The sequence below is a fragment of the Stenotrophomonas nitritireducens genome, from assembly GCF_050984405.1.
Taxonomy (GTDB): domain Bacteria; phylum Pseudomonadota; class Gammaproteobacteria; order Xanthomonadales; family Xanthomonadaceae; genus Stenotrophomonas; species Stenotrophomonas nitritireducens_B.
This window is the reverse complement of the sequence record NZ_CP158790.1, coordinates 2,850,483-2,907,223: the sequence shown is the minus strand read 5'-3', so window position 1 is coordinate 2,907,223 and position 56,741 is coordinate 2,850,483. Positions and strand designations below refer to the sequence as shown.

Annotated in this window: 43 protein-coding genes, 2 tRNA genes and 9 pseudogenes (1 of these 54 only partly in view); 38 read left to right on the top strand and 16 right to left on the bottom strand. The window is 69.9% G+C overall.

Annotated features, from left to right (window positions below; translation table 11 throughout):
• The 3 genes from ABTV91_RS12935 to ABTV91_RS12925 all read right to left on the bottom strand — a co-directional run.
• Positions 1-245: the 5' end (the start) of a PhoH family protein gene (locus ABTV91_RS12935; RefSeq protein WP_433851802.1), read on the bottom strand. The gene continues 1,156 nt to the left of window position 1, outside the view; only the first 245 of its 1,401 coding nucleotides appear in the window; its start codon is at positions 243-245; its stop codon lies off the left edge, out of view.
• Positions 246-326: 81 nt separating this feature from the next.
• The gene (locus ABTV91_RS12930) at positions 327-806 is read right to left on the bottom strand and encodes a peroxiredoxin (RefSeq protein ID WP_433851801.1); all 480 of its coding nucleotides are present in this window, start codon (positions 804-806) and stop codon (positions 327-329) included.
• Positions 807-884: 78 nt separating this feature from the next.
• Positions 885-1,544 (bottom strand): glycine cleavage system protein R, encoded by a 660-nt coding sequence (locus ABTV91_RS12925; RefSeq protein WP_425477797.1) that lies wholly within the window; start codon positions 1,542-1,544, stop codon positions 885-887.
• A 63-nt stretch (positions 1,545-1,607) separates the two neighbouring features.
• Between ABTV91_RS12925 and dapA the strand changes: the two genes are divergently transcribed.
• A complete protein-coding gene (gene dapA, locus ABTV91_RS12920) occupies positions 1,608-2,501 on the top strand; it encodes a 4-hydroxy-tetrahydrodipicolinate synthase (protein ID WP_433851800.1) in 894 nt (297 codons plus the stop codon).
• A gap of 31 nt (positions 2,502-2,532) precedes the next feature.
• Positions 2,533-3,034 (top strand): annotated as a pseudogene (locus ABTV91_RS12915) (hypothetical protein).
• Positions 3,035-3,154: 120 nt separating this feature from the next.
• Here the strand turns inward: ABTV91_RS12915 and fdxA are convergent.
• Complete coding sequence (gene fdxA / locus ABTV91_RS12910; protein ID WP_153190166.1) at positions 3,155-3,478, bottom strand: ferredoxin FdxA; 324 nt, start codon at positions 3,476-3,478, stop codon at positions 3,155-3,157.
• Positions 3,479-3,930: 452 nt separating this feature from the next.
• Positions 3,931-4,005: transfer RNA gene (locus tag ABTV91_RS12905), tRNA-Glu, on the bottom strand.
• A 41-nt stretch (positions 4,006-4,046) separates the two neighbouring features.
• Between ABTV91_RS12905 and pcnB the strand changes: the two genes are divergently transcribed.
• From pcnB to ABTV91_RS12870, 7 genes and pseudogenes are all read left to right on the top strand, one after another.
• A complete protein-coding gene (gene pcnB, locus ABTV91_RS12900; RefSeq protein ID WP_433851799.1) occupies positions 4,047-5,420 on the top strand; it encodes a polynucleotide adenylyltransferase PcnB in 1,374 nt (457 codons plus the stop codon).
• 5 nt (positions 5,421-5,425) lie between these two features.
• Positions 5,426-5,918: pseudogene (gene folK / locus ABTV91_RS12895) on the top strand (2-amino-4-hydroxy-6-hydroxymethyldihydropteridine diphosphokinase).
• A gap of 31 nt (positions 5,919-5,949) precedes the next feature.
• A complete protein-coding gene (gene panB / locus ABTV91_RS12890; protein ID WP_433851798.1) occupies positions 5,950-6,765 on the top strand; it encodes a 3-methyl-2-oxobutanoate hydroxymethyltransferase in 816 nt (271 codons plus the stop codon).
• Positions 6,762-7,604: a pantoate--beta-alanine ligase gene (gene panC / locus ABTV91_RS12885; protein WP_433851797.1), complete on the top strand. Its 843-nt coding sequence runs from the start codon at positions 6,762-6,764 to the stop codon at positions 7,602-7,604. The genes panB and panC overlap by 4 nt, the downstream gene beginning before the upstream one ends.
• Positions 7,605-7,781: 177 nt before the next feature.
• On the top strand, positions 7,782-8,162 hold the full coding sequence (panD, locus tag ABTV91_RS12880; protein WP_433851796.1) for an aspartate 1-decarboxylase: 381 nt from the start codon (positions 7,782-7,784) through the stop codon (positions 8,160-8,162).
• On the top strand, positions 8,159-9,667 hold the full coding sequence (pgi, locus tag ABTV91_RS12875) for a glucose-6-phosphate isomerase (RefSeq protein WP_433851795.1): 1,509 nt from the start codon (positions 8,159-8,161) through the stop codon (positions 9,665-9,667). Before panD ends, pgi begins: the two co-directional genes overlap by 4 nt.
• Positions 9,668-10,103: 436 nt before the next feature.
• Positions 10,104-11,021 carry an IS110 family transposase gene (locus ABTV91_RS12870; protein ID WP_433851794.1) on the top strand — a complete coding sequence of 306 codons (918 nt, stop codon included), beginning with the start codon at positions 10,104-10,106 and terminating at the stop codon, positions 11,019-11,021.
• A 12-nt stretch (positions 11,022-11,033) separates the two neighbouring features.
• On the opposite strand, the gene ABTV91_RS12865 is transcribed toward ABTV91_RS12870, so the two are convergent.
• On the bottom strand, positions 11,034-12,095 hold the full coding sequence (locus ABTV91_RS12865) for an AraC family transcriptional regulator (protein ID WP_433851793.1): 1,062 nt from the start codon (positions 12,093-12,095) through the stop codon (positions 11,034-11,036).
• Positions 12,096-12,216: 121 nt separating this feature from the next.
• On the opposite strand from ABTV91_RS12865, the gene ABTV91_RS12860 reads away from it, so the two are divergent.
• The 4 genes from ABTV91_RS12860 (at position 12,217) to ABTV91_RS12845 (ending at position 18,674) form a co-directional block, all read left to right on the top strand.
• Positions 12,217-13,434 carry a parallel beta-helix domain-containing protein gene (locus tag ABTV91_RS12860; protein ID WP_433851792.1) on the top strand — a complete coding sequence of 406 codons (1,218 nt, stop codon included), beginning with the start codon at positions 12,217-12,219 and terminating at the stop codon, positions 13,432-13,434.
• Positions 13,435-13,444: 10 nt separating this feature from the next.
• Positions 13,445-14,575 (top strand): SO2930 family diheme c-type cytochrome, encoded by a 1,131-nt coding sequence (locus ABTV91_RS12855; RefSeq protein WP_433851791.1) that lies wholly within the window; start codon positions 13,445-13,447, stop codon positions 14,573-14,575.
• A gap of 82 nt (positions 14,576-14,657) precedes the next feature.
• Positions 14,658-17,126, top strand: a complete 2,469-nt coding sequence (locus ABTV91_RS12850) for a TonB-dependent receptor (RefSeq protein WP_433851790.1) — start codon at positions 14,658-14,660, stop codon at positions 17,124-17,126.
• 138 nt (positions 17,127-17,264) lie between these two features.
• Entirely contained in the window at positions 17,265-18,674 is a 1,410-nt protein-coding gene (locus ABTV91_RS12845) for a coniferyl aldehyde dehydrogenase (protein ID WP_433851789.1), read from the top strand.
• Between the two features lie 280 nt (positions 18,675-18,954).
• Here ABTV91_RS12845 and ABTV91_RS12840 read toward each other — a convergent pair whose 3' ends face one another.
• Positions 18,955-19,416 (bottom strand): phasin family protein, encoded by a 462-nt coding sequence (locus ABTV91_RS12840; RefSeq protein ID WP_433851788.1) that lies wholly within the window; start codon positions 19,414-19,416, stop codon positions 18,955-18,957.
• Between the two features lie 92 nt (positions 19,417-19,508).
• Entirely contained in the window at positions 19,509-19,784 is a 276-nt protein-coding gene (locus ABTV91_RS12835; protein WP_433851787.1) for a polyhydroxyalkanoic acid system family protein, read from the bottom strand.
• Between the two features lie 119 nt (positions 19,785-19,903).
• On the opposite strand from ABTV91_RS12835, the pseudogene ABTV91_RS12830 reads away from it, so the two are divergent.
• The 4 genes and pseudogenes from ABTV91_RS12830 to aroA all read left to right on the top strand — a co-directional run bounded on the left by ABTV91_RS12830 (position 19,904) and on the right by aroA (position 24,775).
• Positions 19,904-20,711: pseudogene (locus tag ABTV91_RS12830) on the top strand (FHA domain-containing protein).
• 126 nt (positions 20,712-20,837) lie between these two features.
• On the top strand, positions 20,838-21,923 hold the full coding sequence (serC, locus tag ABTV91_RS12825; protein ID WP_433851786.1) for a phosphoserine transaminase: 1,086 nt from the start codon (positions 20,838-20,840) through the stop codon (positions 21,921-21,923).
• A gap of 53 nt (positions 21,924-21,976) precedes the next feature.
• Entirely contained in the window at positions 21,977-23,146 is a 1,170-nt protein-coding gene (pheA, locus tag ABTV91_RS12820) for a prephenate dehydratase (protein WP_433851785.1), read from the top strand.
• Positions 23,147-23,463: 317 nt separating this feature from the next.
• Positions 23,464-24,775: pseudogene (gene aroA / locus ABTV91_RS12815) on the top strand (3-phosphoshikimate 1-carboxyvinyltransferase).
• Between the two features lie 87 nt (positions 24,776-24,862).
• On the opposite strand, the gene ABTV91_RS12810 reads toward aroA, so the two are convergent.
• The 3 genes and pseudogenes from ABTV91_RS12810 to ABTV91_RS12800 form a co-directional block, all read right to left on the bottom strand.
• Positions 24,863-25,414 carry an energy transducer TonB gene (locus ABTV91_RS12810; RefSeq protein WP_433851784.1) on the bottom strand — a complete coding sequence of 184 codons (552 nt, stop codon included), beginning with the start codon at positions 25,412-25,414 and terminating at the stop codon, positions 24,863-24,865.
• Between the two features lie 130 nt (positions 25,415-25,544).
• A pseudogene (locus ABTV91_RS12805) lies at positions 25,545-25,709 on the bottom strand (energy transducer TonB); the annotation flags it as partial.
• An 87-nt stretch (positions 25,710-25,796) separates the two neighbouring features.
• Positions 25,797-26,309: pseudogene (locus ABTV91_RS12800) on the bottom strand (energy transducer TonB); the annotation flags it as partial.
• Positions 26,310-26,437: 128 nt separating this feature from the next.
• Between ABTV91_RS12800 and serS the strand changes: the two are divergent.
• The 14 genes and pseudogenes from serS (at position 26,438) to ABTV91_RS12730 (ending at position 39,677) form a co-directional block, all read left to right on the top strand.
• Positions 26,438-27,718 carry a serine--tRNA ligase gene (gene serS, locus ABTV91_RS12795; protein WP_433851783.1) on the top strand — a complete coding sequence of 427 codons (1,281 nt, stop codon included), beginning with the start codon at positions 26,438-26,440 and terminating at the stop codon, positions 27,716-27,718.
• Between the two features lie 230 nt (positions 27,719-27,948).
• Positions 27,949-28,941, top strand: coding sequence for a LysR family transcriptional regulator (locus tag ABTV91_RS12790; RefSeq protein ID WP_161613668.1), 993 nt, complete (start codon positions 27,949-27,951; stop codon positions 28,939-28,941).
• Positions 28,942-29,010: 69 nt separating this feature from the next.
• Positions 29,011-29,100, top strand: a tRNA-Ser gene (locus ABTV91_RS12785).
• Positions 29,101-29,163: 63 nt separating this feature from the next.
• Positions 29,164-29,628, top strand: a complete 465-nt coding sequence (locus ABTV91_RS12780) for an acetyltransferase (protein WP_433851782.1) — start codon at positions 29,164-29,166, stop codon at positions 29,626-29,628.
• Positions 29,625-30,134, top strand: coding sequence for a tRNA adenosine(34) deaminase TadA (gene tadA, locus ABTV91_RS12775; RefSeq protein ID WP_433851781.1), 510 nt, complete (start codon positions 29,625-29,627; stop codon positions 30,132-30,134). Before ABTV91_RS12780 ends, tadA begins: the two co-directional genes overlap by 4 nt.
• Before the next feature lie 97 nt (positions 30,135-30,231).
• Complete coding sequence (gene orn / locus ABTV91_RS12770; protein ID WP_433851780.1) at positions 30,232-30,816, top strand: oligoribonuclease; 585 nt, start codon at positions 30,232-30,234, stop codon at positions 30,814-30,816.
• 3 nt (positions 30,817-30,819) lie between these two features.
• Positions 30,820-31,675 (top strand): annotated as a pseudogene (locus ABTV91_RS12765) (EcsC family protein).
• A gap of 51 nt (positions 31,676-31,726) precedes the next feature.
• Positions 31,727-32,263, top strand: coding sequence for a GNAT family N-acetyltransferase (locus ABTV91_RS12760; RefSeq protein ID WP_433851779.1), 537 nt, complete (start codon positions 31,727-31,729; stop codon positions 32,261-32,263).
• Between the two features lie 236 nt (positions 32,264-32,499).
• On the top strand, positions 32,500-33,141 hold the full coding sequence (locus tag ABTV91_RS12755) for a glutathione S-transferase family protein (RefSeq protein WP_433854180.1): 642 nt from the start codon (positions 32,500-32,502) through the stop codon (positions 33,139-33,141).
• A gap of 42 nt (positions 33,142-33,183) precedes the next feature.
• A complete protein-coding gene (locus ABTV91_RS12750; RefSeq protein ID WP_433851778.1) occupies positions 33,184-35,460 on the top strand; it encodes a thiamine pyrophosphate-dependent enzyme in 2,277 nt (758 codons plus the stop codon).
• 8 nt (positions 35,461-35,468) lie between these two features.
• Positions 35,469-36,920 (top strand): annotated as a pseudogene (asnB, locus tag ABTV91_RS12745) (asparagine synthase (glutamine-hydrolyzing)); the annotation flags it as partial.
• Positions 36,814-37,413: an asparagine synthase-related protein gene (locus tag ABTV91_RS12740; RefSeq protein WP_433851777.1), complete on the top strand. Its 600-nt coding sequence runs from the start codon at positions 36,814-36,816 to the stop codon at positions 37,411-37,413. The pseudogene asnB and the gene ABTV91_RS12740, both read left to right, overlap by 107 nt.
• A 73-nt stretch (positions 37,414-37,486) precedes the next feature.
• Positions 37,487-38,044, top strand: a complete 558-nt coding sequence (locus ABTV91_RS12735; RefSeq protein WP_433851776.1) for an NADPH-dependent FMN reductase — start codon at positions 37,487-37,489, stop codon at positions 38,042-38,044.
• Between the two features lie 217 nt (positions 38,045-38,261).
• Complete coding sequence (locus ABTV91_RS12730) at positions 38,262-39,677, top strand: replicative DNA helicase (RefSeq protein ID WP_433851775.1); 1,416 nt, start codon at positions 38,262-38,264, stop codon at positions 39,675-39,677.
• A 15-nt stretch (positions 39,678-39,692) separates the two neighbouring features.
• On the opposite strand, the gene ABTV91_RS12725 is transcribed toward ABTV91_RS12730, so the two are convergent.
• Positions 39,693-40,784, bottom strand: a complete 1,092-nt coding sequence (locus tag ABTV91_RS12725; RefSeq protein WP_433851774.1) for a dipeptidase — start codon at positions 40,782-40,784, stop codon at positions 39,693-39,695.
• Positions 40,785-41,253: 469 nt separating this feature from the next.
• Positions 41,254-44,010 carry an aconitate hydratase AcnA gene (acnA, locus tag ABTV91_RS12720; protein WP_433851773.1) on the bottom strand — a complete coding sequence of 919 codons (2,757 nt, stop codon included), beginning with the start codon at positions 44,008-44,010 and terminating at the stop codon, positions 41,254-41,256.
• 278 nt (positions 44,011-44,288) lie between these two features.
• Between acnA and ABTV91_RS12715 the strand changes: the two genes are divergently transcribed.
• From ABTV91_RS12715 to ABTV91_RS12700, 4 genes are all read left to right on the top strand, one after another.
• Positions 44,289-44,522, top strand: a complete 234-nt coding sequence (locus ABTV91_RS12715) for an AbrB/MazE/SpoVT family DNA-binding domain-containing protein (RefSeq protein WP_433851772.1) — start codon at positions 44,289-44,291, stop codon at positions 44,520-44,522.
• Positions 44,519-44,920 carry a type II toxin-antitoxin system VapC family toxin gene (locus ABTV91_RS12710; protein WP_433851771.1) on the top strand — a complete coding sequence of 134 codons (402 nt, stop codon included), beginning with the start codon at positions 44,519-44,521 and terminating at the stop codon, positions 44,918-44,920. The genes ABTV91_RS12715 and ABTV91_RS12710 overlap by 4 nt, the downstream gene beginning before the upstream one ends.
• A 41-nt stretch (positions 44,921-44,961) precedes the next feature.
• Positions 44,962-47,553 carry a bifunctional aconitate hydratase 2/2-methylisocitrate dehydratase gene (acnB, locus tag ABTV91_RS12705; RefSeq protein ID WP_433851770.1) on the top strand — a complete coding sequence of 864 codons (2,592 nt, stop codon included), beginning with the start codon at positions 44,962-44,964 and terminating at the stop codon, positions 47,551-47,553.
• Positions 47,554-47,696: 143 nt separating this feature from the next.
• On the top strand, positions 47,697-48,464 hold the full coding sequence (locus ABTV91_RS12700) for an SDR family oxidoreductase (protein ID WP_433851769.1): 768 nt from the start codon (positions 47,697-47,699) through the stop codon (positions 48,462-48,464).
• A 34-nt stretch (positions 48,465-48,498) separates the two neighbouring features.
• Here the strand turns inward: ABTV91_RS12700 and ABTV91_RS12695 are convergent, their stop codons facing one another.
• The gene (locus ABTV91_RS12695) at positions 48,499-49,065 is read right to left on the bottom strand and encodes a response regulator transcription factor (protein WP_433851768.1); all 567 of its coding nucleotides are present in this window, start codon (positions 49,063-49,065) and stop codon (positions 48,499-48,501) included.
• Positions 49,062-50,297 carry an ATP-binding protein gene (locus tag ABTV91_RS12690; RefSeq protein ID WP_433851767.1) on the bottom strand — a complete coding sequence of 412 codons (1,236 nt, stop codon included), beginning with the start codon at positions 50,295-50,297 and terminating at the stop codon, positions 49,062-49,064. Before ABTV91_RS12690 ends, ABTV91_RS12695 begins: the two co-directional genes overlap by 4 nt.
• Before the next feature lie 84 nt (positions 50,298-50,381).
• On the opposite strand from ABTV91_RS12690, the gene ispG reads away from it, so the two are divergent.
• The 3 genes from ispG to ABTV91_RS12675 all read left to right on the top strand — a co-directional run bounded on the left by ispG (position 50,382) and on the right by ABTV91_RS12675 (position 53,242).
• Positions 50,382-51,647 carry a flavodoxin-dependent (E)-4-hydroxy-3-methylbut-2-enyl-diphosphate synthase gene (gene ispG / locus ABTV91_RS12685; protein WP_433851766.1) on the top strand — a complete coding sequence of 422 codons (1,266 nt, stop codon included), beginning with the start codon at positions 50,382-50,384 and terminating at the stop codon, positions 51,645-51,647.
• Entirely contained in the window at positions 51,628-52,326 is a 699-nt protein-coding gene (locus ABTV91_RS12680; RefSeq protein WP_433851765.1) for a phosphatase PAP2 family protein, read from the top strand. The genes ispG and ABTV91_RS12680 overlap by 20 nt, the downstream gene beginning before the upstream one ends.
• A gap of 268 nt (positions 52,327-52,594) precedes the next feature.
• The gene (locus tag ABTV91_RS12675; RefSeq protein ID WP_433851764.1) at positions 52,595-53,242 is read left to right on the top strand and encodes a response regulator; all 648 of its coding nucleotides are present in this window, start codon (positions 52,595-52,597) and stop codon (positions 53,240-53,242) included.
• A 75-nt stretch (positions 53,243-53,317) separates the two neighbouring features.
• On the opposite strand, the pseudogene ABTV91_RS12670 reads toward ABTV91_RS12675, so the two are convergent.
• Positions 53,318-56,426 (bottom strand): annotated as a pseudogene (locus tag ABTV91_RS12670) (Rne/Rng family ribonuclease).
• Positions 56,427-56,741: the final 315 nt, after the last annotated feature.

The following is a 56,741-nucleotide window of genomic DNA, read 5'->3' as shown; positions in this document are numbered from 1 at the left end:
GGCAGCACCAGCGGCACGCCCCTGGCGATGCCGCCGATGCCGGAGGCTTCGATCAGCTCGTTGAGGAAGCGGCTGACCTGGCGCGCGTTGCGGCTGGCTTCGGAGGTGCCCTTCTTGCCGTTGTCCAGCTCCTCGATCACCTGCATCGGCAGGTAGACGTCGTGTTCCTCGAATTTGAACAGCGCGGTCGGATCGTGCATCAGCACGTTGGTATCCAGCACGTAGATGCGCTTGCCTCGGGTCATCGTCGATTCCTGGTTACGGGCAGGGAAAAACCGCCACGGCCTGCGGGGCAGGGGCGCGGCGGACGAGGTGGGCGATGGGACTCACTTGGACTGGGCGGCCTTCAGGGCTTCGAGCACGGCTTCGGCATGGCCGGCGACCTTGACCTTGCGCCATTCCTGCACCAGCGTGCCGTCTGGCGAGACCAGGAAGGTGCTGCGTTCGATGCCGCGCACCTGTTTGCCGTACATGTTCTTCATTTTGATCACGTCGAAGGCATTGCACAGCGCTTCGTCGGCATCGCTGACGAGCGGGAACCTGAAGCCCTGTTTGGCGCAGAAGTTGTCGTGCGACTTCACCGAGTCGCGCGAGACGCCCATGACCACGGCGCCGGCGCGCTTGAACCTGGGCAGCAGGGCATTGAAGTCGATGCCCTCGGTGGTGCAGCCGGGCGTGCTGTCCTTCGGGTAGAAGTAGAGCACCAGCCAGTGGCCGGCCTGCGCGGCGAGGGTGGTGGTGTCGCCGCCGGACAGTGCCAGCGGCAGGTCGAGGGTGGTGCGGTCCAGGGTATCGCCGATGTTCATCAGATCCTTTCCGGAGCCTGGGGTACTTCGATTGCAATTACATGAAACGCCGCGCGGCCGTGACGGACGCGCGAAGGGTCAGAACTTCATCGGGTCCATGATCGCGTCCAGGTTGAGGTGGTCGCAGAACTCGAGGAAATCGTCGCGCAGGGCGGCGATGTGCATGTTGGCCGGCACGCCGATGGTGATCTGCGCCGAGAACATCTCCGCGCCGGTCTGCATGGCCTGGTAGCGGGTGCTCTGCAGGTTCTCGATGGTGATGCCCTGGCGGTCGAAGAAGTCGGCCAGCTGGAACAGGATGCCGGGCTTGTCCGCGGCGATCACCTCGACGATGTAGGGCAGCAGGTTGGACTGCGCCTGCTTGGCGGCGGTGCGGTACCACACCAGCTTCAGGCCTTCCTCGCGCTCCAGCCGGGTCAGCATCGCCTCGAGCTTGGCCACCGAATCCCACGAGCCGGTGGCCAGGGTGGTGACCGAGACGTCGCGGCCCACCGTGGACAGCCGCGCATCGACCAGGTTGCAGCCGCTGTCGGCGATGCGGCGGGTGACGGACAGCAGGGGGGACTCCGGATGCGTCGTGTAGGCGTTGATCAGGAGGTGGTTTTCGGTCGGCTGCGGCCGCGGGGTGCTGTTGGTCAAGGTGGTTCCGGGGTGCTCTGTGAGTCTGAACGGCGCCGGCGCGGGCACGTTCGCTGGCACCCAGCATACTTGCCCGTGCTTTCGACCGGCAAGTAACATGCCCCCGGTCACGAACCCGCCTCCAGGCGGGATTCCCAGCCCCCACGAAGAACGGCGTTTCCCTTGTCCATTTCCGGCCTCATCACCGCCCTGGCGACGCCTTTCCTTGCCGACGGCGCGCTCGATACCGAGGGCTGGCAGCGCCTGCTGGCGCTGCAGGCGGCCGGTGGCGCGCAGGGCGTGGTGGTGGCCGGTTCCACCGGCGAGGCGGCGACGCTGTCCGGGGCCGAATACGATTCCCTGCTGCGCATGGCCGTGGAAGCCCTCGGCGGCCGCATGCCGGTGCTGGCCGGAACCGGCCAGTCCGGCACCGCGCGGACCATCGAGGCGACCCGCCGCGCCGCGCGCAACGGCGCCACCCATGCGCTGGTCGTCACCCCGCCGTACGTGCGCCCGACCCAGGAAGGGCTGCGCCAGCACTTCCTGGCCGTGGCCGAGCAGGGCGGGCTGCCGGTGGTGCTGTACAACGTGCCCGGCCGCACCGGCTGCGACCTGCTGCCGGAGACCGTGGCCGGACTGGCCTCGCATCCGAACATCGTCGGCATCAAGGAAGCGGTCAGCGACATGGCGCGCATGAAGGCGCTGCTGGAGCTGCGCGGCGATGGTTTCGCCGTCCTCAGTGGCGACGATGGCAGCGCCGCGCGCTCGATGCTGGCCGGCGCCGACGGCCTGGTATCGGTCGGTTCCAACGTCCTGCCCGGCGCCTTCCGTACCATGTGCGACCTGGCCCGCGCCGGCAACCATGCCGCCGCCGAGGCCTGGGACGCGCGCTTGCAGCCCTACCACGATTTCTTCACTCTCGAATCCAATCCGATCCCGGTCAAGGCGCTGCTGCAGCGCCTGGGCATCGGCCATGGACTACGCCTGCCGCTGTTGCCGCTTTCCGCCTCGCACCACGCCGCCGCCGACCACCTGGCGGCCGACGTGGGCGCGCTGGAAGAACTATCCAGCCACTGAACCTGCAGTGGCCAGAACCTGGAGATCCACCATGCGTCATTCCCGTTCCGCCGTACGCGCACTTTCGCTGGCCCTGCTTGCCGTCGCCACCACCGTCACCGCGACCGGCTGCCACCGCGGCGCGCGCGGCGACTACGCGCTGGCGCCGGAAATGCGCCCGCTCGAAGTGCCGCCGGACCTGAACCTGCCCAACACCGCCGGCGCGTCGCAGGTGCCGGGCGCTGGCCTCGGCCGCGCGCCCGGCTCCGGCCGCCCAGCCCGCGCAGGGCGGTTTCACCCTGCCGGGCAGCCGCGACGAGGTGTTCGGCAAGGTCGGCGACGCGCTCGCCACGGTCGAGGGCCTGACCATCGCCAGCCGCGCCCAGCTGCTGGGTTCGTACGACGTGGCCTACGAAGGCAGCAACTTCCTGGTGCGCGTGGTCGGCGTCGAAGCCGGCGCCTATGTGTCGGCGGTCGATCCGCGCGGCCTGCCGGCCACCGACCCGGCGGCGATCAAGCTGCTCCAGGCGCTGAAGGCCAAGCTGGCGCAGTAAGCGCCGGCGCTGGTCCATGGCGGCGGCGATGCCGCCATGCGCACGCTTCTCGCCGGCGACGACACGCCGGAAACGAAAAGGGCGCCTTCGGCGCCCTTTTTCCTTCCTCGTGCTGGACGATCAGCGTTCCAGCAGCTTGAGCTTGTCCGGCTTGCCGTCCCATTCGGCGGCGTCGGCCGGCGGATCCTTGCGCACCGTCAGCACCGGCCAGGCCTTGGCCAGTTCGGCGTTCAGGGCGACGAAGCCTTCCTGCCCGGCGGGCACGTCGTCCTCGGGATAGATGGCGTTGACCGGGCACTCCGGTTCGCACAGCGTGCAGTCGATGCACTCGTCCGGGTCGATCACCAGGAAGTTGGGGCCTTCATGGAAGCAGTCCACGGGGCAGACTTCGACGCAATCGGTGTGTTTGCACTTGATGCAGTTTTCGGTGACGACAAAAGGCATGACGGGGTCCGGCGTTGAACCCCGTAATTCTAGAGCAGGATGCGGCCGGAGGGCGGGACCATTTTCATCCGCGGCGGCTGCGCGCAGGCGGGCATGCGCTGGCGGGGCGGTTGCGCGCCGTGCCGGTGCAGGCGCTGGAGAGTGGTACAGCAGCGGAAAAACGGTCCGCGGCCTTGCTTCCGCGTGGGCGCGGGCGACGCGGCGTGATGCGTCGGCTGCGACGCGATGTCGCAGGAGGCGTCCTCACTGGATGGCGCGGCGTGGGCACCCGTCGCGTAGCGGGGCAATGCGCAGAGCGATGTCCCGCGGGCGGTCGCCGGAGAGCGGGCAACAAAAAAACCGCCTGGAGCGGTTTTTGACATCGCTTGTCGATGGCCCGAAGGGTTTCCGCCAGGGATGGCGGGAACAAAAAACCCCGCGCAGGCGGGGCTTTTTGATGTCGCGGACGGAGTTGGCGCTCCCTAGGGGACTCGAACCCCTGTTTTAGCCTTGAGAGGGCCACGTCCTAACCACTAGACGAAGGGAGCGTTTGGTCGCGTCCGGCGAGCGCGCTAGTATATGCACCTGTTTGCCGCCAGGCAACCCTGCAACCCCAACCGGAATCGCCACCATCAATTCCACAGTTACAACGCCGTTCACCCTGCGCGTCATCCCGCGCGACCAGCACACCATTTCGCGCAAGGACATCAGTCCCAACGCGCTGCGTGTGCTCTACCGCCTGCGCGAGGCCGGGTTCGGCGCCTATCTGGTCGGCGGCGCCGTCCGCGACCTGCTGGTGGGGGGGCGGCCCAAGGATTTCGACGTGGCCACCGACGCCACGCCGGAGCAGGTCAAGCAGTTGTTCCGCAACTGCCGGCTGATCGGCCGCCGCTTCCGCCTGGCGCACGTGGTGTTCGGCCGCGAGATCATCGAGGTCGCCACCTTCCGCGCCAACAGCGACGACGGCAGCGGCGACCGCGAGGTCGAGAACGGCATGCTGGTGCGCGACAACGTCTACGGCAGCATCGAGGACGACGCGGTACGCCGCGACTTCACCTGCAATGCCCTGTATTACGCCATCGAGGACTTCTCGGTGCGCGACTACGTCGGCGGGTTCGAGGACGTGCTGGCGCGGCGCATGAAGCTGATCGGCGATCCCGAGCAGCGCTACCGCGAGGACCCGGTGCGCATGCTGCGCGCGGTGCGCCTGGCGGCCAAGCTCGGTTTCGGGATCGAGGCGGCCACCGCCGCGCCGATCCCGCGCCTGGCCGGCCTGCTGGACGAAGCCGCGCCGGCGCGGCTGTTCGAGGAAGTGCTCAAGCTGTTCCTGTCCGGGCATGGCGTGGCCAGCTTCGAGGGGCTGGAGCACCACGGGCTGCTGCCGGCGCTGTTCCCGGAGAGCGCGGCCGCGCTGAAGAGCAACCGCAGCGGCGCGTTGCGCCGTTTCGTGATCGAGGGCCTGCGCAGCACCGACGAGCGCGTGGCCAACGACGAGCCGGTATCGCCGGCCTTCCTGTTCGCCCTGCTGCTGTGGCCGGCGTTCTGCCGCACCCTGATTTCCCTGCAGCGGCAAGGGCTGGCACCGGAAGAGGCGCAGCGCCGCGCGGCCGACCGCGTCACCCTGCACCAGCTCACCACCATCGCGCTGCCGCGCCGGTTCTCGCTGCCGATGCAGGAAATCTGGCTGCTGCAGTCGCGTTTTTCCTCGCGCCAGCGCAAGCGCGTGTTCCGCACGCTCACCCATCCGCGCTTCCGCGCCGCGTTCGACTTCCTGGTGTTGCGCCAGGCCGCGTCCAGCGAGCATGCGGCCGACATCGAGTTCTGGCGCGAGGCGCAGCAGCAGTCCGGGCGCGAACTGGATTCGGCGCTGGATTCGCTGCACGTCGACGACGCCCTGGAAGAGGGCGCGCCCAAGCGGCGGCGCCGTCGCCGCCGTCGCAGCAGCGCGGTCGCCGGCGAGTAAGCCGCATGGTCATGGCCTGCGTCGGGCTGGGCGCCAACCTCGGCGACGCGCCGGCGACCGTGCGTGCGCGCGGCGATCCAGGCGCTGGCGGCGCTGCCGGACTGCCGCCTGCTGGCCGCCTCGCGGCTGTACCGCACCCCGGCCTGGGGCAACGAGGACCAGCCGGATTTCATCAATGCCGCGGTGGCGCTGGAGACCATGCTGCCGGCGCCGGCGCTGCTGGAGCGGCTGCTGGCCACCGAGCAGGCCTTCGGCCGCGTGCGCCTGCCGGGCGAACGCTGGGGGCCGCGCACGCTCGACCTGGACCTGCTGCTGTACGGCGAACAGGTGATCGACCTGCCGCACTTGAAGGTGCCGCACCCGCACCTGCACGAGCGCGCCTTCGCCCTGCTGCCGCTGGCCGAGGTGGCGCCGGAGGCGGCCATTCCCGGCCATGGAACGGTGCGTGGCGCGCTGGCCGGCATCAAAACCTGCGGTATCGCGCCGATAGGGGGATAATGCGCGGCTCATCACCGATCGTTATCCCCACATGAGCACCCACGCAGACAGCAAGCCCTGGACCGTCCCGGCGCTGGCCGAGGCCAAGCGCAATGGCCAGAAACTGGTGATGTTGACCGCCTACGACGCCGGTTTCGCGCGCGCCTTCGACGCCAACGGGGTCGACCTGATCCTGATCGGCGACTCGCTGGGCATGGTGGTGCAGGGGCATGATTCGACGCTGCCGGTCACCGTGGCCGACATCGCCTACCACACCACCGCCGTCGCGCGCGTGCTGCAGCGCGCCCTGCTGGTGGCCGACCTGCCGTTCGGCGCCGACGCCACGCCCGAGCGCGCGTTGGAGGCCTCGCTGCAGCTGCTGCGCGCCGGCGCGGAGATGGTCAAGATCGAGGGTGCCGGCTTCAAGCTGGACGTGATCCGCTACCTGGTCGAGCGCGAGATTCCGGTGTGTTCGCACCTGGGCCTGACCCCGCAGTCGGTGTTGACCTTGGGCGGCTTCAAGGTGCAGGGCCGGGGCGAGGCCGCCGAACGGCTGCGCGCCGATGCGCGCGCCGTGGCCGAGGCAGGCGCCGCGCTGCTGGTGCTCGAATGCGTGCCGTCGCCGCTGGCCGCGCAGGTCACCGCCGACGTGGCGATCCCCACCATCGGCATCGGCGCCGGCGCCGGCTGCGACGGCCAGGTGCTGGTGATGCACGATTTCCTCGGCCTGGACAGCGGCCACCGCCGGCCCAAGTTCGTCAAGGATTTCCTTGCCGAAGGCGGTTCGGTGGCCGGCGCGGTCCGCGCCTACGCCGACGCGGTGCGCGCCGGTACCTTCCCCGACGCGGAGCATGCGTACGCATCATGATCGAGACCGTCACCGAACTTTCCCGGCTGCGCGCCATCGTCGGCGGCTGGAAGCGCGAGGGCCTGCGGGTGGGCTTCGTGCCGACCATGGGCAACCTGCACGCCGGCCATTATTCGCTGGTGACGCTGGCGCGGCAGCACGCCGACCGCGTGGTCTCCAGCGTGTTCGTCAACCCGACCCAGTTCGGCCCGAACGAGGACTTCACCCGCTACCCGCGCACGCCCGAGGCCGACACCAGCGGCCTGGAGCAGGCCGGCTGCGACGTGCTGTGGCTGCCCACGGTCGAATCGATGTATCCGTTCGGCGTCGAGCTGGCCGCCAAGGTGCACGTGCCCGGCGTCAGCGCGCTGCTTGAAGGCGCGCACCGCCCCGGCCATTTCGACGGCGTGTGCACCGTGGTCTCGCGCCTGTTCAACCAGGTGCAGCCGGACATGGCCGCGTTCGGCCGCAAGGACTACCAGCAGCTGGCGGTGATCCGGCAGATGGTGGCCGACCTGGCGTTCCCGATCGAGATCGTCGGCGGCGACATCGTGCGTGAGGAAGACGGCCTGGCGATGAGCTCGCGCAACCAGTACCTGACCGCCGAAACCCGGCCGCGGGCCGCGGCGATCCGTCGCGTGCTGCTGGCCATGCGCGAGGCCAGCCTGGCCGGCACCGCGCGCGCGCAGGTCGAGGCCGACGGCGCGGCGCAGCTGCAGGCGGCCGGTTTCCAGGTCGACTACGCGGTGGTGCGCCTGCCGGACCTGGGCGAGCCCGGCGAGGGCGATGCCGGCGCGAGGGTGGCGCTGGTCGCGGCCCGGCTGGGCAATACCCGCCTGATCGACAACATCGAGTTCTGAGGCCCGCGCCGGGACCGCCCCTGTCCCGGCGGCCGCGGCCGACGGTCATGCAATGGCGCCCCCGTGGCGCCATTTTCACGCCCCGCGACCGGGCCGGACAGCTTATGTTGCAGTGCGGGCAAGGGCCCGCGCCGGTGCTAGACTGCATGCTTTCTTTCGCAGTATTCCGGCACCGCCATGCAACTTTCCCTGCTCAAGACCAAGATCCACCGCGCCACCGTCACCCACTCGGAGCTGAACTACGAAGGCTCCATCGCGATCGACGGCGACCTGCTGGAAGCCACCGGCATCCGCGAGTTCGAACAGGTGCACATCTGGGACGTGACCAACGGCGCGCGTTTCTCCACCTACGCCATCCGCGCCGAAGCCGGCAGCGGCGTGATCTCGCTCAACGGCGGCGCCGCGCGCCACGTGCAGGTGGGCGACGTGATCATCATCGCCGCCTTCGCCAGCATGAGCGAAGCCGAGGCCGACAGCTTCCAGCCCAGGCTGGTCTATGTCGACGGCAACAACCGCATCACCCACACCAACAACTCCATCCCCACACAGGCCGCATGACCACGCACAACGGATTGACCGCATTGCACGCCCACGCCCAGCGACTGCAGGGCACGGGTATTCCCTCGCTGTTGGCCGCCGAGCCGGACAGGGTGAAAACCCTGGCGTTCAAGGTCGGTCCGTTGTACGTGAACTTCGCGCGGCAGAGCTACGACCGCGCGGCCCTGCAGGCGCTGCTCGAACTGGCCGCCGCGCGCGACGTCGCCGGCGGCTTCGCGCGCCTGTTCGGCGGGGAGAAGATCAACATCACCGAGGACCGCGCGGTGCTGCACAGCGCCCTGCGCGGCGACGCCAGCCCGAAGGCGGCGGCCGAACACGCCGAGGCGAAGGCCGTGCAGCAGCGCATGGGCGATCTGGTGCAGGCGCTGGAAGCCAGCAGCGTCACCGACATCGTCAGCGTCGGCATCGGCGGTTCCGACCTCGGCCCGCGGCTGGTGGCCGACGCGCTGCGCCCGGCCAGCGGCGCGCGTTTCCGCGTGCACTTCGTCTCCAACGTCGATGGCGCGGCGATGCAGCGCACGCTGGCCACGCTCGATCCGGCCACCACCGCCGGCATCCTGATCTCCAAGACCTTCGGCACCCAGGAAACCCTGCTCAACGGCGCGATCCTGCGCGACTGGCTGGGCGGCAGCGAACGCCTTTACGCGGTCAGCGCCAATCCCGAACGCGCCGCCAGGGCCTTCGACATCGACGCCGCGCGCGTGCTGCCGATGTGGGACTGGGTCGGCGGCCGCTACTCGCTGTGGTCGGCGGTGGGTTTCCCGATCGCGCTGGCGATCGGTTTCGAGCGCTTCGGCCAGCTGCTGGCCGGCGCGGCGGAAATGGACGCGCACGCGGCCAGCGCGCCGCTGGAGCGCAACCTGCCGGTGCTGCACGCGCTGACCGACATCTGGAACCGCAACGCGCTCGGCCGCGCCACGCACGCGGTGATGACCTACGACCAGCGGCTGGCGCTGCTGCCGGCCTACCTGCAGCAGCTGGTGATGGAAAGCCTGGGCAAGCGGGTCAAGCTCGACGGCAGCCCGGTCGACGCCGACACCGTGCCGGTGTGGTGGGGCGGGGCGGGCACCGACGTGCAGCACAGCTTCTTCCAGGCGCTGCACCAGGGCACCAGCATCGTGCCGGCCGATTTCATCGGCTGCGTGCGCAACGACGACCCGTACACCATCAACCACCAGGCGCTGCTGGCCAACCTGCTGGCGCAGACCGAGGCGCTGGCCAACGGCCAGGACAGCGACGATCCGCACCGCCAGTACCCGGGCGGCCGCCCGAGCACGCTGATCCTGCTCGACGCGCTGACCCCGCATGCGCTGGGCGCGCTGATCGCCATGTACGAGCACGCGGTCTACGTGCAGTCGCTGGTGTGGGGCATCAACGCCTTCGACCAGTTCGGCGTGGAGCTGGGCAAGCAGCTGGCCAACCAGTTGCTGCCGGCACTGCAGGGCGAGGCGGTGGAGATCGCCGACCCGATGACGCGCGAGGCGCTGGCACAGCTGCGCGCCTGATCCACACGGCGCGACGCGCGCGAAACACGGAAAGGATGGGCGCCGCGCAGTGATGCGCGGCGTTTTTTTCCGCCATCCCTGGCGGGAACCTTTCGGATCGTCGGCGGGCGATGTCAGAAACCGCTCCCGGCGGTTTTTTTCCTGCAGCCGAATCCGGGGAACTGCCCTGTAGAGCGGGGCTTGCCCCGCTGGGATTGCCGTGGACGGCGCAGCGGGGCAAGCCCCGCTCTTATCTGTTCGTGATCAGGCAATTTAGGTGTCGAGAGCCGACGTGGGCCACCGTCCCGCTCTGGATCCGCAGCGATCGTTCCGTAGCAAGGTGCCCACGCCGGAATCTCCCTGATCCGCCCGAACAGTTGCTCGAGTAGGCGCTCGTAGTGATAAGACTGGGCAAGCGGGGGAGCTCTCGACCCTTCCAGCCTAACGGAGTTCTGCCATGAACGGGATCGGGATCGATGTGAGCAAGGCCACGCTGGATGTGGCGGTCCACCAAGGCGGCCACCGGTCCTTTGCCAACACTGCCACCGGCCACCGCAAGCTGATTCTCTGGCTGAAGACCCTGCCGGTTCGGCAGGTGGTGCTGGAGCCTACCGGAGGCTATGAACAGGATGTGCTCGATACCCTGCATGCGGCGGGACTGCCGGTAGTGCGGGCCAATGCCCGCCAGGTCCGGGACTTTGCCCGGGCCACGGGGCAACTGGCCAAGACCGACCGTCTGGATGCGGCAGTCTTGGCCCATATCGCCCAGGTCCTGGATCTGCCGGCGTACCAACCACCGGCCCCGTGGCAGCGGCGCCTGGCCGAGCATGTGCAAAGCCGACGGCAGGTGGTGCAGTTGCTGGTCCGGGCGGAACAACAGCTGCGGGCGGTGAAGGATCGAGCGCTGCGCCGGATGCTGCAGGGCAACCTCACTCAACTGCGCAAGAGCAAAGACTTCCTGGACCAGCAGATCGCCCAACAGGTCAGCGAGCAGCCGCAGCTGCACGCCCTGCAGACCCTCAAGGGGGTCGGACCGGTCTTGCTGGCAGTGCTGGCCAGCCAGCTTCCGGAACTGGGGAAGCTGGATGGCAAGGCGGTCGCCAAACTGGTCGGTGTGGCGCCGCTGGCGCACGACAGTGGCACGATGCGCGGTACCCGCCGCATCTGGGGCGGAAGGGCCGACATCCGTCAGGCCCTGTATATGTCGGCGCTGTCGGCCTTGCGGCACGAACCGCGCCTGCGCGACTTCTATCAGTGCCTGCGCGCTCGCGGCAAGGCCGCCAAGGTGGCCATCGTGGCCGTCATGCGAAAGATGCTGGTGATCCTCAATGCCCGGGCACGCGATGCGGGGGTACCCCGCCAAGCAGGAGCATGACGAACACAGTTGCTACAAGGCGCCTACGGGCACGCCGTCAGTCCCGGAACGCCGTGCCTCGCTCGGTGCCCGCCCGGTCCAGCGCTTGAACGCGCGGCGGAATTCGCGGGCATCGTTGAACCCGAGCTGGCCGCCGATGGCGACGATGCTCAGCTTCGGATCGCGCAGCAGTTCCATCGCGTGGTTGGTGCGCACGCGGTCGTGGACCGCGCTGAACGAGGTGCCTTCCTCGGCGAGCTGGCGCCGCAGGGTGCGTTCGCTCAGGTGCAGTTCGGCGGCCATTTCGGCCATCTGCGGGTTGTCGCGCAGGCGCATGCGCAAGTGGCTTTCCAGCGCCGCGGTGGTTTCGCCGCACGCCGGCAGCGCGTCCAGCTGCATGCGGCACAGGGTCAGCACCTGGTTGGAGGTCACCGGGTTGTAGCTGGCGAACGGCAGTTCCAGCCAGCAGCGTTCGATCACCATCGCGTGCCGCGGCTGGTCGAAACGCACGTCGCAGCCGAACACGTCGCGGTAGCGCTGCGCGTAGCGCGGCGCCGGGTAGCCCAGTTCCACGCGCAGCGGGCGGAATCCGGGGCCGACCAGTTCGTGGATCAGCTTCAGCACGCTGGAGAACAGTTCCTCGCACAGGAACGGCAGCAGGTCGCAGGCCTCGTCCGGTGCGGTGGCGACCGCAGCCAGGCAGTCGGTGTCGCGTTCGGTCAGCGACATGTCCATCAGCGCGCCGCTGTTGCGCTGGTAGGCCAGGCCGATGCGCACCGCCTCGCCGAAATCCGGCGCGGTCTTCATCGCCAGCCCGAGCAGCCCGAAATTGCCCAGGTTCTGGCGGCTGCCCAGCTCCAGCCCCAGGCCCTCCACGGACAGCGCGAGCAGGGCGCGGCGGATCACCGTGCTGGCCTGCCGGTAGGACATGCGGGTGTCGGGCTGGCTGATTTCCGCGGGCTGCAGGCGGGTCCCGGCGAACCAGTCGTCGCAGTCCACGCCTTTCTCGGCGGCGAACTGCATCAGGCCGCACAGGATGTTGGTGGGCCGGTCGGCGACGGACAGGCGATCACCGACGGCGGTGTTGAAACGCATCCGAAATCCTTCCGATTGTCCGTTTTGCCCCCCTTTGTATGCCGCTTCGGCCCTTCGCGCAACGCGTCCGTACGCACCAGACTGCGGCGCAGACTTGGCGAGCACGTACGGGAGAGAATTCATGCAATGCAGCATTTTTGTCGGCACGATCGGCGCTCTTGCGCTCCTGCTCTCCGGCTGCCAGAAGGCGCCCGACGCGCCGGCGCCCGCGCCCGGTGATGCCGGCTTCGCCAAGGTGCTGCAGCAGAAGCTGCTGGACGCCAAGCCCGGCGACGTGATCGAGGTGCCGGAAGGCACCTTCCAGTTCGACCGCAGCCTCAGCCTGCGCGTGGACAACGTGACCCTGCGCGGCAAGGGCATGGACAAGTCCGTGCTCAGCTTCAAGGGGCAGAAGGCCGGCGCCGAGGGCCTGCTGGTGAACGCCGATGGCTTCACCCTGGAGAACCTGGCGATCGAGGACAGCAAGGGCGACGGCTTCAAGATCAGCCAGTGCGAGAACGTCACCGTGCGCGGCGTGCGCGTGGAATGGACCGGCGGGCCGAAGACCAGCAACGGCGGCTACGGCCTGTACCCGGTGCTGTGCAGGAACGTGCTGATCGAGGATTCGGTGGCGATCGGCGCCTCGGACTCGGGCATCTACGTCGGCCAGTCGCGCGACGTGATCGTGCGCAACAACCGCGCCGAGCGCAACGTGGCCGGCATCGAGATCGAGAACACGATCAACGCCGACGTTTACGACAACGTGGCCACCGGCAACACCGGCGGCATCCTGGTGTTCAACATGCCGGCGCTGACCCAGCAGGGCGACGCGATCCGCGTGTTCAAGAACAAGGTGGTGGAGAACAACCACGACAACTTCGGCGCCAAGGGCACGCCGGTGGCCAGCGTGCCGGCCGGCAGCGGCGTGGTGATCAACTCCAACGACAACATCGAGATCTTCGACAACGACATCGCCGGCAACCGGACCGCCAACATCATCGTCTCCAGCGTGTATTCCACCGGTTACAAGGACGACAAGGCCTCCGGCGAGTTCGACCCGTACCCGGAGCGCATCCACGTGCACGGCAACCGCCTGTCCGGCGGCGGCGATTCGCCCGATCGGATGGACTTCAAGGCGCTGAAGGTGGCGATGTACGGCCTGACCGGCAGTTTCCCGGACGTGCTGTTCGACGGCTACGTCAACCCGCAGCGCGCCGAAGGCCCGCAGATCTGCCTGCGCGACGTGTCCGGCGTGCTCAATGCCGACGGTCCCGGCGGCTACAAGAACCCGAGCAAGGACGCTAGGCCCTACGACTGCACGCTGCCGTCGCTGCCGGCGGTCGACCTCAAGCGCGGTTGAGGGAATGCGCATGCCCTTGCACCGCCCCCTGCTGGCGCTGGCCGCGCTGCTGATGCTGGCCGCCTGCGCCCGCACCCCGGCGCCGGAACCGGTGCATTTCTTCGCCGAAGGCCTGCCCGAGCGCCTGTCCGACTGGAACGTGCTGTACGTGGCCGACGGCCGGCTGCGGCTCAACGCGCAGGTGCTGCCCTACGACCTGGACTCGGCGCTGTTCAGCGACCACGCGCACAAGCTGCGCACGGTGTGGATGCCGGCCGGCACGCCGGCGCGCTACCAGCCGGACGAGGCCATGGATTTCCCGGTCGGCACCATCATCAGCAAGACCTTCTATTACCCGCGTGGCGAAGGCGACACGGTGCTGCGCAGCGACGACGCCGGCCCCGAGCCGGACGGCGGGCTGACGCTGGGCAAGGTGCGGCTGGTGGAAACGCGGCTGCTGGTGCGCCGCGCCTCGGGCTGGATCGCGCTGCCGTACGTGTGGAACGCCGAACAGAGCGAGGCCCGGCTGATGCGCACCGGCGAACTGGTGCCGCTGACCCTGGCCGGCGCGGACGGCAAGCGCCAGCAGCTGGAGTACATGGTGCCGGACGAGAACCAGTGCGCCGGCTGCCACGGCACCGACCTCAAGTCCAAGCAGATTTTCCCGATCGGCCCGAAGGCGCGGCATCTCAACCACGACTTCGCCTACGCCGACGGCAAGGCCAACCAGCTGCGGCACTGGCAGGACGTCGGCTACCTGGCCGACGTGCCGGCCGGCGAACTGCCGCGCAACGTCGCCTGGAACGACGCGCAGGCGCCGCTGGAAGCGCGCGCCCGGTCGTACCTGGACATCAACTGCGGGCATTGCCACAGCCAGAAGGGTGCGGCGCGCACGTCGGGCATGTGGCTGGACGCCAATACCCGCGATCCGCTGCGCATCGGCCGCTGCAAGCTGCCCATCGCCGCGGGGCAGGGCACCGGCAACCGCGCCTGGGACATCGCGCCCGGCAAGCCGGACGATTCGATCCTGACCTACCGCATGGAAAGCACCGACCCGGGCGTGATGATGCCGGAACTGGGGCGCAGCATCGTCCACGAGGAGGGCGTGGAGCTGATACGGCAGTGGATCGCGGCCATGTCCGCGCAGGAGTGCGGCGCATAGGCAGGTGGTTGGAACAGGCACATGGCCCCGCATCGCCACGCGGAATCGACGTGAGGGGAACTCAATGGGAAAGGGGAACTCGATGACGTACAACAGATTGACGCGTGGTGTCCGCAAGGCCCTGCTGACTTCGCTGCTGGCATCGCCGGCGCTGGCCGCGCAGGCGCAGCAGCCGTCGACGCCGGCCCCGGCCGATGCCATCGAACTGGACCGGATCGTGGTCACCGCGCAGAGCCGCGAGCAGGAACTCAAGGACGTGCCAATCGCCCTGCAGGTGGTGGGCGAGAACGTCATCGAACAGACCATGGCCGAGAACCTCGGCGACCTGGACAACTTCGTTCCCGGCCTGTCGATCAGCGACGACCAGCCGACCCAGGCCGGCTTCAAGCTGCGCGGCCTGAGCACCGGCGATTTCGGCATCGGCACCGATCCCACCGTCGGCGTGTACGTGGACGGCGTCTACGCCGGCCGCGGCGGCGGCACGGTGCTGCCGTTCCTGGACGTCGAACGCATCGAGGTGCTCAAGGGGCCGCAGGGCACGCTGTTCGGCCGCAACACTGCCGCCGGCGCGGTATCCATCGTGACCAAGCGTCCCGGCAATGAGCTCGAAGGCCGTGCGCGGGTGCGCGTGGGCAACTACGGCAAGGAGTACTTCGACGGCATGCTCAACCTGCCCACCGGGCAGACCACCGCGCTGCGCATCAACGCCATGGGCAGCCGCACCGACGGCTGGATGGACGACGCGGCTACCGGCAGGTCGCTCGACGACGGCAGGAACTGGGCCACGCGCGCGGCCTTCCGCTGGGACATCGGCGACAACACGCAGATGCTGCTGAGCTGGGACCACGAGGACCTGGACCAGCGCTCGCGCCCGGCCATCGGCATCGTCGCGCTGCCGCCGGCGCCGGACGTGCCGCCGGTGCCCGCCGACCCGGCGCAGTACCAGGATCCGTTCGGCCATGCCGCCTACACCGACGTGCCGGACAACGACGAGACCCGCCGGTTCGACGGCGCGACTCTGATCCTGGACCACGCCTTCGAGTGGGGCCACCTGAGCTCGATGACCTCTTGGCGCACCTTCGATACGTACAACCGCGCCGAGGAGGACGGCACCAACCGCCGCGAGCTGTACCTGGACACCATCAACATCGAGGACAACACCACCTGGTACCAGGAGTTCAAGTTCAGCGGCACCACCGAGCGCTTGGACTGGGTGGCCGGCGCCAGCTGGTTCAAGGAGGAGGCCAGCCAGTCCAGCGTGGTCGACCTGACCAGCGACAGCATCAATACCGCCGCCGCCGGCCTTTACGGGATGCCGCTGTTCGGCATGCTGCAGCAGGCGGCCGATTTCTACGGCATCCCGGTGCAGCTGTTCGGCCACCCCTGGCGCGAGTCGTACGACAACACCGTCGACGCCACCGCCTACGCGGTGTTCGGCGACGTGATCTGGCACGCGACCGACAAGCTGAACCTGACCTTCGGCCTGCGCTATACGCGCGACGAGAAGAAGTTCACCTGGTTCAACGACTACCACCGCGCCGACGCGCTGAACCAGGCGCTGCAGACGCTGGAACAGTACGGCGTGCTGCCGCAGCCGGTGCCGTGCGACGCGCTGGGCCTGTGCGCCATGGACCAGGACGGCGACGGCCTGATCCCGATCGACGCGGCGTTCCTGGCCGGCTTCGACCTGGCCTTCAGCGACCCGATCTCGATGGCCAACAAGGGCGTGACCAACCGCGCGAAGAACGCGTGGAGCGACTGGAGCCCGCGCCTGGTCGTCGATTACCACCCGTCCGAGGACACCATGCTGTTTGCCTCGGTGGCCAAGGGCTACAAGGCCGGCGGCTACAACGTGTTCTCGCCGGGCGCGGCATTCGACAACGAGGGCGTGTGGAATTTCGAGGCCGGCATCAAGCGCGACCTGCGCGATCTGCGCGTGCAGTACGAAGCCTCGGCGTTCTACTACGTATACGACAACCGCCAGGCGATCCGCCTGGATACCTCGTCCGACATCCCGCGCTACGTGGTCAGCACCAGCGACCTGACCGCGCGCGGCGTGGACTTCAGCGCGCGCTGGCAGGCCAGCGACCACCTGAGCGTGGATTTCGCCGCCGAATGGATTGATTCCACCTACAAGGACTTCGTCACCCCGGACGGCATCGACCTCAGCGGCCAGCCGACCGGCGAGGCGAACCTGTCCTTCGCCGCCGGCGCCGCCTATACCGTGCCGCTGGGCGGGTACGGCGACCTGACGTTCTCCGCGCGCCATTCCTATGGCGGCCGCGGGCGCTGCAACTCCGGCTCCTCCAGCCAGGGCAACTGCGGGCGCTATGCCACCTTCACCATCGGCGAGGAGCGCAACCGCACCGACCTGTACCTGCGCTGGCGCTCGCCGTCCACGCAGTGGAGCGTGGCCGCCTACGTCAACAACGCCTTCGACAACCGCTACGTGAACGGGCTGTACACCTACGGCACCACGGTGGTCGGCACCACCGCCGCCGGCGTCAGCGAACCGCGCTTCTACGGCATGGAGCTGATGTACCGCTTCTGACGCGGAGCGCTGCCCCGCCGCTGCCGGGCGAGCCCGGCAGCGGTTCCCGCGCGGCCCGATGCGGGCAAGCCCCGCATCCATGGAAGGCGGGGGCCATACTCGACGCCGGATCCGATGGCACCCCCTGGACTTCATCGCATGGACACCCACGCTTCCACGCCCACCGCCGACCTGCGCCCGACCCTCGACCGCCTGCGCGCCGCCTGGCAGGCGCACAAGCCGGACCGCGCCCAGCGCAGCGCCGACCTGCTGCGCCTGCGCGAGGCCCTGAAGCGGCGGCTGGACGAGATGGCGGCGGTCATCGCCGCCGACTTCGGCCACCGTTCGCCGCACGAATCGCGCATCGCCGACGGCATGACCGTGCTCAACGAGATCGACCACCTGCGCCGGCACCTGCGCGGCTGGATGAAGCCGCGCCGCGTCGGCGTGGGCTGGCGTTTCTGGCCGGCGCGCGCGGAGATCCGCCCCGAGCCGGTCGGCGTGGTCGGCGTCATCTCGCCCTGGAACTACCCGGTCAACCTGGCGCTGATCCCGCTGGCGACCGCCATCGCCGCCGGCAACCACGTCTACCTGAAACCCTCCGAGCACACCCCGCGCACCAGCGCCTTCCTGCGCGAACTGCTGGCCGAGGTGTTCCCCGCCGGGCGCGTCGCCGTCGCCGAGGGCGGGGCCGAGGTGGCCGGCGCCTTCGCCGCGCTGCCGTTCGACCACCTGGTGTTCACCGGCTCCACCGCGGTCGGGCGCAAGGTGATGGCCGCCGCCGCGCCGAACCTGACCCCGCTGACGCTGGAACTGGGCGGCAAGTCGCCGGCTATCGTCTGCGACGACTACCCGCCGGAGCAGGCCGCGGCGCGGCTGGCGACCGGCAAATGGTTCAACTGCGGGCAGACCTGCATCGCCCCGGACTACGTGCTGGTCGGCGCGGCGCGGCGCGACGCGCTGGTGCAGGCGCTGCGCGCGCAGGTGGGCGCGCGCTACGGCCAGGGCCTGGCCGGCAACGAGGACTACAGCCGCATCATCAACGCCGGCCAGTACGCGCGCCTGCAGGGGTATGTGGACGATGCGCGCGCGCGCGGGCTGGAGGTGATCGTGCTGGGCGAGGCCGATCCCGCGCAGCGCCTGTTCCCGCCGACCCTGGTGCTGGAACCGGGCGACGACGCGGCGGTGATGCAGGAGGAGATCTTCGGGCCGGTGTTCCCGATCCGCAGCGTCGGGTCGCTGGACGAGGCCATCGGCTACGTCAACGCGCACGACCGCCCGCTGGCGCTGTACCCGTTCAGCCATGACCGCGCCAGCGTGGAGAAGATCCTGCGCGGCACCCTGGCCGGCGGCGTCAGCGTCAACGACACGCTGTTCCATTTCGCCATCAACACCCTGCCGTTCGGCGGCATCGGCCCCAGCGGCATGGGCGCCTACCACGGCCGCAGCGGCTTCGATGCGATGAGCAAGCAGCTGCCGGTCCTGTGGCAGGCCCGCCGCACCGGCGGCGACCTGCTGAAACCGCCCTACAGGAAGGCGCAGTGGCTGATCGACCTGATCGTGCGCTGACGCGGCTTCGCGGACAGCGCATTGCAGGAGCGCACCTGAGTGCGTAAAGGCCAACAAGGCGCGCAATGCTCCCGCACGGGCATCGCTTGCCCCGGGGGGGCAAGGACAAATCGCCCGTAGCGATCCCTGACATCGCCTGATCGATGGCCCCGCAGGCACCCATCACGGGGGGCAGGCACAAAAAACCCGCCATCCGGAGCCGTGAGGGGAGGGAGACAAACGGCGCGGTACTGCTGGCGGGTCGGGTTGATTCTTGCTCAGTTGATGCTGCTTTGCAACATCACGGTTCGCTGGCGTTCGGCTTCGGCGTGGCGTGCGCCTCGGCGCGGTTCAGGCGGTGGTTGAGCGCGTCCAGGCGGGCGTTGAGCGCCTCGATGTCCGAGCGGCTGGGAATATCCATGCGCCGCAGGACCCGGTGCACCCGGTCCTCGAAGGATTTCTCGACCCGGTCCCAGGTACCGGCCGCGCGGTCGCGGGCGTTGCCCAGGGTGGCCTCGACCGAATCGCGCAGGCTCTCGCCGCGCGGGGACTCCTCGCGGCTGCGCGCCTCCATCGATTCGCCTTCGCGGACCAGCGATTCGAACAGCCGGCTGCCCTCGACCTGGGCCCGCGACAGCGCGCCCAGCCCGGCCAGCCAGACCTGCTGCGCCGATCCGCCCAGACTGCGACCGGCGCGCGTGGCCCGGTCGTGCGCGGCGCCGCCTGCGTCGCGGCCGGCATCGTGGTGTTCATGGGTGTTCATTGTGGCGTTCCTCTGTGCTGGCGACCGGGGAACCACCGTAGCGGCGGCGATGCCTGCACGGCGTGATGGAATCGGTTCCCGCGCGGCGGCGTTCAGCCCAGCTTTTCGGCCAGCACCCGCTGGATCTCCGATTCGACCATGCCCTTCATCGCCGACAGCAGAAAGCCCAGCTCGGCCTTCACCCGCACCGCGCCGGGCAGCATCTCGATCACGCCGTCGACGCCGGAACGGGCGAAATGCAGGTTGGCGCCGTCCCAGCGGGCATTGACGTCGAAACGCTCCTGCAGCTTGCGCGCGACCTCGGCGATGGCCTCGCGCGCGCGTTCTTCGGACAGGGAATGGGCGTGGCGGATGTCGATGGTGGACATGGAGGGCTCCTGGCAACGGGCGTGGAGTGAAGGGTGCGGCATTGTGCGGACCGGCGCGGCGCAGTCCAAGTCCCGCGCCCAGCTTCTGCATGTCCGGCCAACCTGCTAGGCTGCCGCCGGTGCGCACCCTGCAAGTCCATTTCAGCAATCGCCAGCAGCCCGATCAGCCCCTCGCGCCGGGGGTGCAGCGCATCGTCCGCGATGCCAGCGGGCAGGTCCGGCTGGGCGACGACAGCGTCGGCCCGCTGCTGCTGGCGCGCTTCTGCACCGACGAACGCGGTGTCTGGCTGCAGGTAGCCAGCGGCAGCCGCGGCATCCACGTCAACGGCCGCCCGGTGCGGCGCATGGCCCTGCTGCGCGCCGGCGATTCGGTCTATGCCGACGGCGTGGAGATGCTGCTGCGCGGTGAATGCGAACCTGTCGCGCAGCCGCCCGCGGCCAACGGCGGGCAAGGCGATGACCTGCGCGTGCTGCTGCGCGGCGTCGGCGGCCGCCACCATGGCCGCTGCTACACCCTGGACCAGCCGCGCACCATCGGCCGCGACAGCGCGGTGGACGTGGTGATCGACGACCCGGTCTTCCCCGAGCGGCAGGCGCGGTTCGAGCGCCATGGCGAGCGGGTGCTGCTGCGCGACCTGGGATCGCCGGAAGGCTGCCGGGTCAACGGCGTCGCCGTCCGCCACTGCTGGCTGCAGGGCGGCGACCAGGTGGTGTTCGACGGCAACCAGCGCTTCGTGCTGGAAGTGCCGCTGGATGCGCAGTCGGCCCGTTTCCCGGCCGCCGCGGAGATGGGCGGGGCCGAGCACGGCGAGCCTGCGACGACGACGTCGCGCCGCCGCGCGCGCGCGGCGCTGGCCCTGGCTGCTGCTCAGCGCGCTGCTGCTCGGCGGCGCGCTCAGCGCGCTGCTGCTGTTCGGCGCCCGCTGAGCCCGCGCCTGCCCGTCATGCCGGCCGCCGCCGGCCGGGCGGATTGGCTGCAGATGCAACTTTTCCCGCGCCCCCAAAGCCTGCTGCGCTGCGGCATACTTGGGGTTCCCCTTGGACAGGTGTGACATGACGCGCGCGTTCAATTTCAGTGCCGGCCCCGCGACCCTGCCGGAATCGGTCCTGCGCCAGGCGCAGGCGGAGATGTTGGAATGGAACGGGGTGGGCGCGTCCATCGTCGAGATCAGCCACCGCAGCGCCGACTTCATGGCGGTGGCGGCGCAGGCCGAAGCCGACCTGCGCACCCTGGTCGGCATTCCCGACGACTATGCGGTGCTGTTCATGGGCGGCGGCGCCACCACCCAGCAGGCGCTGCTGCCGCTGAACCTCGCCGTGGCCGGGCAGCGCGTGGACTACGTGGTCAGCGGCCACTGGGGCAGGACCGCGGTCAAGCAGGCGCGGCCCTACGTGGACGTGAACATCGCCGCCGACGGCGAGGCCGGCGGTTTCCGCGACATCCCCGCGCGCGCGCAATGGCAACTATCCGACGATGCGGCCTATGTGCACATCACCGCCAACGAGACCATCCATGGCGTCGAGTTCCGCGACGTGCCGGACGTGGGCGCCGCGCCGCTGGTGGCCGACTTCAGTTCGTCGATCGCCTCCGAGCCGATCGACGTCTCGCGCTACGGCGTGATCTACGCCGGCGCGCAGAAGAACCTGGGCCCGGTCGGCATCGCCGTGGTCATCATCCGCCGCGACCTGCTAGAGCGCGCCGGCCAGCCGCGCGCGGACATCTTCGATTACCGCTCGCACGCCGCGCGCGATTCCATGCTCAACACCCCGCCGACCTGGAACTGGTACCTGCTCGGACTGACCGTGCAATGGATGCTGGCGCAGGGCGGCACGGCCGAGTTCGCGCGCCGCAATGCGGCCAAGGCGTCGCTGGTCTACCAGGCCATCGACGGCTCCGGCGGCTTCTACCGCAACGAGGTCGCGCCGGCGGTGCGTTCGCGCATGAACATCCCGTTCTTCCTGCCCAGCGCCGAGCTGGACGCACGCTTCGTCGCCGAAGCCAAGGCCGCCGGCCTGCTCGCGCTCAAGGGCCACAAGGCGGTCGGCGGCATCCGCGCCTCGCTGTACAACGCCATGCCGCTGGAAGGCGCGCAGGCGCTGGCGGCGTTCATGCACGACTTCCAGCAGCGCAACGGCTGATCCGCACACCCCGCCGCGCGCGCCGCGCCGGCCCGCAACAGGTAGACCCGAACATGGCATCCAAGCCACCCAAGACCGCCGCGAAGGCGAAGCCGGCCACCGCGAAGAAGGCCGCCGCCAAGGACACCTCCATCACCGTGGCCAAGCCGGTGCTGGCCGACGTGCGCGCCAAGATCGACCAGATCGACCGCAGCATCCAGTCGCTGATCGCCGAGCGCGCGCAGTTCGCCCACCAGGTCGGCAAGGCCAAGGGCAAGCTCGCCGCTGCCGTGGATTACTACCGGCCAGAGCGCGAGGCGCAGGTGCTGCGCATGGTGGTCGACCGCAACGAGGGCCCGCTCTCTGACGAAGTGCTGGTGCACGTGTTCCGCGAGATCATGTCCGCCTGCCTGGCGCAGCAGGAGCCGCTGAAGATCGGCTACCTCGGACCGGAAGGCACCTTCAGCCAGCAGGCCGTGCTCAAGCATTTCGGCCGCTCGGCGCTGGGCCTGCCGCTGGCCAGCATCGAGGAAGTGTTCCAGGAAGTGGAAGCGGGCAACGCCGATTTCGGCGTGGTGCCGGTGGAGAACTCCGGGCAGGGCACGATCCAGATCACCCTGGACATGTTCCTGACTTCCAACCTCAAGATCTGCGGCGAAGTGGAACTGCGCGTGCAGCAGTTCCTGATGTCGCGCAGCGGCCGGCTGGAGGATATCGAGCGCGTCTACGCGCACCCGCAGTCGTTCATGCAGACCTCGGCCTGGCTGCGTGCCAACCTGCCCAAGGCCGAGAAGATCCCGGTGTCGAGCAATGCCGAGGGCGCGCGCCGCGCGCGCAACGCCGACGACGCGGCGGCGATCGGCGGCGAGAGCGCCGGCCACGTGTATGGCCTGAAGAAAGTGGTGACCAAGCCCATCCAGAACGACGCGGACAACACCACGCGCTTCCTGGTGATCGGCCGCCAGTTCTTCCCGTCCTCGGGCCATGACCGCACCTCGGTGCTGGTGTTCATCCACGACAAGCCCGGCGCCCTGTTCGACGTGCTCAGCCCGTTCGCGCGCCACGGCATCAGCATGAACCGCATCGAGTCGCGGCCCTCGCACCAGGCCAAGTGGGAATACGGTTTCTTCATCGACCTGGCCGGCCACATCGAGGATGCCTCGATGCAGGCGGCGCTGGCCGAACTGAAGGCCCATTCGGCCGAGATCAAGGTGCTGGGTTCGTACCCGGTCGCCGTGCCGTGATCCGAAAGCCCCTCTCCCTCCGGGGTGAGGGGGCAGTTTGCGAACCACCGGTTCGCTGCCCCACGAACGCCCTTGCGCCAGCGCAAGGGCCGGGGCGCGAAGCGGGGGGTTGGGGTGAGGGCAGGGGCGCCGTCTGCCTCGCGGCCCTAGATCCTTGCGGCTTCACACGTACCCTCATCCGCCCTTCGGGCACCTGCATGCGGCACATCCCTGTGCCGTACCCTCCGGGCGGCTTCGCCGTGCAGTCCGGCAATCCTGCCGCACTGTCTCCCCCGCCGGGAGGGAGAAGGAACAATGGACAACCAGAGAGATTCCGAATGACCCAGCCCTACTGGATCGCAAGCAAAGGCCAGCCCCTGCGGGGCACGCTCGACATTCCCGGCGACAAGTCGGTGTCGCACCGGGCGGTGATGTTCGCCGCGCTGGCCGACGGCGTGTCGCGCATCGACGGTTTCCTCGAGGGCGAGGACACCCGCGCCACCGCGGCGATCTTCGCGCGCATGGGCGTGCGCTTCGAAACCCCGTCGCCGTCGCGGCGCATCGTGTATGGCGTCGGCGTCGATGGCCTGAAGGCGGCGGACGGCGAGCTGGACTGCGGCAACGCCGGCACCGGCATGCGCCTGCTCGCTCGCCGGCCTGCTGGCCGCGCAGCCGTTCGACAGCGTGCTGGTGGGCGACGAATCGCTGTCCAGGCGGCCGATGCGCCGCGTCACCGGCCCGCTGGCGCGCATGGGCGCACGCATCGACACGCAGGACGACGGCACGCCGCCGCTGCGCATCCATGGCGGCCAGCCGCTGCACGGCATCGACTACGAACTGCCGGTGGCCAGCGCGCAGGTGAAGTCGGCGGTGCTGCTGGCCGGCCTGTACGCGCAGGGCGAAACCTCGGTGGTCGAGCCGCACCCGACCCGCGACTACACCGAGCGCATGCTGCGCGCCTTCGGCGTGGAGATCGATTTCGAACCGGGCCAGGCGCGCCTGCGCGGCGGCCAGCGGCTGCGCGCCACCGACATCGCGGTGCCGGCGGATTTCTCCTCCGCGGCGTTCTTCATCGCCGCCGCCAGCGTCATCCCGGGCTCGCACGTGCGCCTGCGCTCGGTGGGCCTGAACCCGCGGCGCACCGGCCTGCTGGCCGCGCTGCGGCTGATGGGCGCGGACATCGTGGAAGAGAACCACGCCGAACACGGCGGCGAGCCGGTGGCCGACCTGGTCGTGCGGTATGCACCGCTCAAGGGCGCGGAAATCCCGGTGGAAGTGGTGCCGGACATGATCGACGAGTTCCCGGCGCTGTTCGTCGCCGCCGCGGCGGCCGACGGCCCGACGGTGGTACGCGGCGCGGCCGAGCTGCGGGTGAAGGAATCGGACCGTCTCGCGGCCATGGCCACCGGCCTGCGTGCGCTGGGCCTGCGCATCGACGAGACCGACGACGGCGCCACCATCCATCCGGGCGCGCTCGGCAGCGGCACCATCGAGAGCCATGGCGACCACCGCATCGCGATGGCCTTTGCCATCGCCGGCCAGCTGAGCGACGGGCAGGTGCGCATCAACGATGTCGCCAACGTGGCCACGTCCTTCCCCGGCTTCGACCGTCTGGCGGGCGATGCCGGTTTCGCGCTGACGGTCGCCTGACCGCAGGAGCGATGCACGAACGGGCCGGAAGCATGCCGCTTCCGGCCCGTTCGCGTTCAAGCTCCCTGTTCGCGTCCCGCGTTGCGGTCAGCGGTCGGCGTGGAAATCCACCGGGACGCGCACCACGCTGGCCACTTCGCGGCCGTTGCGGAGGGCCGGCTCGAACTTCCAGCCGCGCACCGCGTCCAGCACCGCGCGGTCCAGGTCGCGGCTGCGTTCACCGCTGCGCGACACGATGCTGGCGTCGGTGACCTTGCCCTGCGCGTCGATCTGCAGGCTGGCCACGACGCTGCCCTCGACGCCGGCGCGCAGCGCGGCCGGCGGATAGGCGGGCGAAGCGTTGCCCGCCAGCGGGCGCGCCTGGCGGTCGCGCACCAGCGGCGCCTGTCGGCGCGGGTTCTGCGTGGTGGCGGCCGGGGTGCGCGTGACTGGCGGCGCATCCGCGGTCGGGGACACGACGACCGGCGCGGCGTCGTTGCCCACCGGCGCGGCGGGAACCGGCTCGTTCTGGCGCAGCACCAGCGCCAGTACGCCGATCAGGATCGCCAGCGCCAGCGCGGCCCACAACCACGGCGAAGTGGCGTGGCGCGGCTGTCCGTCCGGCGCGGGGTGCAGTTCATGGGCATGGGTGGCACTCATCGTCAGGCTCCTTATGCGTCCAGTGACGGCTGGAGTCTGGCCCGATGCGCGGCCGTGGTGGTCAGCGCGGCGTAAACGCGCCGCCTGCGGGTCCGCCGCAGTTCAGGGTGCGGCGCAGGCGCCGTTCAGATTACTGGGCCGGCTGGAAATCGAAGGGGATTTCCAGGCTGCCGACCATCGGCTGGCCATTGCTCTGCGCCGGCTGGAAGCGCCAGCCGCGCACCGCGTCCAGCGCCGCGCGGTCGAGGTCGCGCGAGCCGCTGCGCTGGATGATCTTCGCGTCCAGCGGCAGGCCGCCGCGTCGCGTCGACCCGCACCACCACGGTGCCGCTTTCGCCACGCCGCAGCGCAGCCGGCGGACGGGGTCGGGGTCGCCGCGGCAGCCGCCGCTGGATGATCTTCGGTCCCCAGGGGGGCGGCGTCGACGTCGACCCGCACCACCACGGTGCCGCTTTCGCCACGCCGCAGCGCAGCCGGCGGATAGGACGGGGGCGGGCTCTGGCCCGGCAGTGGCCGGCCGGTCGCTCGGGGCGGCCACGGTCGGCGACGGCGCGACGGGAGTGGCCGGCGCCGCGGCCACGGGCGTTTCCGGCAGCGGCGGCGCGGGCGCGGTCTCCACCACCTGCGGGGTTTCTTCGGCGGGCGCTTCCGGGCGCGCGTCGGGCATGTCGCTGGCGCCGGTGCCGGCCGGCAACGGCTCGGGCAGGGGCATGGCCTCGTCGGCCTGGACCTGCGGCTGCGCCGGATCGGCACGGTAGAAGTCGTTGTGCCGGCGCGCGTTCAACCACACCACCACGAACAGCAGCAGGCCCACGCAGAAGGCGATGCCGGCGATCTTCAGGGCGTTGCGCGGCAACTGGAAGGTGATGTTCTGGTCGGAGCGGGAAGCGGGCATGGGCGGCGCGGGGCGAGGGCTTGACCGGAAGGAACGTCCGGATTCTGGCACAGGAAGGTACCGGCGCGCGGCAGAGCGGCGCGGTTCGGGCGATAATCGCGTTCCGTATCCGTTTACAGTGCCGCCCCATGCTCGATCCCGCCCTTCTCCGACAGCAGCCCGCCGAACTGGCGCAACGCCTGCGCGATACGCGCGGCTACGAACTCGACGTGGCCGCGATCGAGTCCCTGGAGGCCGACCGCAAGCGCATCCAGGTGCGCACGCAGGAGCTGCAGAGCCTGCGCAACAGCCGCTCCAAGGCGATCGGCCAGGCCAAGGCCAGGGGCGAGGACGTGTCGGCGATCATGGCCGAGGTGGCCGGGTTCGCCGACGAGCTGAAGGCCTCGGAAATCCAGCTGGACGACCTGCGCGCGCAGATCGAGGCGCTGTCGCAGGGCATTCCCAACCTGCCGGCCGACGACGTGCCGCGCGGCAAGGATGAAGGCGACAACGTCGAGCAGTCGCGCTGGGGCACGCCGCGCGCGTTCGATTTCGCGGTGCTCGACCATGTCGAACTCGGCGCCCGCAACGGCTGGCTGGACGGCGAGACCGCGGCCAAGCTGTCCGGCGCGCGTTTCACCGTGCTGCGCGGCCCCATCGCCCGCCTGCACCGCGCGCTGGGCCAGTTCATGCTGGACCTGCACGTCAACGCGCACGGCTACGAGGAAACCAACGTGCCGGTGCTGGTCAACGCCGATTCGCTGCGCGGCACCGGCCAGCTGCCCAAGTTCGAGGAAGACCTGTTCAGGACCGCGCTGGGCGATGCCACGCGCTACCTGATCCCGACCTCGGAAGTGCCGCTGACGAATATCGTGCGCGACGAGATCGTCGAGGCCGAGCGCCTGCCGCTGCGCATGACCGCCCATTCGATGTGCTTCCGCTCCGAGGCCGGCAGCGGCGGCCGCGACGTGCGCGGCATGATCCGCCAGCACCAGTTCGAGAAGGTGGAACTGGTGTCGGTGTGCCGGCCGGAGGAAAGCGAGGCCGAGCACCAGCGCATGACCGCCTGCGCCGAGACCGTGCTGCAGAAGCTGGGCCTGCCGTACCGGCGCATGCTGCTGTGCACCGGCGACATGGGCTTTGCGGCGATCAAGACCTACGACCTGGAAGTGTGGCTGCCCTCGCAGCAGACCTACCGCGAGATTTCCTCGTGCTCCAACTGCGGCGATTTCCAGGCGCGGCGCATGCAGGCGCGTTGGCGCAACCCCGCCACCGGCAAGCCGGAACTGGTGCACACGCTCAATGGCTCGGGCGTGGCGGTGGGCCGGGCGATGATCGCGGTGATGGAGAACTACCAGAACGCCGACGGCTCGATCACCGTGCCCGAGGCGCTGCGCCCGTACATGGGTGGCGTGGAGCGGATCGGCTGAGGCGGTTTGCCGCTGTCGTTCGTGCGAAGGCCCGCAGCGATGCGGGCCTTTTGCTGCACGGCTTGCCCGGTAGGAGCGACTTCAGTCGCGGTGGGGCTTTACCGGGACAGCCCCATCGCGACTGAAGTCGCTCCTACGGGGTTGGATACAAGACTGTTTGAGGCCTGATTTGTAAAATCAGGACAAAGGTGGTTGAATTCCACGATTCGTTCCAGTTGTGGGATCAATCCATGCAGGACCTCAACGACCTCTACTACTTCGCGATGGTGGTGGACCATGGCGGCTTCGCCGCCGCCGAGCGGGCGCTGGGCATTCCCAAGTCGCGCCTGAGCCGGCGCATCAGCCAGCTGGAAACCGATCTGGGCGTGCGCCTGCTGCAGCGTTCGACCCGTCGCTTCGCGGTGACCGACGTGGGCATGAGCGTGCACCGCCACGCGCAGACCATGCTGGCCGAGGCGCAGGCCGCGCGCGAGGTGGTGGACCGCCTCAGCGCCGAGCCGCGCGGGCTGGTGCGCGCCAGCGTGCCGGTGTCGCTGGCGCAGATGCAGCTGCCCAAGCTGCTGCCGAAATTCCTGGAGCAATACCCGAAGGTGCGGCTGCAGCTGAACATCAGCAACCGCCGCGTGGATATCATCAACGAAGGTTACGACGTAGCGCTGCGGGTGCGTTCGCGCCTGGACGACGACGGCAGCCTGGTGATGCGCAGCTTCGGCCAGGTGCAGGAACTGCTGGTGGCCAGCCCGAAGTACCTGGATCGCGCCGGCCGTCCCAAGACGCCGGACGACCTGGCCCAGCACGTCACCCTGAGCATCAGCGAGGACGAGGCGCGGCAGCGCTGGGAACTGCACGGCCCCGGCGGCGTAGTCAGCCGCGTGGACCTGCAGCCGCGCGTGGCCGGCTTCGATTTCCCGCTGCTGCAGAGCATGGTCAAGGACGGGTTCGGCATCACCATGCTGCCGGAAACGGTCTGCGCCGAAGCGGTGCGCAACGGCGAGCTGGAAGTGGTGCTGCCGGACTGGTCGCTGCCGCAGGGCATCTGCCATGCGGTGTTCGCCTCGCGTCGCGGCCTGCTGCCGGCGGTGCGGGTGTTCATCGACTTCCTGGCCGAGCACCTGCCGCCGCAGCTGGAGGCCTCGCGCCTGGACTGCGGCGGCGCCTGCGAGCGCGCCAAGGAGAAGATCCGCGCCTCCACCATGGGCGCGCTGGCGATCGAGGCCGGTTGAGCAGAATCGATGGCGGCGTGCGAGAATGCGCGCCCCTGGCCGGTGCGCAGGCATCGGCACGACAGTCACGGGCAGATGGCCGAGCGGTTTAAGGCACCGGTCTTGAAAACCGGCGAAGGGTCAAACCTTCCGTGGGTTCGAATCCCACTCTGCCCGCCATCTCCACGGTCCGGACGCCTGAAGCGCCGGGCGCGTTCCCGGGACTCTTGCGGACTGCGAACCATGCCGACACTGCGTCCATCGCGCCCGCACGACGGCGCCCGCGTCATCGACATCTGGCGGCGCGCCGTCGATGCCACGCATCACTTCCTGGCCGCCGCCGACCGCCAGGCCATCGAGGCCGAGGTCCGCGGTTTCCTGCCCGATGCGCCGCTGCTGCTGGCGGTGGACGCCGATGACGTGCCGCTGGCCTTCATGCTGGTCGTGGACGGCCACATGGAGGCGCTGTTCGTCGATCCCGCCCACCATGGCCGCGGGCTGGGCCGCCGGCTGGTGGAGCAGGCGCTGCGCACACATCCGCGCCTGGGCACCGACGTCAACGCGCAGAATCCGCAGGCGATGGCGTTCTACACGCGCATGGGCTTCGTCGAGACCGGGCGCTCGCCGCTGGACGGCCAGGGGCGGCCTTACCCGCTGGTGCACCTGCGCCACGCCGGCATGGCGTCCGCACCGGAAGGCGCACGATGAACGCCGCCGCGCACGACCCTGAAACCGACGCGCGCTGGATGCGCCACGCGCTGGTGCTGGCCGAACGCGCGCAGCGCGAGTTCGACGAGATTCCGGTGGGCGCGGTGCTGGTCGGCGCCGACGGGCAGCTGCTGGGCGAGGGCTGGAACCTCAACATCGCCCGCCACGACCCCAGCGCGCATGCCGAGATCGTGGCGATGCGCGAGGCCGGTGCCCGGCTCGGCAACCACCGGCTGGTCGGCTGCACCCTGTACGTGACGCTGGAGCCGTGCGCGATGTGCGCGATGGCGCTGGTGCACGCGCGGGTGGCGCGCGTGGTGTACGCCGCCACCGACCCCAAGACCGGCGCCTGCGGCAGCGTGTTCGACCTGCTGGGCGATGCGCGCCACAACCACCGCGTCGCCGTCGCCGGCGGCGTGCTGGCGCGCGAGGCGGGGGGGCTGCGCCTGACCAACTATTTCCGCGCCAAGCGCGGCCGGCCGCTGCTGCCCGAGGACGGCGGCTGACGCACCACCTGCACGCGGCGCGGCGGAACCGCGGCGTATCATGGCCGCCCGATATCCCGCCGGCGCCGCTGCCGCCGGCCCCTGCACGAGGCGCTACATGACGGACAACAGCACAGGCAACGACCGGTTGATCTGGATCGATCTGGAAATGACCGGGCTGGACACGGACAACGATTCGATCATCGAGATCGCCACCGTGGTCACCGATGCCCAGCTCAACGTGCTGGCCGAAGGCCCCGAGTTCGCCATCGCCCATCCGCTGGCGACGCTGGAGGCGATGGACGAGTGGAACCGCAACCAGCACCGCCGCTCGGGCCTGTGGCAGCGCGTGCTCGACAGCGACGTCACCCTGGGCCAGGCCGAGGCGCGGACCATCGCCTTCCTGCAGGACTGGATCAAGGCCGGCGCCTCGCCGATGTGCGGCAACTCCATCTGCCAGGACCGCCGCTTCCTGCACCGGCAGATGCCGCGCCTGGAGCGCTATTTCCATTACCGCAACCTGGACGTGTCCACGGTCAAGGAACTGGCCCGGCGCTGGGCGCCGGCCATCGCCGCCGGGGTGGGCAAGAACTCCAGCCACACCGCGCTGAGCGACGTGCACGATTCGATCGCCGAACTGCGCCACTACCGCCAGTACATGGGCGCGCTGGCCGGGTTGCCGGGCGCGGCGGAAACGGCCTGAGCGATGGGCGAACGGGTGCCGACGCTGGCCAACGATCCGCAGGACATGGCCGACCTGCGGCGCGCGGTGGCGCTGCTGGAGGCGCCGACGCTCAGCGCGCGCATGGCCAACCTGGTCGGCTCGCCGCTGGAGTTCGCCGTGCGCCGGTTGCCTTCCGGCGTATCGAAACGCATCCAGGGCGCGGCCGAGGCCGCGCTGCACAAGGCCGCGCAGGCGGCGTTGTGGAGCATGGACCGGAAGCAGCCCGGCAAGCCGGCCTCGCGCGCGCCTGCACAAGCTGGCCGCCGCCGCGTCCGGCGCGCTGGGCGGCGCGGGCGGCCTGCCGGCGCTGGTGGTCGAACTGCCGCTGTCCACCACCATCATCATGCGCGCGGTGGCCGACATCGCGCGCAGCGAAGGCTTCGACCTGGACGACTTCGGCACCCGCCAGGCCTGCCTGGAAGTGTTCGCGCTGGGCGGCAACTCGGGCGGCGACGATGCCAGCGAAACCGGCTATTACCTGGCGCGCGGCTTCACCACCGAGCTGATGCGGCACCTGTCGGCGGAACTGGCCGGCACCACGCTCAGCGGCAGCCATGGCCTGCTGCTGGGGCTGGGGCCGAAGGAGGCCGGCAAGTGGCTGGCGCGGATCGTGGAGAAGGTCGCCGCCCGCTTCGGCGTGGTGGTCTCGGAGAAATTCGCCGCGCAGGCGGTGCCGGTGATCGGCGCGGTGGCCGGCGCCACCTTGAACACGATGTTCACCGGCTACTACCAGGACATGGCGCGCGGGCATTTCATCGTGCGCCGCCTGGAACGCAAGCACGGTTTCGAGACCGTGCGCCTGGCCTATGGCGCGATCAGCGGACGCATGACGGCCTGAGCCCCGCGCAGGGTGGTAGCGTGGCGGGCCGGAAACCATGGAGAGCCCGCGATGAGCATTTTCGACCTGCGCGTGGAAACCGAACGGCTGCTGCTGCGGCCGCCGTCGGCGGAGGACTTCGACGCGTTCGCCGCGTTCTGCGCCGACCCGGTGGCGATGGAGCACCTGGGCGGCGTGCAGGCGCCGCCGGTGGCCTGGCGCAGCCTGGCCACGATCACCGGCAGCTGGCAACTGCAGGGCTATTCGATGTTCTCGGTGATCGAGAAGGGCAGCGGGCGCTGGGTGGGCCGGGTGGGGCCGTGGCAGCCGCATGGCTGGCCGGGGCCGGAGGTGGGCTGGAGCATCGTGCCGGCCTGCTGGGGGCGGGGTTATGCGCCCGAGGCCGCGCGCGCGGCCATCGACTGGGCATTCGACGCGCTGGGCTGGGACGAGGTGATCCACACCATCGCGCCGGACAACCGCAACTCGCAGGCGGTGGCGCGCAAGCTGGGCTCGCAGGTGCTGCGCGCCACGCGCCTGCCGCCGCCGCACGAGGTCGACGTCGAGGTGTGGGGGCAGACGCGGCAGGCGTGGCAGGCGCGCCGCTGAGGCATCGTTTCAGCTGCATCCATCGGCAGGCGGGGAGCGGCCGTCCGCATCGGATGGCCGGCGCCTGACCCCACGTCGCAGCAGCTGGTGGCGTCGCATCGGCGCGTACCGGATTCTTCCGTGGATTTTGCTGCGGTCGCAGCTTTACCAAACACCCCCGGTTCCGGTCAGATGGCCGGATCGCCTGCCAGTCGGCGGTGTGGGGAATCGTGTCGTTGAGCAATCCAGGTGCTGCGTTGACGGTGTATGGCATGTCCACTTCGGGCAACTGCCACAAGGTGCGCCTGTTGCTGGAACAGCTGGGCGCGCGCTACCGCTGGGTCGAGGTGGACAGCGCCGCCGGCCAGACCCGCACGCCGGACTTCCTGGCGCTCAATCCAGCCGGCAAGGTGCCGCTGGTCGAACGCGACGACGGGCGCGTGCTCGCCGAATCCAACGCGATCCTGTTCTGGCTGGCCGAAGGCACGCCGTTCCTGCCGGCCGACGGCTGGCAGCGCGCGCAGGCGCTGTCGTGGATGTTCTTCGAGCAGTACAGCCATGAACCGAACATCGCGGTGGCGCGTTTCATCAGTGGCTGGACGCCACCGGATTCGCCGCGCCGGCAGGAATTGCCAAAGCTGCGCGAGCGCGGCCACGCGGCGCTGGCGCGGATGGAACGGCACCTGTCCGCGCACGCCTGGTTCACCGGGCCGGACTACGGCATCGCCGACATCGCCCTGTTCGCCTATACCGCGGTCGCCGCCGACGGCGGCATCGCCCTGGATTCCTGGCCGGCCATCGGCCGCTGGCTGCAGGCGGTGCGCGCCCGGCCCGGCTTCGTGGCCATGCCCGATCCGCCGCCGGAGGTGACGCGCAACTTCCTCGCCGCTTCGCCCTGATCCGTCTTTCCCCAACCTGCCTGCACCGTGGAGTCCTGCCTGATGTTCGCCCGTGTACCCAATCCCATTCCGGCCCGCATGAAGGGCCTGAACCGCGCCGAGATCTGCGACGCCAACTTCATCGAATTCGTGAAGGGCCTGGCGCAGGGGCCGGCCGGCGCGCCGCAGGACGGCGCTCCCGTGCTGCCGGGCAGCGCGCTGGACGCGCAGGGGTTCCGCGAACTTTTCCAATCGCAGCTGGTCAGCCGCCACCTGGACCTGATGGCGCGCGTGCTGCGCGTGCAGAACAAGGTCTTCTATACGATCGGTTCGTCCGGCCACGAGGGCAACGCGATGGTGGCGCGCGCCGCGCGTCATACCGACCCGGCGTTCCTGCACTACCGCTCCGGCGGTTTCATGGCCGAGCGCTTCCGCAAGCTGCCGGGCATGGACCCGATCATGGATTCGGCGCTGAGCTTCGCCGCCAGCGCCGAGGACCCGGCCAGCGGCGGCCGCCACAAGGTGTGGGGCAGCAAGCCGTTGTGGGTGCTGCCGCAGACCTCGACCATCGCCTCGCACCTGCCCAAGGCGCTGGGCACGGCGATGGCGATCGAGGCCGGCAAGCGGCTCGGCCTGCAACTGCCGGTGCCCGAGGACAGCATCGCCATCTGTTCCTTCGGCGACGCCTCGGCCAACCACGCCACCGCGCAGACCGCGTTCAACGCGGCCTCGTGGACGGCTTACCAGAAGCTGCCGGCGCCGGTGCTGTACGTGTGCGAGGACAACGGCATCGGCATCTCGGTGAAGACGCCCAGCGGCTGGATCGCCGAGAGTTTCCGCAACCGCCCGGACCTGGACTACTTCTTCGCCGACGGCCTGGACCTGGCCGCCGGCTACGGCGACGTGCAGCGCGCGGTCGAGCACTGCCGCCGCACGCGCCGGCCGACCTTCCTGCACCTGCGCACCACCCGCATCATGGGCCACGCCGGCACCGACTTCGAGATCGAGTGGCGCGCGCTGGAGGAACTGTGCGCGGTGGAGGCGGGCGACCCGCTGCTGCGCTCGGCGCAGATCGCGGTCGAATCCGGGGTGATGAGCGCGGACGAGGTGCTGGCGCTGTACGAGGCTACCCGCGCGCGCTGCTTCGAAGCGGCCGAGGACGCGGACCGGCGCCCGCGCCTGACCTCGCTCAAGGACGTGATGGCGCCGCTGGCGCCGCATACCCCGGACAAGGTGCGCGCCGAGGCCGCCCGCGCCGATTACGGCGAGCGCCGCCTGCAGGTGTTCGGCGGCGAGGCGTCGCTGCCGGAGAACCTGCCGCCGCGGCACCTGGCCATCCAGATCAACCAGGCCCTGCACGACCTGTTCTGCAAATACCCCGACACCCTGCTGTTCGGCGAGGACGTGGCGCAGAAGGGCGGCGTCTATACGGTGACCAAGGGCCTGCACAAGGCCTTCGGCCCGCGCCGGGTGTTCAACACCCTGCTCGACGAGACCATGATCCTGGGCATGGCCCAGGGCTTCGCCAACATGGGCATGCTGCCGGTGCCGGAAATCCAGTACCTGGCCTACCTGCACAACGCCATCGACCAGGTGCGCGGCGAAGCCTGCTCGCTGCAGTTCTTCTCCAACGACCAGTACCGCAACCCGATGCTGATCCGCATCGCCGGGCTGGGCTACCAGAAGGGCTTCGGCGGCCATTTCCACAACGACAACTCGATCGCCGCCATCCGCGACATCCCCGGGCTGGTGGTCGGCTGCCCCTCGCGTGGCGACGACGCGGCGATGATGCTGCGCACGCTGGCGGCGCTGTCGAAGGTGGACGGGCGCGTGTGCGTGTTCCTGGAGCCGATCGCGCTGTACATGACCAAGGACCTGCACGAGGCCGGCGACGGCCAGTGGCTGTTCCCGTACCCGGCGCCGGAGCAGGCGCTGGAACTGGGCCAGGGCCGGGTCTACGGCGAGGGCAACGATGATCTTCTGATCATCACCTACGGCAACGGCGTGCCGATGGCGCTGCGCGCGGCCCGGGCCATCGAGGCGGCGCAGGGCTGGAAAGTGCGGGTGGTGGACCTGCGCTGGCTGGTGCCGCTCAACGCGGCCTGGATCGCCGAACAGGCGCGCGGCGCCAGGCGCATCATCGTGCTGGACGAGGGCCGGCACAGCGCCGGCGTGGGCGAGGGCGTGATCACCGCGCTGGCCGAGGCCGGGTACGGCGCGGTGCCGCTGCGCCGGGTGACCGGCGCTGATACCTACACGCCGCTGGCCGGCGCCGCACTGCTGGTGCTTCCGGGCGACAATGACGTGGTGAGCGCCGCAGCCGAGCTGGCGCGTGGATAACGACTGGTATGTGTGGACTGGCGGGAATCCTGCAATCGCAGGCGCGGTTGCAGGAAGCGGAACTGGCGGCGCTGGCCGGCGCGATGGGCGATGCCCTGGCCCATCGTGGACCGGATGACCGCGGCGTCTGGGCCGATGCCGCCGCCGGCGTGGCGCTGGCGCACCGGCGGCTGAGCATCCTGGACCTGTCGCCGCTGGGCCATCAGCCGATGGCCTCCGGCGACGGCCGCTACTGGCTGGCCTACAACGGCGAGATCTACAACTTCGCCGCGCTGCGCGCCGAGCTGGAACCGCACGGCCACCGCTTCCGCGGCCATTCCGATACCGAGGTGCTGCTGGCGGCGATCGTGCAGTGGGGGCTGGAAGCCACGCTGCGGCGCTGCAACGGCATGTTCGCCATCGCCCTGTGGGACCGCCGCGAGCAGCGCCTGTCGCTGGCCCGCGACCGCGTCGGCAAGAAGCCGCTGTACTACGGCTGGGCCGGCGACACGCTGGTGTTCGGTTCCGAGCTGAAGGCGCTGTGGCGGCATCCGGCGTTCGACAACGGCATCGACCGCGATGCGCTGACCCTGCTGCTGCGGCTGGACTATATCCCCGCGCCGCACTGCATCCACGAACGCGCCTTCAAGCTGATGCCTGGCCGCGTACTGCACCTGGACGCGGTCGCGGTGGCGGCCGGCGCCGCCGCGCACCGGCCCGCGCAGGCGCAGCGGGCGTACTGGGACGCGCGCGAGCGCATGGCCGCCTGCCTGGCCGCGCCGTTCGCCGGCAGCGAGGCCGAGGCCACCGACGTGCTGGACGGGGCGCTGCGGCAGGCGGTGGCGCTGCGCATGGTGGCTGACGTGCCGGTGGGCGTGTTCCTGTCCGGCGGCACCGATTCGGCCCTCGTCGCTTCGATGATGCAGGCGCAGAGCGCGCAGCCGGTGCACAGCTTCAGCATCGGCTTCGAGGGCTCGGACCACGACGAGGCGCCGCTGGCCAGGGAAGTGGCCACCCATCTGGGCTGCGACCACACCGAACTCTATGTCGGCGGCGCCGACGCGCTGGCGGTGGTGCCGGAACTGCCGGCGATGTTCGACGAACCCTTCGCCGACGCCTCGCAGGTGCCTACGGCGCTGGTCGCGCGGCTGGCGCGGCGCGGGGTGACGGTGGCGCTGTCCGGCGCGACGGCGACGAGCTGTTCTTCGGCTACACCCGCTACCAGCGCGCGCTGCGCAAACGCGCGCGCCCTGCAGCGGGTGCCGGCGCCGCTGCGGCGCTGGCTGGGGCGCCATGCCCGTGCGCAGGGCGAGGAATCGCGCGCCGGCGGGCTGGCCGCGCTGCTGGCCGAAACCGGCGCGACCGGCATCGGCGATGTCTACCGCAACCGCATCTCGCGCTGGCGCGACCCGGCCGCGGCGGTGCGCGGCGCGCGCGAGCCGGCCACGTTTCTACAGCGAGCCCGATCCGCTGCAGGGGCAGGGCGCGCCGGCCGACGCGATGATGCTGGCCGACTTCACCACCTATCTGGCCGACGACCTGCTGTGCAAGGTCGACCGCACCAGCATGGCCGCCAGCCTGGAGGCGCGCGCGCCGCTGCTGGACTGGAACGTGGCCGAGTTCGCCTGGTCGCTGCCGCTGGACCTGAAGCTGCGCGGCGGCACCACCAAATACCTGCCCAAGCAGGTACTGCGGCGCTACCTGCCCGACGCGATGGTGTTCCGCGGCAAGCGCGGCTTCGGCGCGCCGGTGACGCAGTGGCTGCGCGGCGACCTGCGCGACTGGGCCGGCGACCTGCTCGATCCGCGGCGCCTGCGCCAGGACGGGGTGTTCGAGGAGGCCGCGGTGTCCTCGCTGTGGCGGCGTTTCGGCCAGGGCGAGCGGCGCTGGCATACCCACCTGTGGAACGTGCTGATGTTCCAGGCCTGGCAGGCGCACTGGCAGGCGCAGCGGGCGCTGGTCCGCGGCGGCTGACCGGGGGCCGGCCTTCACCGGCCGCGAAGGCGCGACCGGCTAGCGTGGCCGCACCTATCCGAGAGAGGTCGCCATGGAACCGTATCGCATCGCCGTGCTCGTCGGCAGCCTGCGCAGGGAATCCTACAACCGCCGCCTGGCGCTGGCGCTGGAGAAGCTGGCCGGCGAGCGCGCGCGCTTCGATTACCTGCGCATCGACGACATCCCGCTGTACAACCAGGACCGCGACAGCGACTTCCCGGCGCAGGGCACGCGCCTGAAGGACGAGATCCGCCGGGCCGACGCGGTGCTGTTCGTCACCGCCGAATACAACCGCTCCATCCCCGGCGTGCTCAAGAACGCCATCGACACCGCCTCGCGCCCCTATGGCGACAGCGCCTTCGACGGCAAGCCGGCCGCGGTCATCGGCACCTCGCCCGGCGCGGCCGGCACGGCGATGGCCCAGCAGCACCTGCGCAACGTACTGGTGTTCGTGAACCTGTCGGTGATGGCGCAGCCCGAAGCCTTCCTGCAGTACAAGGACGGGCTGATCGAGGCCGACGGCAGCGTGACCAACGATGGTACGCGGCGTTTCCTGCAGGGCTACGTCGACCGTTTCCTGGACTGGGTCGGGACGCACGCGCGGCGCTGAAGACCGGCGCGGGGCAACCGGCCGGGCCATAATCGGGGCCCCGGCATCCGCGCGATGCCGGGGGTTTCCGTGACGGCAGCGGCGCGGCCCTTGTGAAGCAGGCCCGGCGGCCACATCCACGGGCTGCCGACAGCTTGTCCACGGAGTTATCCCCACATTGCCGGCCCGCATCGGCCTACCATGGCCGGGTCGTTTTCCCCGTTGCACAAAGGTTTCCATGTCCGCCCGTCCCAGCTTCCGTTCCGACCGCAACGACCGCGCAGACCGCGGCGAACAGCGCCTCGACAGCCTGCGCGTGCCGCCGCATTCGGTCGAGGCCGAACAGGCGGTGCTGGGCGGCCTGATGCTGGCGCCGGAGGCGTTCGACCGGGTCAACGAGGCGCTGACCGAGAAGGACTTCTACCGCCGCGACCACCAGCTGATCTACCGCGCCATCCGCGAGCTGTCCGAGCGCGACCGTCCGTTCGACGCGGTGACGCTGGGCGAGTGGTTCGAGTCGCAGGGCAAGCTGGAGCAGGTCGGCGACGGCGCCTACCTGATCGAACTGGCCAGCACCACGCCATCGGCGGCCAACATCGGCGCCTACGCGGAAATCGTGCGCGACAAGGCGGTGCTGCGGCAGCTGATCCAGGTCGGCACCGACATCGTCAACGACGGCTTCCAGCCCGAGGGCCGCGACAGCACCGAGCTGCTGGCGTCGGCGGAAAAATCGGTGTTCGCCATCGCCGAACAGGGCGCGCGCGGGCGCACCGACTTCGTCGCCATGCCAGGCGCGTTGAAGGACGCGTTCGAGGAACTGCGCAACCGTTTCGAGAACGGCGGCAACATCACCGGCCTGCCGACCGGCTACAACGAATTCGACGCGATGACCGCCGGCCTGCAGCCGACCGACCTGATCATCCTGGCCGCGCGCCCGGCGATGGGCAAGACCACCTTCGCGCTGAACATCGCCGAGTACGCGGCGATCAAGTCGAAGAAGGGCGTGGCGGTGTTCTCGATGGAAATGTCGGCCTCGCAGCTGGCGATGCGCCTGATTTCCTCCAATGGCCGCATCAACGCCACGCGCCTGCGTACCGGCCAGCTCGAGGACGAGGACTGGAGCCGCGTCACCGGCGCCATCCGCATGCTCAAGGAAACCAAGATCTTCATCGACGACACCCCGGGCGTGTCGCCGGAAGTGCTGCGCTCCAAGTGCCGCCGGCTCAAGCGCGAGCACGACCTTGGCCTGGTGGTGATCGACTACCTGCAGCTGATGAGCGTGCCGGGCAACAGCGAGAACCGCGCCACCGAGATTTCGGAGATCAGCCGTTCGCTCAAGGGCCTGGCCAAGGAACTGAACGTGCCGGTGATCGCGCTGTCCCAGCTCAACCGCTCGCTGGAAACGCGTACCGACAAGCGCCCGGTGATGGCCGACCTGCGCGAATCAGGCGCCATCGAGCAGGACGCGGACATGATCGTGTTCATCTACCGCGACGAGTACTACAACAAGGAAAACTCGCCGGACAAGGGCCTGGCCGAGATCATCATCGGCAAGCACCGCGGCGGCCCGACCGGCTCGTGCAAGCTGAAGTTCTTCGGCGAATACACCCGCTTCGACAACCTCAGCCACGACAGCGTCGGCGCGTTCGAATAACGCGCGCGGCCGGGCTCAGCCGCTGCCCCAGATGTCGCCGAAGGCGCGGGCGAAGTTCGCGCCCAGCACCTTCTCCACCACGCGCGGCGCATGGCCGCGGCGCAGCAGCGCGTCGGCCACCTGCACGAGCTTGCGCGGCGTATTGGCGTCGGGCAGGTAGGGCGTGCGGTTCTCGCCCGGTGCGCCGGTGCCGGCCAACCGGCGTTCGCGCATCTGCCGGTCCATCTCGCGGATGTCCTCCTCGCCGACAGGGAAGAACAGCGCGTCCGTGCCGATGCCGACGTGGTCCTCGCCGCACACCCGCAGCGCGTGCTCCAGGTGCGCGACATGGTCGGCCAGCAGCGGCTGGCGGCTGTCCTCGGCGAGGAAGGGCAGCATGTAGATGCCGACCACGCCGCCCTTGTCGGCCATCGCCCGCAGTTCCGCATCGCGCTTGTTGCGCGGATGGTCGAACACCGCACTGCAGCCGGCATGGGTGATCAGCGGCGGCGTACGCGAGGCATGGATGGCTTCGCCGGTGGTGCGCGCGCTGGAATGGCTCAGGTCCAGCGCCACGCCGCAGGCGTTCATGCGCGCGATGGCCTCGCGCCCGAGCGGGCTCAGCCCGGTCGGCGTGTCGTCCAGGCAGCCGCCGCCGAACGGGGACGCCCGGTTGTAGGACAGCTGCATGACCCGCACGCCGAGCCCGCGGAACAGGTCGATGCGTTCGACCTTGTCCTCCAGCATGCTCGCCGCCTCGAAGGAGAAGATCAGCGCGACCTTGCCCTCGCGCTTGGCGCGCGCCAGGTCCTCCGGCGCGGCGACCCTCAGGAACAACGCGGGATGGGTTTCGACCAGTTGCTGCGCGCGGGCGATGTCGGCCACCGTTTCCTCGAACGAGCCGGCCGCGCCGCCGAGCGTGGTCTTGATCGCGCTGATGCCCGATTCCCTGATCTGGCGCAGGTGCAGCGCCTGTCCGCTGTCGTGCAGCAACGCGCCGATCGAGGCCAGGGCGTTGGCATCGAGCACCAGGGCGCGCGCATACAGGGCGGCGCTGTCCGTGGAAGAGGCGAGGGCGGGCGAGACGTTGGCCGCGATGGCCGGCGGCAGGGTCATTCCCGCCAGCATGCCGCCGCTCCATCCCAGAAACCGGCGACGCGATGCATCCATACCCATGGAACTCCCTTCCCGGCGATGACAAGGGGCCGATGATGGCGCAGGACCGTCGCCGCGCACAAACGAACGCCCCGCGCGCTGCGCGGGGCCGGTCTTCCGCCGATCAAAGGGCGATCACGCCACCTTCTTCGTTGCCAGTTGGCGGAGTACGTACTGCAGCAGGCCGCCGTTGCGAGTGAGGCCGGACCGCCTGCGCGGCACTGCCGCGCGGTCCGGGCGAACGCCCGCGCGCTGCGCGGGGCCGGTCTTCCGCCGATCAAAGGGCGATCACGCCACCTTCTTCGCTGCCCGCTGGCGGAGTACGTACTGCAGCAGGCCGCCGTTGTGGGTGAGGCCGGACCGCTTGCGCGGCACTGCCGCGCGGTCCGGGCGAACGCCCCGCGCGCTGCGCGGGGCCGGCCTTCCGCCGATCAAAGGGCGATCACGCCACCTTCTTCGCTGCCAGCTGGCGGAGGACGTACTGCAGCAGGCCGCCGTTGCGGAAGTACTCCACCTCCTTCGGCGTCAGCAGCAGCACGTGCGCCTGGAAGGCGACGCGGCTGCCGTCGGAGCGGGTGGCGGTGACGGTGGCGCGCTTGGCGTGGCCGTCGTCCAGGCCGGTGACGTCGAAGGTTTCCGAGCCGTCCAGGCCCAGCGTCTGCGCGTTCTCGCCCGGCAGGAACTGCAGCGGCAGCACACCCATGCCGACCAGGTTGGAGCGGTGGATGCGCTCGAAGCTCTCGGCGATCACCGCCTTGACCCCGAGCAGGTTGGTGCCCTTGGCCGCCCAGTCGCGCGAGGAGCCGGTGCCGTATTCCTTGCCGGCGACCACCACCAGCGGCGTGCCCGTCGCCTTGTACTTCATCGCCGCGTCGTAGATGGACATTTTCTCCGGCGGTTGCGTGCCGAAGTACAGGGTGTTGCCGCCTTCCTCGCCGCCGAACATCAGGTTCTTGATGCGGATGTTGGCGAAGGTGCCACGCACCATCACGTCGTCGTTGCCGCGGCGGCTGCCGTAGCTGTTGAAGTCGGCCGGCTGCACGCCGCGCGACTGCAGGAAGCGGCCGGCGGGCGAGTCCTTCTTGATGTTGCCGGCCGGGGAGATGTGGTCGGTGGTGATCGAATCGCCGAACAGGCCCAGCACGCGCGCGCCATGGATGTCGGCGATGCTGCCCACGGCCATGGTCATGCCGTCGAAGTAGGGCGGGTTCTTGATGTAGGTCGAGTCCGCGTTCCACAGGTAGGCCTGGCCTTCCGGCGATTCGATCCGCGCCCAGCGGCTGTCGCCCTTGAACACGTCGGCGTAGTTCTGCTTGAACATCTCCGGGCCGACGGTGGCGGCGATCACGTCGCCGATCTCCTTGTTGCTCGGCCAGATGTCGCGCAGGTACACGTCGTTGCCGTCGCGGTCCTTGCCCAGCGGTTCGCGGGTCAGGTCGATGTTGACCGTGCCGGCGATGGCGTAGGCCACCACCAGCGGCGGCGAGGCCAGGTAGTTGGTCTTGACCTCCGGGTGCACGCGGCCCTCGAAATTGCGGTTGCCCGACAGCACCGAGGCCACCACCAGGTCGCCGGCGGCGATGCCGGCGCTGACCTCGGTGGGCAGCGGGCCGGAGTTGCCGATGCAGGTAGTGCAGCCATAGCCGACCACGTAGAAGCCCAGCTTCTCCAGTTCGGCCAGCACGCCGGCCTTTTCCAGGTAGTCGGTGACCACGCGCGAACCCGGCCCGAGCGAGGTCTTGACCCACGGCTGGCGGGTCAGGCCGCGCGCGGCGGCATTGCGCGCCAGCAGGCCGGCGCCGATCATCACCGCCGGGTTGGAGGTGTTGGTGCACGAGGTGATCGCGGCGATCACCACCGCGCCGTCCTTCAACCGCACCTTGCGGCCGTCGATCTCGATGTCGGCATGGCCCTTGGCCAGTTGCTCGTTGCCGACCGCCGCGCCACCGCCCTCGTTGATGAAGTCGGCCACCTCGCCGTTGCGGCGGTCGCGGTTGGCGGTCAGCCCGCCCAGGGCGTCGGCGAAGTTCTGGCGCACGTCCTGCAGCAACACGCGGTCCTGCGGGCGCTTGGGTCCGGCCAGCGACGGCTGCACCGTGCCCATGTCCAGTTCCAGCGTGGCGCTGTACTGCGCGTGCGGGCTGTCGGGCTCGTGCCACAGGCCCTGCGCCCGGGCATAGGCCTCGACCAGCGCGATCTGCGCGTCGCTGCGCCCGGACAGGCGCAGGTAGTTCAGCGACTCTGCGTCGATCGGGAAGATGCCGCAGGTGGCGCCGTATTCCGGCGCCATGTTGGCGATGGTGGCGCGGTCGGCCAGCGGCAGGTGCTGCAGGCCGTTGCCGTAGAACTCGACGAACTTGCCGACCACGCCCAGCCTGCGCAGCATCTGGGTGACGGTCAGCACCAGGTCGGTGGCGGTGGCGCCTTCGGGCAGGCGCCCGGTGAGCTTGAAGCCGACCACCTGCGGAATCAGCATCGACGAGGGCTGGCCGAGCATGGCGGCCTCGGCCTCGATACCGCCCACGCCCCAGCCGAGCACGCCGATGCCGTTGATCATGGTGGTGTGCGAGTCGGTGCCGAACACGGTGTCCGGGAAGGCCCAGCGGGTGCCGTCCACGTCGCGCTCCATCACCACCCGGGCCAGGTTCTCCAGGTTCACCTGGTGCACGATGCCGGTGTTCGGCGGCACCACCTTGAAGTTCTCGAACGCCTTCTGGCCCCAGCGCAGGAAGCTGTAGCGCTCGCGGTTGCGCTCGAACTCGATGCGGCCGTTGACGTCCAGCGCATCGGGGCGGCCGAACACGTCCACCTGCACCGAGTGGTCGATCACCAGTTCGGAGGGAATCAGCGGGTTGATCTGCTCGGCGCGGCCGCCCAGCCGGGTGACCGCGTCGCGCATCGCCGCCAGGTCCACCACGCAGGGCACGCCGGTGAAGTCCTGCAGCACCACGCGTGCCGGCATGAAGGCGATCTCGGTGTCCGGCTCGGCCTTCGGGTCCCACTTGGCCACCGCCTCGATGTGCTCCGGGCCCACGGTCTGGCCGCCGTCCTCGTGCCGGAGCAGGTTCTCCAGCAGGATCTTCATCGAGTAGGGCAGGTGCGAGATGTCGAAGCGCTCGCCCAGCCTGGGCAGGCTGCAGTAGGCGTAGGTCTGGTCGCCGACGGTGAGTTGGCTGCGGGTGGAGAACGAATCGCTCATGGCTGACTCCTGTTGCGGATGGCGTGCGGCGGCGCGGAGGTGCGCCCGCTGGCTGGGGCGGAGCCCCGTTCAGTAACCGGTCGCCCGAGTATGGACGATCTTCCCCGGGGCGGGGCCGCGCAGGCCCTCCAGCATACGCACCGGTTTGTTGCAGTCATGTCACGGGACAGGCGCCGGGCCTTGTGGCACAAGCCTTCCGGCGGCGTTCAAGCATGCCGGTGCGCTTGGGTATGCGGGTGAAGGTATGTATAATTCGTGCATACTTTGGAGGGCGCCCGATGGAAGCCACCGTTGCTGAACGCGGACAGATCACCCTGCCCAAGGCCGTGCGCGATGCGCTGGGCCTGACCAAGGGCACGCTGCTGAAGGTCGAGCTGGACGGCAGCCGCATCATCCTGCGCAAGAGCGTGGACGACGCCATTTCCCGCGCCCGTGGCAAGTTCGCGCTCGATGGCTTCGAATCGGTCGAGGCCGCGGTGCGCACCGTGCGCGACGAAGCCGGCGACGCATGATCGCGGTCGACTCCCCGGTCCTGATCGAACTGCTCAGCGACGGCTCGCGCGCCGACGCGGTGGAGGCCTGCCTGCGGCAGGCCCTGGTCGGCGGCCGCGTGGTGGTCTGCGGCACGACGCTGGCCGAGATCTGCGCCTCGCTGCGCGGCGGCGCGCAGGTGCAGGAGGCGCTGGAGGAGATGGGCATCCATTTCAGCCCGCTGGAGGCCAAGTCGGCGCTGCGCGCCGGCGAGATGCACCGCCGCCACCGCCAGCGCAATGCCGGCGACAGCCGCCGCATCGACGATTTCATGGTCGGCGCGCACGCGCTGCTGCAGTGCGACGGCCTGATCACCTGGAACGACACGTTTTATCGCGACTACTTCAAGGGCCTGAAGCTGATCGTGCCGCAAGCCTGAGCCCATACCCCATTCCTCATCCGTACCACCCGGGAGTTGTCATGTTGGAAGCCTACCGCCACCACGTAGCCGAGCGCGCCGCGCTGGGCATCCCGCCGCTGCCGCTGAGCGCACAGCAGACGGCCGACGTCATCGAGCTGCTGAAGAACCCGCCGGCGGGCGAGGCCGAGTTCCTGCTCGACCTGATCACCCACCGCGTGCCGGCCGGCGTGGACGATGCGGCCAAGGTCAAGGCCTCGTACCTGGCCGCGATCGCCTTCGGCACCGAGAAGAATGCCCTTATCAGCCGCGAGCGCGCCACCGAACTGCTGGGCACCATGCTCGGCGGCTACAACGTCGCGCCGCTGATCCAGCTGCTGGACGACGCCCAGGTCGGCGCCATCGCCGCCGACGCGCTGAAGAACACCCTGCTGGTGTTCGACGCGTTCCATGACGTGCAGGAAAAGGCCAGGGCCGGCAACGCCAACGCCCAGGCCGTGCTGCAGAGCTGGGCCGACGCGGAGTGGTTCACCGGCAAGCCGGAAGTGCCGCAGAGCCTGACCATCACCGTGTTCAAGGTGCCGGGCGAGACCAACACCGACGACCTGTCGCCGGCACCGGACGCCACCACCCGCCCGGACATCCCGATGCACGCCCTGGCGATGCTGAAGAACAAGCGCGACGACGCGCCGTTCACCCCGGAAGAGGACGGCAAGCGCGGTCCGATCCAGCAGATCCTGTCGCTGAAGGACAAGGGCCACCTGGTCGCCTATGTCGGCGACGTGGTCGGCACCGGTTCCTCGCGCAAGTCGGCCACCAACAGCGTGCTGTGGTGGACGGGCGACGACATCCCGTACATCCCCAACAAGCGCGCCGGCGGCGTGTGCCTGGGCGGCAAGATCGCGCCGATCTTCTACAACACCATGGAAGACGCTGGCGCGCTGCCGATCGAGCTGGACGTGTCGAAGATGGAGCACGGCGACGTCGTCGAGCTGCGCCCGTACGAGGGCAAGGCGCTGAAGAACGGCGAAGTGATCGCCGAATTCGAAGTGAAGTCCGACGTGCTGTTCGACGAAGTGCGCGCCGGCGGCCGCATTCCGCTGATCATCGGCCGCGGCCTGACCGCCAAAGCGCGCGAGGCGCTGGGCCTGCCGGCCACCGACCTGTTCCGCCTGCCGGTGCAGCCGGCCGATACCGGCAAGGGCTACTCGCTGGCGCAGAAGATGGTCGGCCGCGCCTGCGGCCTGCCGGAAGGCCAGGGCATGCGCCCGGGCACCTACTGCGAACCGAAGATGACCTCGGTGGGCTCGCAGGACACCACCGGCCCGATGACCCGCGACGAGCTGAAGGACCTGGCCTGCCTGGGCTTCTCGGCCGACCTGGTGATGCAGTCGTTCTGCCACACCGCCGCCTACCCGAAGCCGGTGGACGTGAAGACCCACCACACCCTGCCGGAGTTCATCTCCACCCGCGGCGGCGTCTCGCTGCGCCCGGGCGACGGCGTGATCCACAGCTGGCTCAACCGCATGCTGCTGCCCGACACCGTCGGCACCGGCGGCGACTCGCACACCCGTTTCCCGGTGGGCATCTCGTTCCCAGCCGGTTCGGGCCTGGTCGCCTTCGCCGCCGCCACCGGCGTCATGCCGCTGGACATGCCCGAGTCGGTGCTGGTGCGCTTCAAGGGCCAGATGCAGCCGGGCGTGACCCTGCGCGACCTGGTCAACGCGATTCCGCTGTATGCCATCAAGCAGGGCCTGCTGACCGTGGCCAAGGCCGGCAAGAAGAACATCTTCTCCGGCCGCATCCTGGAAATCGAAGGCCTGCCGGACCTGAAGGTGGAGCAGGCGTTCGAACTGTCCGACGCCTCGGCCGAGCGTTCGGCCGCCGGCTGCTCGGTGCGCCTGAACAAGGAACCGATCATCGAGTACCTCAACAGCAACATCACGCTGCTGAAGTGGATGATCGCCGAGGGTTACCAGGACGCCCGCTCGCTGGCGCGCCGCGTGGAGAAGATGGAAGCCTGGCTGGCCAACCCGCAGCTGCTCGAACCCGATGCCGACGCCGAATACGCCGCCGTCATCGAGATCGACCTGGCCGACATCCACGAGCCGATCGTGGCCTGCCCGAACGACCCGGATGACGTGAAGACCCTGTCCGAGGTGGCCGGCGCCAAGATCGATGAAGTGTTCATCGGTTCGTGCATGACCAACATCGGCCACTTCCGCGCCGCGGCCAAGCTGCTGGAAGGCAAGCGTGACATCCCGACCCGCCTGTGGGTGGCACCGCCGACCAAGATGGATGCCTCCGAGCTGACCAAGGAAGGCGTGTACGGCACCTTCGGTTCCGCTGGCGCGCGCATGGAAATGCCGGGCTGCTCGCTGTGCATGGGCAACCAGGCGCAGATCCGCGAAGGCTCCACCGCGATGTCGACCTCGACCCGCAACTTCCCCAACCGCCTGGGCCGCAACACCAACGTGTACCTGGGTTCGGCGGAACTGGCGGCGATCTGCTCGCGCCTGGGCCGCATCCCGACCAAGGAGGAGTACATGGCCGACATCGGCGTGATCAACGCCAATGGCGCGGAGATCTACCGCTACATGAACTTCGACCAGATCGCCGACTACAAGGACGTGGCCGACACCGTCGCGGCGTAAGCCACGGCGATAGCAACAGGCAGAAAGCCCGGCGCAGGCCGGGCTTTCTTTTTCGCGCCCATCGCCAATGCCACGTCCGATACCGGCGAGCGCCGCATGCGCCAGGCCGCCATTCTCCGCGCTCCATCCATCAGGAGCAGGACATGAAGGCATTGCACGACAGGACCGTATTGATCACCGGCGCCAGTTCCGGCATCGGCCGCGCCGCCGCGCTGCTGTTCGCCGCCGAGGGCGCGCGCGTGGTGCTGGGCGCCCGGCGCGGCAACGAACTGGAAGCGCTGGCTGCGCGGATCCAGGCTGCGGGCGGCGCCGCCACCTGGCTGGCCGGCGACGTGCGCGAGGAGGCCTATGCGCGGGCGCTGGTGCGCCATGCCGAGGACACGTACGGACCGCTGCATGCGGCGTTCAACAATGCCGGCGCGCTGGGGCCGCTGCAGCCCACGCCCGACGTCGCGCTGTCCGACTGGCAGCATGCGATGGACGTCAACCTGACCGCCGCCTTCCTCGGCGCCAAGCACCAGATTCCCTCGCTGCTGCGTACCGGCAGCGGCGCCAGCCTGGTATTCACCTCGACCTTCGTCGGCCACACCGCCGGCTTCCCGTGCACGGCTGCGTACGCGGCGAGCAAGGCCGGCGTCATCGGCCTGGTGCAGGCGCTGGCGGCCGAGTTCGGGCCGGCCGGCCTGCGCGTCAATGCGCTGCTTCCCGGCGGTACCGATACGCCGATGGCGCGCGAGATGAATCCCGACGAGGCGGCGCTTGGCGCGGTGGCGCGCCTGCATGCGCTGAAGCGGCTGGCGAGGCCGGAGGAAATCGCCGCGGCGGCGCTGTTCCTGGTGTCGCCGGCGTCCTCGTTCGTCACCGGCACGGCGATGCGGGTGGACGGCGGGGTGTCGATCCAGCGCGGTTGAGCCGGTCCGTGCCCGGATGCGGGCGGCCGCGTCGTCAGCGGTTCGGATCGCGCTCCGGGCTCGGCCGCTTGAGCAGCTTGCGCTGCAGCGAGCGGCGGTGCATGCCCAGTAGGCGCGCCGCGGCCGAGACGTTGCCGCCGGTTTCGTGCAGCGCCTGCTGGATGTGTTCCCACTGCAGGCGGCTGATCGGCGTCATCGCGTCGGGCGGTTCGACTTCCTCGTGTTCCTCGCCGCCGTCGTCCGCCTCGCCGAGCGCACGCAGGATCATCGGCACCGTGGCCGGCTTGGGCAGGTAGTCGTCGGCGCCGAGCTTGATCGCCTCCACCGCGGTGGCGATGGAGGCATAGCCGGTGACCAGCAGGATGCGCATGTCCGCGCGCAGCGCGCGCAGCGGCTGGATCAGCGCCAGTCCGGATTCGCCGCCGAGCTTGAGGTCGATCAGCGCGAACGCCGGTGGCGAGCGCGTGGCCTGTTCCAGCGCGTCGGCGATGTCGTGGGCGGTGGCGGTCTCGATCTCGCGGCGCGCCAGGCTGCGCTGCAGGGTGCGCAGGTACAGCGGGTCGTCGTCGACCAGCAGGCCGTGGGTGGAGGGGACGGTCATGGGTTCGCTTCCAGGTTGGCGAGGGGCAGGCGGAAACCGACGCGCGCGCCGCGGCCTTCGGCCGGACGCATCCACAGTTCGCCCTGCAGGCGTTCGATGGTCGCATGCGACAGCGCCAGGCCCACGCCCATGCCGTCGGTCTTGCCGCTGTTGAACAGGGTGCCCGGCAGGGCGGCGTGGGCGGCATGGTTGGCATTGAAGCCGGGGCCATAGTCGCGCACTTCGCCGTACAGCTGGCCGTCGCGGATGCGGATGTCCAGGTCCACCTGGTCGTGCCCGGTCTGCTCGCCGGCATCGGCGGCGTTGTTCAGCAGCACCTGCAGCAGGTGGCCGACGCCCGGATCCAGCGCAAGCTGCAGCGGCGCGTCGGCGTTGCGGCGCAGGTGCACGGTCGGGCGCACCAGCCGCCATTGCTCCAGCACGTCGCCGATCGACACGCGGGCACGGCTGCGCGCGCCTTCCGCTGGCGCAGCCAGCGCCAGCACGCGCTCGCGGCATTGCACCAGCAGCCCGCGCAGGGTTTCCATGTCCTCCTGCATCGCAGGATCGTCGACGTACTGCTCGGCGATGTCGTCGGCCAGCAGGGTCATGGTCGCCAGCGGAGTATTCAGTTCGTGCGCCACCGAGGCCGCATGCGTGGCCAGCGCGACGATGCCCTCGTTGCGCACGAAGCGCTCGCGCAGCAGCGCCAGCTGGTTCTCGCGTTCGCGCAGGGCCGCGGCCAGGCGCGTGGAGAACACCAGCACGACCACGCTGGAGAGCAGGAAGTTGGCCGCCGCGCCCCACAGGTGCAGGCTCATCGAATCGAAGTAGCCGCCGCGCAGCGGCAGACCGAATACCGCGCTCACCGCATAGCCGGCCACGCAGGCCGCGGCCACCGCATGGGTCCAGCGCAGGGGCAGGGCGAGCGCGGCCAGTGCGATCAGGATCAGGAACAGCGAGCCGAACGGATTGGCGATGCCGCCGCTCCAGCCGACCATCCAGGTCAGCACGGTGACGTCGACCAGGATATGACCGAAGGCGGTGACCGGCGCCGGGTCGCTGTCGTGCACGCGCAGCTGCACGTACAGGTTGAACAGCGCCAGCATGCAGACGCCGCTCCACAGCGGCAGCAGCGGCAGGTCCAGCCCCAGCAGCCAGGTGGCCACGAGGATCGCGCCGGCCTGGCCGGCGGTGGCCAGCCAGCGCAGGCTGCACAGGGTGCGCAGGAACGAGGTATCCGGGGAATCCATGGCGTGCATCGTAATGCGTCCGCGCCTGCCGGCGCTCGCCGGGATTCATGCGGCGGGACGGGCGGGCGCGCTAAAATGCGCGCCATGCACGACGCCGTCACCCGTCCGACCCCGCCCGCCGACGCCACCGCCTGGCCCCGCCGCATCACCCACGCCGTCGACATCGGCGGAGTGAAGGTCGGCGGCGGACATCCGGTGGTCGTCCAGTCGATGACCAATACCGACACCGCCGATGTCGCCGCCAGCGTCAGGCAGGTGGCCGAACTGTGGCGCGCCGGTTCGGAGATGGTGCGGCTGACCGTCAACAACCCCGAATCGGCCGCCGCCATCCCGCGCATCGTCGAGAAGCTGCGCATGATGGGCATCGAGGTGCCGCTGATCGGCGACTTCCACTACAACGGCCACCAGCTGTTGAGCAACGAACCGGCCTGCGCCGAAGCGCTGGCCAAGTACCGCATCAACCCGGGCAACGTCGGCTTCGGCAAGAAGAAGGACACCCAGTTCGCGCAGCTGATCGAGTTCGCGATCCGGTACGACAAGCCGGTGCGCATCGGCGCCAACTGGGGCTCGCTGGACCAGGCGCTGGCCGCGAAGCTGATGGACGAGAACAGCCAGCGCGCGCAGCCCTGGGATGCCGGCCGCGTGCTGCGCGAGGCGCTGATCCGCTCGGCGCTGGATTCGGCGCAGACCGCCGTGGAGCTGGGCCTGCCGCGCGGGCGCATCGTGCTGTCGGCCAAGGTCAGCGGCGTGCAGGAACTGATCGCGGTCTACCGCGACCTGGCCAGCCGCTCCGATTTCGCCCTTCACCTGGGCCTGACCGAGGCCGGCATCGGCAGCAAGGGCATCGTCGCCTCGTCGGCGGCGCTGGCGGTGCTGCTGCAGGAAGGCATCGGCGACACCATCCGCATCTCGCTCACGCCCGAACCGGGCCAGCCGCGCACGCAGGAAGTCATCGTCGCGCAGGAACTGCTGCAGACCACCGGCCAACGTGCATTCACGCCGATGGTCACCGCCTGCCCGGGTTGCGGCCGCACCACGTCCGAGTTCTTCCAGGAACTGGCCAAGGTGGTGCAGAACCACGTGCGCGAGAAGATGCCGGTCTGGCGCGTCAGCCACCCGGGCGCGGAGAACATGACGCTGGCGGTGATGGGCTGCATCGTCAACGGCCCGGGCGAGTCGCGCCATGCCAACATCGGCATCTCGCTGCCCGGCACCGGCGAGGCGCCGGCCGCGCCGGTGTTCGTCGACGGCGAGAAGAAGGTGACGTTGCGGGGCGAGAACATCGCGCAGGAGTTCGTGGCGCTGATCGACGATTACGTCGAGAACCGCTATGCGCGCCACGCCGGCTGAGTCGCGTCGCGAAGCGGCCGGCGTGCGCGACTGGCTCGCGCACAACGCCTGGCGCATCGGCGTTCTGTTCGTCTGCCTGCTGCTGCCGCTGGCCGGCTTCGTGGCCCTGGCCGACGAGATCCACGAGGCCGAGTCGCTGCATTTCGACCATGCGCTGCTGTGGCGCATGCACGGGCTGGCCTCGCCGGCGCTGGACGCTTTCTTCGTGCTGATGTCGCGGCTGGGCTACCAATGGGGCGTGATTCCCGTGGACGTGCTGCTGGTGGCCGCGCTGGCCTTCTGCCGGCGCTGGCGCGACACGGTGTTCGCCGCCACCGCGTTCGTCGGCTCGGCGCTGTTGAACATCGGCAGCAAGCAGTTGTTCCAGCGCGAGCGCCCGGGCCTGTGGGAATCGATCGCGCCGGAGACCACTTTCAGCTTTCCGAGCGGGCACGCGATGGGCTCGATGACGCTGGCCGCCACCGCGGTCTTCCTTGCGTGGCACACGCGCTGGCGCTGGCCGGTGCTGATCGCCGCGGCCGTCTTCGTACCCTGCGTCGGCCTGTCGCGCGTGCATCTGGGCGTGCATTACCCCTCCGACATACTGGGCGGCTGGTGCGCCGCGCTGGCGTGGGTGACCGGCGTGCATGTCCTGCTGTTCCGTCGTCGCTGGTCGCCATTGGCTGCGGCGAATCCCTAATTGCAGGCGAGGGATGCACTGATGGCTGTGCGCCGCGCTGGCGTACAACCTGTCATGGTCGGTCACCCGGTGCCCATCAGGGCCGGGTCATGCGCGGACATGGGGAGTCGTCCGCGCGCGCCGTTCCGATGGGGCGGGACCGGCCTCTTGATTGATAATGGGGCGCCTGCGCCATGACGGGCGGTGGAAATGCACCGCACGGCGCTCCGGATCGCGGAGTGCATGGCCGGCTGCGACTGTCACTGTGTTTCGGGGGAGGAAGCGGGTAGTGACCATCAAGGTATTTCTCATTGACGACCACGCGCTGGTACGCACCGGCCTGCAGATGATCCTCGCCGGCGAGACCGGCATCGAAGTCGTCGGCGCCGCGGACAGCGGCGAAGCGGCGCTGCCGCAGATCCGCCGGCTGAAACCGGACGTGGTGCTCTGCGACCTGAACCTGCCGGGCCTGAGCGGGCTGGAGATCACCGAGCGCATCGTCAAGGGCGACCACGGCACGCGCGTGATCATCGTTTCGGTGCTGGAGGACGGCCCGATGCCCAAGCGGCTGCTGGAGGCCGGCGCTACGGGTTATGTCGGCAAGGGTGGCGACGCCAGGGAACTGGTCCGCGCCATCCACGACGTCGCGCAGGGCCGGCGCTATCTGGCCAACAACATCGCCCAGAACCTGGCCCTGTCCAACCTCGGCGGCGACGTGTCGCCGTTCGACGGGCTGTCGCCGCGCGAGCTGGAGGTGGCGTTGCTGCTGGTGCAGGGGCGCCGCCAGGAGGAAATCGCGCGCCGTCTCAGCCTGAGCGCCAAGACGGTCAATACGCACAAGTCGCGCCTGTTCCAGAAGACCGGCGTGCACGACAACATCGCACTGGCGCGCCTGGCCGCACAGTACGGCGTGGGCGATCCGTCCAAGGCGATCTGACGCGCCCGGCATCGCCGGGGACGCATGAAAAAAGCGGCCCGAAGGCCGCTTTTTTCATGCCGGACCGCGCTGCGCTCAGGCGCTGCGCGGGCGTTCGTCGGCTTCGGCTTCGGCCTCGACTTGGGCTTCGGCGGTGCCGGCCGCCGGCTCCGCGGACTCCACCGCCGGCGCGGGCGCCGCTTCGGTGGTGGCTTCAGGCGCTTCTTCCTGCGCCGCTGCCGGTGCAGGCGCCTCGCCGAAGAGCTGGCCGTTCTCCGGCAGCGCCGCTGCGGAGGCGGCCGGCGCCGGCGCGGTCACGATGGCGGCGGCGTCCTCCGCCTGGGCGGCAGGGGCGTCGACGATGGCCGGCTCCGGACGGGCCTCCGGCTGCGCGGGTTCGGCGGCTGGTTGCGGGACATCCACCACGGCGGCCGGGGCAACCGGTGCGGCTTCCGGCTCGGCCGGGGCAGGTGCGGCGACCGTGGTCGTTTCGACCACCGGCTCCGCCGGCTGCGGCACAGCCGCAACGGTGACGGGCTCGGCAACGGATTCGGCAACCGACGGTGCGGCTTCGACCGCCACGGCGGCCGTTTCCGCAGGCGCGGCGGGCTTCAACGCAGCAGCTTCGGCCTGGGCGCGCACGGCGCGGGCCGGGGCTTGCACGGCGGCTGGTTCGTCGTCGAAGTCGAACTCCGGCTGGGCCGCGGCCGGCGCGTTGGCCGTCTCGGCGACGTCGTGGCCGATCTCCTCGTCGTCGGTGGCATCGTCCTCGCCACCCAGCGCATCGGCGTCGGCGCTGCCGGTACCTTCGGCGGTACCGCGGCGACGGCGGCGGCCGCCACGACGGCCGCGCCGCGACGGCGGCGGCTGGCGCCTTCGCCATTGGCATCGTCGGCAGCCGGAACCGCGGAGGTTTCATCGATCGCAGCCACGGCCTGCTCGGCAGTGGCAGTCGCCGGCGCGGTGTCCTCCACGACCGGAGGCTGCACCTTGGCCGGGGCTTCGGTGGCTTCCGTAATCGTGGTGGCGACCACGGCTGCCGCGGCCGGGGCCACGGTCGCGGCCACCGCTGCGGCCGGACGCGGCGCCTCGGCCTGCGCTGCTGCCGTGCCGGCTTCTCGTTCACCGGCTGGACGGGCTTGTCCGCTTCCTGCTGCGGCCTGGGCTGCTTGGGCTGCTTCTGCGGCTTGGGCTGCTGCTGCTCGTTGTTGCGCGGCGGCTTGCCCTGCTGCGCCTGCTGCTCGCTACGCTGCTTGGGCTGCTGGCCGGCGTTCTGCTGCTGCGCATTGCCGCCGTTCTGGCGGCGGTCGTCGCGACGCTCCTCGCGGCGCTGTTCGTCGCGGCGGTTGCCGTTGGCATTGCCGCCGTGCGCGCGCCTGCTGGCCGTTGTTGCCATTGCGGCCGTCGCGGCGCTGGTTGCGGTCGTTGCGGTTGCCACGGCCGTTGTCCTGGCGCGGCTGGCTGGGTCGGCGCGGCGGGGGCGGTCTCGCCGCCGAACACGCGCTTGAGCCAGCCCATCACGCCACCGCTCGCCGGTGCGGCGGCGGGGGCCGGCGCGGCGACCGGCGCCGCGGGGGGCCGGCGTCGGCTCCGGAACCTCGCGCAGCGGGGCCGGCTGGCTGTGCTTGACGTGGGTCACCGCCGGTGCCGGCGGGATATTCAGCTGCGCCTTGGTCAGGGCATGCACCGGCAGCTTGCGCGGGGTGCCGCGCTGGTAGCTCGGCTTGCCCGATTCCTCGCCCAGCTCGTTCTCGCGCAGGCGGGTGACTTCGTAGTGCGGGGTGTGCAGCTGCTCGTCGGCGACGATGATGATCGGCGCGTCGTGGCGGCGCTCGATCTCGCGCAGCGCGCCGCGCTTCTCGTTGAGCAGGAAGTTGGCGATCTCCACCGGGGCCTGCACCAGCACCTGCCCGGTGTTCTCCTTCATCGCGTGCTCTTCGGCGACGCGGATGATCGACAGCGACAGCGACTCGACGCTGCGCATGCGGCCCTGGCCGTCGCAGCGCGGGCAGACGATCTGGCTCGACTCGCCCAGGCTCGGGCGCAGGCGCTGGCGGCTCATTTCCATCAGGCCGAAGCGCGAGATGCGGCCCAGCTGCACGCGGGCGCGGTCGTACTTGAGGGCGTTCTGCAGGCGGTTCTCGACTTCGCGCTGGTGCTTGTTCGAGGACATGTCGATGAAGTCGATCACCACCAGGCCGCCCAGGTCGCGCAGACGCAGCTGGCGGGCCACTTCCTCGGCGGCCTCCAGGTTGGTCTGGAACGCGGTGTCCTCGATGTCGCTGCCCTTGGTGGCGCGGGCCGAGTTCACGTCGACGGCGGTGAGCGCCTCGGTCTGGTCGACCACGATCGAGCCGCCGGACGGCAGGCGCACGTTGCGCTCGTAGATCGCCTCGATCTGCGATTCGATCTGGAAGCGGTTGAACAGCGGGATGTCGTCCTTGTAGTGCTTGAGCTTGCGCAGGGTCTGCGGCATCACCTGCTGCATGAACTCACGCGCGGTCTCGTACAGCTCCTCGGTGTCGACCAGGATCTCGCCGATGTCGGCGCGCAGGTAGTCACGCAGGGCGCGCACGATCAGGCGCGACTCCTGGTAGATCAGGAACGGCGCCGGCTTGGCCAGCGCGGCCTCGGCGATGGAGCGCCACACCTGCAGCAGGTAGTCCAGGTCCCACTGCAGCTCCTCGGCGTCGCGGCCGACGCCGGCGGTGCGGATGATCACGCCCATGTCATCGGGGATGTTCAGCTTGTCCAGCGCGTCCTTCAGCGCGGCGCGGTCCTCGCCCTCGATGCGGCGCGAGACGCCGCCGGCCGACGGCGAGTTCGGCATCAGCACCATGTAGCGGCCGGCCAGGGAGATGAACGTGGTCAGGGCGGCGCCCTTGTTGCCGCGCTCTTCCTTGTCCACCTGGACCACCACTTCCTGGCCCTCGCGCAGCAGCTCGCGGATGCCGGCCTTGTTGTGGTCGACGCCGGCCTGGAAGTAGTCGCGGGAGATTTCCTTCAGCGGCAGGAAGCCGTGCTTGTCGCCGCCGTATTCGACGAAGGCCGCTTCGAGGGAGGGTTCGAGCCGGGTGATGCGGCCCTTGTAGATGTTGGACTTCTTCTGTTCCTTGGACGGCTGTTCGATGTCGATGTCGTACAGGGTCTGGCCGTCCACGATGGCCACGCGCAGTTCTTCAGCCTGCGTGGCATTGATCAGCATTCGCTTCATTGTGCGTTCCTCGCGCGCTGCTACCGCGCGGAACGCCATGGCGTTTCGCCTCTGGACACGGGTCGCCGCCCCTCGCGCAGGCGCGGGTAGGGCGGCTTGGGTTTCCAGCGCTACGACACCACGGCAGGCCGCGGGAGCGCTTGTGTTCTGTTTTCAGGTGTTTCGGGGCCGGCGGCCGCTCCGGCCGGGGCCAGGGCGTCGCACGGGACATGTGTTTTCGTCCAGCACGGATGCTTTGGGCATCCGGCGATGGCCGGGAACGCCGACGAGCCGCTAACATGGCCGCCCCGGGGGCGGTGGCCGCGC

What these genes read in the sequence shown, in the direction of transcription:
- ABTV91_RS12930 (WP_433851801.1), bottom strand. Translation starts at nt 806, where the DNA reads ATGAACATCGGCGATACCCTGGACCGCACCACCCTCGACCTGCCGCTG.
- ABTV91_RS12925 (WP_425477797.1), bottom strand. Translation starts at nt 1,544, where the DNA reads ATGTTACTTGCCGGTCGAAAGCACGGGCAAGTATGCTGGGTGCCAGCG.
- fdxA (WP_153190166.1), bottom strand. Translation starts at nt 3,478, where the DNA reads ATGCCTTTTGTCGTCACCGAAAACTGCATCAAGTGCAAACACACCGAT.
- panB (WP_433851798.1), top strand. Translation starts at nt 5,950, where the DNA reads ATGAGCACCCACGCAGACAGCAAGCCCTGGACCGTCCCGGCGCTGGCC.
- panC (WP_433851797.1), top strand. Translation starts at nt 6,762, where the DNA reads ATGATCGAGACCGTCACCGAACTTTCCCGGCTGCGCGCCATCGTCGGC.
- panD (WP_433851796.1), top strand. Translation starts at nt 7,782, where the DNA reads ATGCAACTTTCCCTGCTCAAGACCAAGATCCACCGCGCCACCGTCACC.
- pgi (WP_433851795.1), top strand. Translation starts at nt 8,159, where the DNA reads ATGACCACGCACAACGGATTGACCGCATTGCACGCCCACGCCCAGCGA.
- ABTV91_RS12870 (WP_433851794.1), top strand. Translation starts at nt 10,104, where the DNA reads ATGAACGGGATCGGGATCGATGTGAGCAAGGCCACGCTGGATGTGGCG.
- ABTV91_RS12865 (WP_433851793.1), bottom strand. Translation starts at nt 12,095, where the DNA reads ATGCGTTTCAACACCGCCGTCGGTGATCGCCTGTCCGTCGCCGACCGG.
- ABTV91_RS12860 (WP_433851792.1), top strand. Translation starts at nt 12,217, where the DNA reads ATGCAATGCAGCATTTTTGTCGGCACGATCGGCGCTCTTGCGCTCCTG.
- ABTV91_RS12855 (WP_433851791.1), top strand. Translation starts at nt 13,445, where the DNA reads ATGCCCTTGCACCGCCCCCTGCTGGCGCTGGCCGCGCTGCTGATGCTG.
- ABTV91_RS12850 (WP_433851790.1), top strand. Translation starts at nt 14,658, where the DNA reads ATGACGTACAACAGATTGACGCGTGGTGTCCGCAAGGCCCTGCTGACT.
- ABTV91_RS12845 (WP_433851789.1), top strand. Translation starts at nt 17,265, where the DNA reads ATGGACACCCACGCTTCCACGCCCACCGCCGACCTGCGCCCGACCCTC.
- ABTV91_RS12840 (WP_433851788.1), bottom strand. Translation starts at nt 19,416, where the DNA reads ATGAACACCCATGAACACCACGATGCCGGCCGCGACGCAGGCGGCGCC.
- ABTV91_RS12835 (WP_433851787.1), bottom strand. Translation starts at nt 19,784, where the DNA reads ATGTCCACCATCGACATCCGCCACGCCCATTCCCTGTCCGAAGAACGC.
- serC (WP_433851786.1), top strand. Translation starts at nt 20,838, where the DNA reads ATGACGCGCGCGTTCAATTTCAGTGCCGGCCCCGCGACCCTGCCGGAA.
- pheA (WP_433851785.1), top strand. Translation starts at nt 21,977, where the DNA reads ATGGCATCCAAGCCACCCAAGACCGCCGCGAAGGCGAAGCCGGCCACC.
- ABTV91_RS12810 (WP_433851784.1), bottom strand. Translation starts at nt 25,414, where the DNA reads ATGAGTGCCACCCATGCCCATGAACTGCACCCCGCGCCGGACGGACAG.
- serS (WP_433851783.1), top strand. Translation starts at nt 26,438, where the DNA reads ATGCTCGATCCCGCCCTTCTCCGACAGCAGCCCGCCGAACTGGCGCAA.
- ABTV91_RS12790 (WP_161613668.1), top strand. Translation starts at nt 27,949, where the DNA reads ATGCAGGACCTCAACGACCTCTACTACTTCGCGATGGTGGTGGACCAT.
- ABTV91_RS12780 (WP_433851782.1), top strand. Translation starts at nt 29,164, where the DNA reads ATGCCGACACTGCGTCCATCGCGCCCGCACGACGGCGCCCGCGTCATC.
- tadA (WP_433851781.1), top strand. Translation starts at nt 29,625, where the DNA reads ATGAACGCCGCCGCGCACGACCCTGAAACCGACGCGCGCTGGATGCGC.
- orn (WP_433851780.1), top strand. Translation starts at nt 30,232, where the DNA reads ATGACGGACAACAGCACAGGCAACGACCGGTTGATCTGGATCGATCTG.
- ABTV91_RS12760 (WP_433851779.1), top strand. Translation starts at nt 31,727, where the DNA reads ATGAGCATTTTCGACCTGCGCGTGGAAACCGAACGGCTGCTGCTGCGG.
- ABTV91_RS12750 (WP_433851778.1), top strand. Translation starts at nt 33,184, where the DNA reads ATGTTCGCCCGTGTACCCAATCCCATTCCGGCCCGCATGAAGGGCCTG.
- ABTV91_RS12740 (WP_433851777.1), top strand. Translation starts at nt 36,814, where the DNA reads ATGTCTACCGCAACCGCATCTCGCGCTGGCGCGACCCGGCCGCGGCGG.
- ABTV91_RS12735 (WP_433851776.1), top strand. Translation starts at nt 37,487, where the DNA reads ATGGAACCGTATCGCATCGCCGTGCTCGTCGGCAGCCTGCGCAGGGAA.
- ABTV91_RS12730 (WP_433851775.1), top strand. Translation starts at nt 38,262, where the DNA reads ATGTCCGCCCGTCCCAGCTTCCGTTCCGACCGCAACGACCGCGCAGAC.
- ABTV91_RS12725 (WP_433851774.1), bottom strand. Translation starts at nt 40,784, where the DNA reads ATGCTGGCGGGAATGACCCTGCCGCCGGCCATCGCGGCCAACGTCTCG.
- acnA (WP_433851773.1), bottom strand. Translation starts at nt 44,010, where the DNA reads ATGAGCGATTCGTTCTCCACCCGCAGCCAACTCACCGTCGGCGACCAG.
- ABTV91_RS12715 (WP_433851772.1), top strand. Translation starts at nt 44,289, where the DNA reads ATGGAAGCCACCGTTGCTGAACGCGGACAGATCACCCTGCCCAAGGCC.
- ABTV91_RS12710 (WP_433851771.1), top strand. Translation starts at nt 44,519, where the DNA reads ATGATCGCGGTCGACTCCCCGGTCCTGATCGAACTGCTCAGCGACGGC.
- acnB (WP_433851770.1), top strand. Translation starts at nt 44,962, where the DNA reads ATGTTGGAAGCCTACCGCCACCACGTAGCCGAGCGCGCCGCGCTGGGC.
- ABTV91_RS12700 (WP_433851769.1), top strand. Translation starts at nt 47,697, where the DNA reads ATGAAGGCATTGCACGACAGGACCGTATTGATCACCGGCGCCAGTTCC.
- ABTV91_RS12695 (WP_433851768.1), bottom strand. Translation starts at nt 49,065, where the DNA reads ATGACCGTCCCCTCCACCCACGGCCTGCTGGTCGACGACGACCCGCTG.
- ABTV91_RS12690 (WP_433851767.1), bottom strand. Translation starts at nt 50,297, where the DNA reads ATGGATTCCCCGGATACCTCGTTCCTGCGCACCCTGTGCAGCCTGCGC.
- ispG (WP_433851766.1), top strand. Translation starts at nt 50,382, where the DNA reads ATGCACGACGCCGTCACCCGTCCGACCCCGCCCGCCGACGCCACCGCC.
- ABTV91_RS12680 (WP_433851765.1), top strand. Translation starts at nt 51,628, where the DNA reads ATGCGCGCCACGCCGGCTGAGTCGCGTCGCGAAGCGGCCGGCGTGCGC.